Source organism: Micromonospora fulviviridis (assembly GCF_014648395.1).
GTDB classification, from domain to species: Bacteria; Actinomycetota; Actinomycetes; order Mycobacteriales; family Micromonosporaceae; genus Micromonospora; species Micromonospora fulviviridis.
In genome coordinates, this window is the sequence record NZ_BMRA01000005.1 from 146,926 (window position 1) to 190,865 (window position 43,940).

General features: G+C 69.9%; 55 protein-coding genes and 3 tRNA genes (1 of these 58 running past the window's edge). 57 read left to right on the top strand and 1 reads right to left on the bottom strand.

Annotated elements, in window-relative coordinates; translation table 11 throughout:
• From IEY96_RS14795 to truA, 56 genes are all read left to right on the top strand, one after another.
• Nucleotides 1-1,186, top strand: the final stretch of a protein-coding gene (locus IEY96_RS14795) for a putative bifunctional diguanylate cyclase/phosphodiesterase (RefSeq protein WP_189195412.1). Its footprint begins 1,343 nt before the window's first position; the window shows 1,186 of its 2,529 coding nt (coding positions 1,344-2,529); its start codon lies beyond the left edge, outside the window; it ends in the stop codon at nt 1,184-1,186.
• A gap of 97 nt (nt 1,187-1,283) precedes the next feature.
• Nucleotides 1,284-1,356, top strand: a tRNA-Thr gene (locus IEY96_RS14800).
• Nucleotides 1,357-1,381: 25 nt separating this feature from the next.
• Nucleotides 1,382-1,454, top strand: a tRNA-Met gene (locus IEY96_RS14805).
• Between the two features lie 132 nt (nt 1,455-1,586).
• Nucleotides 1,587-1,754: a 50S ribosomal protein L33 gene (gene rpmG, locus IEY96_RS14810; protein WP_067301359.1), complete on the top strand. Its 168-nt coding sequence runs from the start codon at nt 1,587-1,589 to the stop codon at nt 1,752-1,754.
• A gap of 122 nt (nt 1,755-1,876) precedes the next feature.
• Complete coding sequence (locus IEY96_RS14815) at nt 1,877-2,323, top strand: MaoC family dehydratase N-terminal domain-containing protein (RefSeq protein ID WP_189195413.1); 447 nt, start codon at nt 1,877-1,879, stop codon at nt 2,321-2,323.
• Nucleotides 2,324-2,327: 4 nt separating this feature from the next.
• Complete coding sequence (locus IEY96_RS14820) at nt 2,328-2,720, top strand: MaoC family dehydratase (protein ID WP_189195414.1); 393 nt, start codon at nt 2,328-2,330, stop codon at nt 2,718-2,720.
• 126 nt (nt 2,721-2,846) lie between these two features.
• Nucleotides 2,847-2,919, top strand: a tRNA-Trp gene (locus IEY96_RS14825).
• A 215-nt stretch (nt 2,920-3,134) separates the two neighbouring features.
• Nucleotides 3,135-3,527 (top strand): preprotein translocase subunit SecE, encoded by a 393-nt coding sequence (gene secE / locus IEY96_RS14830; RefSeq protein ID WP_189195415.1) that lies wholly within the window; start codon nt 3,135-3,137, stop codon nt 3,525-3,527.
• 35 nt (nt 3,528-3,562) lie between these two features.
• Nucleotides 3,563-4,285, top strand: a complete 723-nt coding sequence (nusG, locus tag IEY96_RS14835) for a transcription termination/antitermination protein NusG (RefSeq protein WP_046567240.1) — start codon at nt 3,563-3,565, stop codon at nt 4,283-4,285.
• A 185-nt stretch (nt 4,286-4,470) separates the two neighbouring features.
• On the top strand, nt 4,471-4,902 hold the full coding sequence (gene rplK, locus IEY96_RS14840; RefSeq protein ID WP_013288647.1) for a 50S ribosomal protein L11: 432 nt from the start codon (nt 4,471-4,473) through the stop codon (nt 4,900-4,902).
• Between the two features lie 83 nt (nt 4,903-4,985).
• Nucleotides 4,986-5,702, top strand: coding sequence for a 50S ribosomal protein L1 (rplA, locus tag IEY96_RS14845; RefSeq protein WP_189195416.1), 717 nt, complete (start codon nt 4,986-4,988; stop codon nt 5,700-5,702).
• A gap of 79 nt (nt 5,703-5,781) precedes the next feature.
• On the top strand, nt 5,782-6,687 hold the full coding sequence (locus IEY96_RS14850; RefSeq protein ID WP_189195417.1) for an ATP-binding cassette domain-containing protein: 906 nt from the start codon (nt 5,782-5,784) through the stop codon (nt 6,685-6,687).
• A complete protein-coding gene (locus IEY96_RS14855) occupies nt 6,684-7,373 on the top strand; it encodes a hypothetical protein (RefSeq protein ID WP_189195418.1) in 690 nt (229 codons plus the stop codon). The genes IEY96_RS14850 and IEY96_RS14855 overlap by 4 nt, the downstream gene beginning before the upstream one ends.
• 313 nt (nt 7,374-7,686) lie before the next feature.
• Nucleotides 7,687-8,232, top strand: a complete 546-nt coding sequence (gene rplJ / locus IEY96_RS14860; RefSeq protein ID WP_046567232.1) for a 50S ribosomal protein L10 — start codon at nt 7,687-7,689, stop codon at nt 8,230-8,232.
• Nucleotides 8,233-8,286: 54 nt separating this feature from the next.
• A complete protein-coding gene (rplL, locus tag IEY96_RS14865; RefSeq protein ID WP_091317960.1) occupies nt 8,287-8,673 on the top strand; it encodes a 50S ribosomal protein L7/L12 in 387 nt (128 codons plus the stop codon).
• Nucleotides 8,674-9,245: 572 nt separating this feature from the next.
• Nucleotides 9,246-12,677 carry a DNA-directed RNA polymerase subunit beta gene (rpoB, locus tag IEY96_RS14870; RefSeq protein ID WP_189195419.1) on the top strand — a complete coding sequence of 1,144 codons (3,432 nt, stop codon included), beginning with the start codon at nt 9,246-9,248 and terminating at the stop codon, nt 12,675-12,677.
• A gap of 81 nt (nt 12,678-12,758) precedes the next feature.
• Nucleotides 12,759-16,646 (top strand): DNA-directed RNA polymerase subunit beta', encoded by a 3,888-nt coding sequence (locus IEY96_RS14875; protein ID WP_189195420.1) that lies wholly within the window; start codon nt 12,759-12,761, stop codon nt 16,644-16,646.
• A 112-nt stretch (nt 16,647-16,758) separates the two neighbouring features.
• Nucleotides 16,759-17,127, top strand: coding sequence for a hypothetical protein (locus IEY96_RS14880; protein WP_189195421.1), 369 nt, complete (start codon nt 16,759-16,761; stop codon nt 17,125-17,127).
• 654 nt (nt 17,128-17,781) lie between these two features.
• Complete coding sequence (locus IEY96_RS14885; RefSeq protein WP_189195731.1) at nt 17,782-18,204, top strand: hypothetical protein; 423 nt, start codon at nt 17,782-17,784, stop codon at nt 18,202-18,204.
• 533 nt (nt 18,205-18,737) lie between these two features.
• A complete protein-coding gene (gene rpsL / locus IEY96_RS14890) occupies nt 18,738-19,112 on the top strand; it encodes a 30S ribosomal protein S12 (protein ID WP_007465318.1) in 375 nt (124 codons plus the stop codon).
• A gap of 1 nt (nt 19,113) precedes the next feature.
• Complete coding sequence (gene rpsG, locus IEY96_RS14895) at nt 19,114-19,584, top strand: 30S ribosomal protein S7 (protein ID WP_088647009.1); 471 nt, start codon at nt 19,114-19,116, stop codon at nt 19,582-19,584.
• Nucleotides 19,585-19,659: 75 nt separating this feature from the next.
• On the top strand, nt 19,660-21,756 hold the full coding sequence (fusA, locus tag IEY96_RS14900) for an elongation factor G (RefSeq protein WP_189195422.1): 2,097 nt from the start codon (nt 19,660-19,662) through the stop codon (nt 21,754-21,756).
• A 222-nt stretch (nt 21,757-21,978) separates the two neighbouring features.
• Complete coding sequence (gene tuf / locus IEY96_RS14905; protein WP_148430091.1) at nt 21,979-23,172, top strand: elongation factor Tu; 1,194 nt, start codon at nt 21,979-21,981, stop codon at nt 23,170-23,172.
• 353 nt (nt 23,173-23,525) lie between these two features.
• Entirely contained in the window at nt 23,526-23,834 is a 309-nt protein-coding gene (rpsJ, locus tag IEY96_RS14910) for a 30S ribosomal protein S10 (protein ID WP_007073037.1), read from the top strand.
• Nucleotides 23,835-23,845: 11 nt separating this feature from the next.
• On the top strand, nt 23,846-24,511 hold the full coding sequence (rplC, locus tag IEY96_RS14915) for a 50S ribosomal protein L3 (protein WP_189195423.1): 666 nt from the start codon (nt 23,846-23,848) through the stop codon (nt 24,509-24,511).
• The gene (gene rplD / locus IEY96_RS14920) at nt 24,508-25,158 is read left to right on the top strand and encodes a 50S ribosomal protein L4 (RefSeq protein ID WP_189195424.1); all 651 of its coding nucleotides are present in this window, start codon (nt 24,508-24,510) and stop codon (nt 25,156-25,158) included. The genes rplC and rplD overlap by 4 nt, the downstream gene beginning before the upstream one ends.
• Nucleotides 25,155-25,457 (top strand): 50S ribosomal protein L23, encoded by a 303-nt coding sequence (gene rplW, locus IEY96_RS14925; RefSeq protein ID WP_073834931.1) that lies wholly within the window; start codon nt 25,155-25,157, stop codon nt 25,455-25,457. Before rplD ends, rplW begins: the two co-directional genes overlap by 4 nt.
• 12 nt (nt 25,458-25,469) lie before the next feature.
• The gene (gene rplB / locus IEY96_RS14930; RefSeq protein WP_091262802.1) at nt 25,470-26,309 is read left to right on the top strand and encodes a 50S ribosomal protein L2; all 840 of its coding nucleotides are present in this window, start codon (nt 25,470-25,472) and stop codon (nt 26,307-26,309) included.
• Nucleotides 26,310-26,321: 12 nt separating this feature from the next.
• On the top strand, nt 26,322-26,603 hold the full coding sequence (gene rpsS, locus IEY96_RS14935) for a 30S ribosomal protein S19 (RefSeq protein ID WP_007073032.1): 282 nt from the start codon (nt 26,322-26,324) through the stop codon (nt 26,601-26,603).
• Nucleotides 26,604-26,643: 40 nt separating this feature from the next.
• The gene (gene rplV, locus IEY96_RS14940; protein WP_073834929.1) at nt 26,644-27,099 is read left to right on the top strand and encodes a 50S ribosomal protein L22; all 456 of its coding nucleotides are present in this window, start codon (nt 26,644-26,646) and stop codon (nt 27,097-27,099) included.
• Entirely contained in the window at nt 27,099-27,971 is an 873-nt protein-coding gene (gene rpsC, locus IEY96_RS14945; RefSeq protein ID WP_189195425.1) for a 30S ribosomal protein S3, read from the top strand. Before rplV ends, rpsC begins: the two co-directional genes overlap by 1 nt.
• Nucleotides 27,972-27,974: 3 nt before the next feature.
• Entirely contained in the window at nt 27,975-28,400 is a 426-nt protein-coding gene (rplP, locus tag IEY96_RS14950) for a 50S ribosomal protein L16 (protein ID WP_073834927.1), read from the top strand.
• The gene (gene rpmC / locus IEY96_RS14955) at nt 28,400-28,636 is read left to right on the top strand and encodes a 50S ribosomal protein L29 (RefSeq protein ID WP_007073028.1); all 237 of its coding nucleotides are present in this window, start codon (nt 28,400-28,402) and stop codon (nt 28,634-28,636) included. Before rplP ends, rpmC begins: the two co-directional genes overlap by 1 nt.
• Nucleotides 28,633-28,911: a 30S ribosomal protein S17 gene (rpsQ, locus tag IEY96_RS14960; protein WP_091198287.1), complete on the top strand. Its 279-nt coding sequence runs from the start codon at nt 28,633-28,635 to the stop codon at nt 28,909-28,911. Before rpmC ends, rpsQ begins: the two co-directional genes overlap by 4 nt.
• A 98-nt stretch (nt 28,912-29,009) precedes the next feature.
• The gene (gene rplN / locus IEY96_RS14965; protein WP_007073026.1) at nt 29,010-29,378 is read left to right on the top strand and encodes a 50S ribosomal protein L14; all 369 of its coding nucleotides are present in this window, start codon (nt 29,010-29,012) and stop codon (nt 29,376-29,378) included.
• Nucleotides 29,375-29,695, top strand: a complete 321-nt coding sequence (rplX, locus tag IEY96_RS14970) for a 50S ribosomal protein L24 (protein ID WP_007465276.1) — start codon at nt 29,375-29,377, stop codon at nt 29,693-29,695. Before rplN ends, rplX begins: the two co-directional genes overlap by 4 nt.
• Nucleotides 29,695-30,264 (top strand): 50S ribosomal protein L5, encoded by a 570-nt coding sequence (gene rplE / locus IEY96_RS14975; RefSeq protein WP_091317981.1) that lies wholly within the window; start codon nt 29,695-29,697, stop codon nt 30,262-30,264. Before rplX ends, rplE begins: the two co-directional genes overlap by 1 nt.
• A gap of 1 nt (nt 30,265) precedes the next feature.
• On the top strand, nt 30,266-30,451 hold the full coding sequence (locus tag IEY96_RS14980) for a type Z 30S ribosomal protein S14 (protein ID WP_007073023.1): 186 nt from the start codon (nt 30,266-30,268) through the stop codon (nt 30,449-30,451).
• Between the two features lie 96 nt (nt 30,452-30,547).
• Nucleotides 30,548-30,955 (top strand): 30S ribosomal protein S8, encoded by a 408-nt coding sequence (gene rpsH, locus IEY96_RS14985; RefSeq protein ID WP_013288624.1) that lies wholly within the window; start codon nt 30,548-30,550, stop codon nt 30,953-30,955.
• A gap of 16 nt (nt 30,956-30,971) precedes the next feature.
• Complete coding sequence (gene rplF, locus IEY96_RS14990; RefSeq protein ID WP_091262793.1) at nt 30,972-31,514, top strand: 50S ribosomal protein L6; 543 nt, start codon at nt 30,972-30,974, stop codon at nt 31,512-31,514.
• Complete coding sequence (rplR, locus tag IEY96_RS14995; RefSeq protein ID WP_189195426.1) at nt 31,511-31,900, top strand: 50S ribosomal protein L18; 390 nt, start codon at nt 31,511-31,513, stop codon at nt 31,898-31,900. The genes rplF and rplR overlap by 4 nt, the downstream gene beginning before the upstream one ends.
• A 33-nt stretch (nt 31,901-31,933) precedes the next feature.
• Complete coding sequence (rpsE, locus tag IEY96_RS15000) at nt 31,934-32,548, top strand: 30S ribosomal protein S5 (RefSeq protein WP_091262790.1); 615 nt, start codon at nt 31,934-31,936, stop codon at nt 32,546-32,548.
• Nucleotides 32,548-32,730: a 50S ribosomal protein L30 gene (rpmD, locus tag IEY96_RS15005; RefSeq protein ID WP_013473693.1), complete on the top strand. Its 183-nt coding sequence runs from the start codon at nt 32,548-32,550 to the stop codon at nt 32,728-32,730. The genes rpsE and rpmD overlap by 1 nt, the downstream gene beginning before the upstream one ends.
• Nucleotides 32,730-33,173 carry a 50S ribosomal protein L15 gene (gene rplO / locus IEY96_RS15010; protein ID WP_189195427.1) on the top strand — a complete coding sequence of 148 codons (444 nt, stop codon included), beginning with the start codon at nt 32,730-32,732 and terminating at the stop codon, nt 33,171-33,173. The genes rpmD and rplO overlap by 1 nt, the downstream gene beginning before the upstream one ends.
• Before the next feature lie 235 nt (nt 33,174-33,408).
• On the top strand, nt 33,409-34,734 hold the full coding sequence (gene secY / locus IEY96_RS15015; RefSeq protein ID WP_189195428.1) for a preprotein translocase subunit SecY: 1,326 nt from the start codon (nt 33,409-33,411) through the stop codon (nt 34,732-34,734).
• On the top strand, nt 34,735-35,388 hold the full coding sequence (locus IEY96_RS15020; protein WP_151463666.1) for an adenylate kinase: 654 nt from the start codon (nt 34,735-34,737) through the stop codon (nt 35,386-35,388).
• A 90-nt stretch (nt 35,389-35,478) separates the two neighbouring features.
• A complete protein-coding gene (gene map, locus IEY96_RS15025) occupies nt 35,479-36,330 on the top strand; it encodes a type I methionyl aminopeptidase (RefSeq protein ID WP_189195429.1) in 852 nt (283 codons plus the stop codon).
• 88 nt (nt 36,331-36,418) lie between these two features.
• The gene (locus IEY96_RS15030) at nt 36,419-36,919 is read left to right on the top strand and encodes a DUF1707 SHOCT-like domain-containing protein (protein ID WP_229791609.1); all 501 of its coding nucleotides are present in this window, start codon (nt 36,419-36,421) and stop codon (nt 36,917-36,919) included.
• A gap of 256 nt (nt 36,920-37,175) precedes the next feature.
• Entirely contained in the window at nt 37,176-37,397 is a 222-nt protein-coding gene (gene infA / locus IEY96_RS15035) for a translation initiation factor IF-1 (protein WP_007073013.1), read from the top strand.
• 92 nt (nt 37,398-37,489) lie between these two features.
• Complete coding sequence (rpmJ, locus tag IEY96_RS15040) at nt 37,490-37,603, top strand: 50S ribosomal protein L36 (RefSeq protein ID WP_073834917.1); 114 nt, start codon at nt 37,490-37,492, stop codon at nt 37,601-37,603.
• 264 nt (nt 37,604-37,867) lie between these two features.
• Nucleotides 37,868-38,248, top strand: coding sequence for a 30S ribosomal protein S13 (rpsM, locus tag IEY96_RS15045; protein WP_091262776.1), 381 nt, complete (start codon nt 37,868-37,870; stop codon nt 38,246-38,248).
• A gap of 18 nt (nt 38,249-38,266) precedes the next feature.
• The gene (rpsK, locus tag IEY96_RS15050) at nt 38,267-38,674 is read left to right on the top strand and encodes a 30S ribosomal protein S11 (protein WP_148430066.1); all 408 of its coding nucleotides are present in this window, start codon (nt 38,267-38,269) and stop codon (nt 38,672-38,674) included.
• Nucleotides 38,675-38,687: 13 nt separating this feature from the next.
• Nucleotides 38,688-39,314: a 30S ribosomal protein S4 gene (rpsD, locus tag IEY96_RS15055; RefSeq protein WP_148430064.1), complete on the top strand. Its 627-nt coding sequence runs from the start codon at nt 38,688-38,690 to the stop codon at nt 39,312-39,314.
• A 96-nt stretch (nt 39,315-39,410) separates the two neighbouring features.
• Nucleotides 39,411-40,433 carry a DNA-directed RNA polymerase subunit alpha gene (locus IEY96_RS15060; protein WP_007073009.1) on the top strand — a complete coding sequence of 341 codons (1,023 nt, stop codon included), beginning with the start codon at nt 39,411-39,413 and terminating at the stop codon, nt 40,431-40,433.
• A gap of 34 nt (nt 40,434-40,467) precedes the next feature.
• Nucleotides 40,468-41,031 carry a 50S ribosomal protein L17 gene (gene rplQ / locus IEY96_RS15065; protein WP_189195430.1) on the top strand — a complete coding sequence of 188 codons (564 nt, stop codon included), beginning with the start codon at nt 40,468-40,470 and terminating at the stop codon, nt 41,029-41,031.
• 72 nt (nt 41,032-41,103) lie between these two features.
• Nucleotides 41,104-41,937: a tRNA pseudouridine(38-40) synthase TruA gene (gene truA / locus IEY96_RS15070; protein WP_189195431.1), complete on the top strand. Its 834-nt coding sequence runs from the start codon at nt 41,104-41,106 to the stop codon at nt 41,935-41,937.
• A gap of 58 nt (nt 41,938-41,995) precedes the next feature.
• Here the strand turns inward: truA and IEY96_RS15075 are convergent, their stop codons facing one another.
• Nucleotides 41,996-43,177, bottom strand: coding sequence for a hypothetical protein (locus IEY96_RS15075; RefSeq protein WP_189195432.1), 1,182 nt, complete (start codon nt 43,175-43,177; stop codon nt 41,996-41,998).
• A 126-nt stretch (nt 43,178-43,303) separates the two neighbouring features.
• On the opposite strand from IEY96_RS15075, the gene IEY96_RS15080 reads away from it, so the two are divergent.
• A complete protein-coding gene (locus IEY96_RS15080; protein WP_189195733.1) occupies nt 43,304-43,909 on the top strand; it encodes a class I SAM-dependent methyltransferase in 606 nt (201 codons plus the stop codon).
• Nucleotides 43,910-43,940 lie beyond the last annotated feature (31 nt).

The following is a 43,940-nucleotide window of genomic DNA, read 5'->3' on the forward strand; positions in this document are numbered from 1 at the left end:
CGAGTCGCTCGGCCACGCGGCCGGCGACAAGGTCCTCGTCGAGGTGGCCGAGCGGCTGCGCGCCTGCGCGCCCTCCTCGGCCCTGGTCGGTCGGGCCGGCGGCGACGAGTTCCTGGTGACGCTGCGGCTGGAGAGCACCGAGGCGGCACTGGAGCTCGCCGGACAGCTGCGCGAACAGATCCGCGACGAGATGGTCTTCGACGCGCTCACCCTGGACGTGGACACCGTGGTGGGGGTGGCCGTCCATCCCGACCACGGCAGCGACGCGGCGACCCTGCTCCAGCGGGTCGACCTGGCCGCCACGGCCGCCAAGTCGGTCCCGGGCAGCGTCCAGCTCTACAGCCCGGCGCTGGAGTCCCGGTCGCTGCGCCGGCTGGGCCTCGCCGGTGACCTGCGCCGGGCGCTGGACGACGGCGAGCTGGAGGTCTACTTCCAGCCCAAGGTCACGCTGCGGGACCGGCGCCTGGTCGGGGTGGAGTGCCTGGCCCGCTGGGAGCACCCGGCGCACGGCACGGTCGTCCCGGACGACTTCGTGGCGGTGGCCGAGCACACCGGCCAGCTCGGCCGGCTCACCGAGTTCGTGTTGCGGGAGAGCCTGCGGCGCAGCCGGGACTGGAGCCACGGCGAGCAGGCGCTCGCCATCTCGGTCAACCTGGCCGCCCGGACGCTCACCGACCAGCACTTCCCCGCCTTGGTGCGGGACCTCCTCGACGAGTACGGCGTGCCGCCGCAGCGGCTCACACTGGAGATCACCGAGGCCGGGGTGCTGGACGGCACCGAACGTCCCATTCCGACCCTGAAGCGCCTCCGCGACCTCGGTGTCCGCCTGTCGGTGGACGACTTCGGCACCGGCAACTCATCCCTGGCCCAGCTGCGCCGGCTGCCCGTACACGAGGTCAAGGTCGACCGCTCGTTCGTGCAGGGGATGGCGACCGACCCGGGCGACCTGGCCATCGTCAACGCCGTGGTGACGCTGTCGCAGCAGTTCGGCCTGGCCGTGGTGGCCGAGGGCGTGGAGAGCGAGCTCACCCTGGAGCTGCTCCAGGACATCGGCTGCGAGATCGGCCAGGGCTTCCTGTTCAGCCGGCCCCTGCCGTACGAGCGGTTGGAGGCCTGGTTCGGCGCCCAGGTCGACCCGGAGACGATCGCGGCGGGCGAGCTTCCCCGCCTGCGGGTCGTGCCCTGACCTGCGCGGACGCGGTAAGGGGGGATCCGATTTCACCTCGGCGGCGGGGTCGTGTACTGTTTCCTCTGCGCGACACCCCACGGGGGTGATCGGGTAGGCCCCCTTAGCTCAGTCGGCAGAGCGTCTCCATGGTAAGGAGAAGGTCTACGGTTCGATTCCGTAAGGGGGCTCAGAGGGTCCGGCTGGACCCGCCACGGCGGTGTAGCTCAGATGGCAGAGCAAGCGGCTCATAATCGCTGTGTCGCCGGTTCAAGTCCGGCCACCGCTACTCTCGTCCTCCGGGTCCGCCCGGGTGGTCGGTGGGATGGGCGCCACAGGCGCCCACTTTGCATGTCCGCGTAGACAGCGCGTAGGCTGATGCGCCGTAGTTGTTATCCGTGAGCGAGGAAGGCACTCCGCCGTGGCGAAGGCGACCGATGTCCGGCCGAAGATCACTTTGGCGTGTGTGGAGTGCAAGGAGCGCAACTACATCACGCGTAAGAACCGCCGTAACGACCCGGACCGCATCGAGCTGAAGAAGTTCTGCCCCCGGGACGGCAAGCACACCATCCACCGCGAGACCCGCTGATCCACGGCCGGCACCGCCGGCCCGCAGACAGCTTCCGAACGCCGATCCGCACGGCGAGCGGCCCCTCAACGGCCGCCCGCCCGTACGGATCGGCGTTCGTGTTTTCCGTGTAGGTTCGCGGCATGTCCCTGGACCCGTCCTTCGTCGGCCGGACCTATCCGCCGACCGCCCCCTACCAGGTGGGCCGAGAAAAGATCCGCGAGTTCGCCACCGCCATCGGGGCGACCGACCCGGCGCATCACGACCCGGCGGCCGCCCGGGCGCTCGGCCACCCCGACGTGGTGGCCCCGCCGACCTTCCCGGTGATCGTGACCATGGCCGCCAGCCGGCAGATCATCGAGGACCCGGTACTGGGCGTCGACTACAGCCGGGTGGTGCACGGGGACCAGCGCTTCGCGTACACCCGGCCGGTGGTGGCCGGGGACGAGCTGGTCTGCGTGAACACCATCGAGGAGGTCACCAACCGGGGCGGGCACGGCTTCCTGACCACCCGCACCGACGTGTCCACCGTCGCCGGCGAGCCGGTGGTCGCCGTCTGGTCCAAGATCGTCGTACGCGGGGAGGCCTGAGGAGATGGAGCTGCCCACCCAGACGTTCCGGGTGACCCGTGCGGACCTGGTCCGCTACGCGGGCGCCTCGGGCGACTTCAACCCGATCCACTGGAGCGACCGGACCGCCACCAAGGTCGGCCTGCCCGGGGTGATCGCCCACGGCATGTTCACCATGGCCCTGGTCGGCCGGGCGGTCACCACCTGGGCCGGCGCGCCGGACGCGGTGGTCGACTTCAACGTCCGATTCACCCGCCCGGTGGTCGTGCCGGACACCGACGAGGGCACCGAGGTCGAGGTCTCCGCGGTGGTCAAGGAGGTCACCGATGACGGCCTGACCAGGCTCGACATCACCGCGACCTGCCTGGGGGAGAAGGTGCTGTCGCAGGCTCGGGCGACCGTGCGGACGCCTCGCTGAGGATCCGTTCGACGCGCGAGGGGTGGACCGGTTGGGAAAGTCGCACGACTACCCGTACACTGGTCCGCCGTGGGGCAAGTGACCCCTGCTCGGCACTGCGTGTCCGGGTGGGGTGAGTTGCCGCACAGGGGTGTAGCTCAATTGGCAGAGCAGCGGTCTCCAAAACCGCAGGCTGCAGGTTCAAGTCCTGTCACCCCTGCGCCTCAGGCCTGACCGTTCCCGTGGGTCGCGCCGCCGCACAGCGGCGCCCGGCCCGTGGTGGTGGCATCGGCGGGGTTGGTTCCGAGGCATTCGGGGCCCTCCCGGTCGAATCCGCCGGCCGCGGCCCGTCGCGGGACGGTTGGTCCGGCCGGCGTGACCACACGCCGCGCACGCCGTTCGGCGTGCGACCCGATATCCCGCACGGAGGGCGAAGTGGCCGAGAGCAAGCGGCGCGGCGAGGACGCCGGCGACGAGCGTCTGAACGACGACGCGACCGTCGACGGTGTGGCCGACGACGACGCCACCGACGCGGACGAGCCGGTCTCCCGGGGCGGCACCGCCACGCGCAAGCGGGCCCGCGCCGATTCCACCGAGGGGCGGAAGACCCGCAAGGACACCGAGCGGATCGGGCTGTTCGCCCGCATCGCGCGGTTCTTCCGCGAGGTCGTGGCCGAGCTGCGTAAGGTCATCTGGCCGACCCGCAAGGAGCTGCTGACCTACACGGCCGTGGTGGTCACCTTCGTCGCGGTGATGTTGGCGATCGTGGCCGGCCTGGACTACGGCTTCGCGAAGGCGGTGCTGTGGGTCTTCGGCAACCCGAGCTGACCTGCGGACAGCGATAGTGACGGAAGTGAGCGAGCGTGCCTGAGTACGACGAGACCGCCGAGACCCCGGACGAGCAGTCCACGGTGGCGACGGCGGCCAACGATGAGTCGGTCGAGGCCGCCAGCGAGCCGGAGTTCCCGACCACCGAGCCCGCCCCGGACGAGGACTTCGACCCGGTCGCCGAGCTGCGCCAGAAGCTGCGCTACGCCCCGGGCGACTGGTACGTGGTGCACTCGTACGCCGGCTACGAGAACAAGGTCAAGACCAACCTCGAGACCCGGATCACCTCCCTCGACATGGAGGACTTCATCTACCAGGTCGAGGTGCCGACCCGGGAAGAGGTCGAGGTCAAGAACGGCAAGCGGTCGCAGGTCCAGGCGAAGGTCTTCCCGGGCTACATCCTGGTCCGGATGGAGCTGACCGCCGAGTCCTACTCCTGCGTCCGGAACACCCCGGGGGTCACCGGCTTCGTCGGCGCGACCGACCGGGCCGACCGGCCGGCGCCGCTGAGCCTCGACGAGGTGCTCAAGTGGCTGGCCCCGGCGGTCGAGACCGAGCAGAAGAAGGCGAAGCCCGAGGTCAAGGTCCTCGACTTCGAGGTCGGCGACTCGGTCACCGTCACCGACGGCGCCTTCGCCTCGCTGCCGGCGACGATCAGCGAGATCAACGCCGACCAGCAGAAGCTCAAGGTCCTGGTGTCGATCTTCGGCCGGGAGACCCCGGTCGAGCTCAACTTCAACCAGGTCGCCAAGATCTGACGTACGTCCGCACCGGCGGTGGGCCTCCGGCCGGCCGCCGGTGCGTCGTTTTCGCGGCCCGCCGGACCTCGGCGGGGAGGGTGGCGGAAGGCTGCGCTACCCTAGAACGTCGGCTGTCCGCACCGCGCTGACCGTGCGTGCCCGCGGGCCGCCGAAAATCCCAGTTCCAAGCCCCAGGAAGAGACATGCCTCCGAAGAAGAAGCTCGTCAAGACGTTCACGCTTCAGCTGCCGGCGGGCCAGGCCACCCCGGCGCCGCCGGTCGGCCCCGCGCTCGGCCAGCACGGCGTGAACATCATGGAGTTCTGCAAGTCCTACAACGCGCAGACCGAGTCGCAGCGGGGCGACATCGTCCCCGCCGAGATCAGCGTCTACGAGGACCGCACCTTCACCTTCGTGCTGAAGACCCCGCCCGCCGCCCGGCTGCTGATCAAGGCCGCCGGCGTGCAGAAGGGCTCGGGCGTCCCGCACAAGGAGAAGGTCGGCTCGGTGACCCGCGCCCAGCTGCGCGAGATCGCCGAGAAGAAGATGGCGGACCTGAACGCCAACGACATCGACCAGGCTGAGAAGATCATCGCCGGCACCGCCCGGTCGATGGGCCTGACCGTCGCCGACTGACCTCGTAGCACCGCTCCACCCGATCCGTTCGTGGGAGGGCCGCGCCGTCGCGGGCCCGCCATAGACCACAGGAGTTACCAGAAATGCAGCGCAGCAAGAGCTACCGCAAGGCCGCCGAGGTCATCGACCGGTCGAAGCTCTACACTCCCGCCGAGGCCGTCAAGCTGGCCAAGGAGACCACCAACGTCAAGTTCGACGCCACGGTCGAGGTCGCCATGCGCCTCGGCGTCGACCCCCGCAAGGCGGACCAGATGGTCCGCGGCACGGTCAACCTGCCGCACGGCACCGGTAAGACCGCCCGCGTGATCGTCTTCGCCGCCGGCGCGAAGGCCGAGGAGGCCGCCGCCGCGGGTGCGGACGAGGTGGGCACCGACGAGCTGGTCGCCCGTATCCAGGGCGGTTGGCTGGACTTCGACGCGGCGATCGCCACCCCGGACCAGATGGCCAAGATCGGCCGGATCGCGCGGATCCTGGGCCCGCGCGGCCTCATGCCGAACCCGAAGACCGGCACGGTGACCATGGACGTCACCAAGGCCGTCGCGGACATCAAGGGCGGTAAGATCACCTTCCGGGTGGACAAGCACTCCAACCTCCACCTGATCATCGGCAAGGCCTCGTTCTCCGAGACCCAGCTGATCGACAACTACGCGGCGGTGCTGGACGAGGTCCTGCGCTCGAAGCCGTCCGCGGCCAAGGGCAAGTACCTGAAGAAGGTCACCCTCACCACCACCATGGGCCCGGGCGTCCCGGTCGACCCGAACGCGGTGAAGAACCTGAGCGAGGCCTCGACCGAGGCCTGAGCACGACTGCCCTGACGGGGCCCCGCCACCACCCGGTGGCGGGGCCCCGTCCGTCTGTCCGGTGTGGCAGGCTCGGCGCATGCGGCTGGAAGGCGTCTGGCTGCGGTACCAGCGGCGCGGCCCGTGGGTGCTGCGGGAGACCGACGTGGCGATCGGCCCGGGCGAGGTGGCGGTGGTGCTCGGGCGCAACGGGGTGGGCAAGTCCACCCTGCTCCAGCTCGCCGCCGGCGTGCTCCGGCCGACGCGGGGCCGGGTGGTCGACCGGCCGGCGGCCGTCGGCTGGGTGCCGGAGCGCTTCCCCGCCGACCAGCCCTTCACCGTGGGCGCCTACCTCGCTGCGATGGCCCGGGTGGCCGGCCTGCCCGGCCCCGAGGCCGACCGGGCGGTGCGGCGCTGGGTCGACCGGCTCGGCCTGATGCGCTTCCACGGGGTGCGGCTGCCCGAGCTGTCCAAGGGCACCGCGCAGAAGGTCGGCCTGGCCCAGGCGCTGCTCCGCCCGCCCGGCCTGCTCGTCCTCGACGAACCCTGGGAGGGGCTGGACGCCGCCGCCCGCGACCTGGTGCCCGAGGTGGTCGACGAGGTGCTGGCCGAGGGCGGCACGGTGCTGGTCAGCGATCACCGCGGCGAGACGGTCCGGCTGCCCGGCGCCCGGCACTGGTCGGTCGCCGACGGCACGGTCACCGAGGCGGCGCCGTCCGGGGCCGCGGCCACCGTCGTGGTCGAGCTGTCGGTCCCGGCCGCCGGGGTCGCCGCCGCCGTCGCCCGGTTGCGCGCCGACGGCCACCACGTCCTCCGGGTACGCGACCACGCCGTCCCGCCCCCCGCCACGCGACCCGTGTCCGACTCCCGGCTCGCCGTCCCCGCGGGCCCGGTCTCCGGTGCCGGGCAGCCCGGCGAACGCGGCCGGCCCGATCCCGGTCCCGGCGAGGCCCCGCTGTCCGGCGCAGCCGGCGGGTCCGGTTCCGCCCCGGAGGTGGCCCGGTGATCGCCCTCGTTCGGCTGCGGCTGGCCGGCTTCCTGCGTACCGGAAGGGCGCTGGCCCCCGTGCTGGCCGGCCTGCTGGCCCTCGGCGTCCTCTACGGCGGCGGCCGGGCCCAGCCTGCCGAGGCCTACGGCGTCTCGGCGGTCGTGCTCTTCCCGGTGCTGGCCTGGCAGACCAAGATCCTGCTCGACGTCGAGCCGGACGTGCAGCGCCGGCTGGCCCGGGTGGTCCTCGGCCCGGCCCGGGAGCGGGCCGCCGGCCTGCTCGCGGCGGCCGTGGCCGGCCTCGGCACGGTGGCCGTCGCGCTGGTCTTCCCGTGGCTGGTCGGCGGGGTGACCGGCCCGACCGGGCCGGGGGACCGGCCGCTGGCCGAGGGGTTGGCGCTCGGCCTCTGGGCCCACCTGCTGGCCCTGCCGGCGGCGGTGGCGCTGGGCGCCCTGGCCTGCCGGGCGATCACCCGCAGCGCCGGCTACGGCGTCGCCGTGCTCACCCTCGGCGGGGTGGGCGCGCTGGTCCTCGGCCTCTCCGGCTCGGTGGCGCCCTGGCTGGCGCCGCCGGTGCTGCCCACCGCCCGGGCGCTGGCCGGCCCGCTCGCGGCTCCCACCGGCCTGCTGCTGACCGCCTGGGCGCTGGCCTGGGCGGCCGTGGTGCTGGCCGGCTACGCCTGGGGCCGCCGGAGCCGTGCCTGAGTGACCGGGAGCACTCCGGGGGCGATTTGGAGGTAACGGGACACGTCGCGTAACCTTGGCGCGTAGTTCCACCCAGAGACCGCTGGTCACCGTGCCCTGGCACGGTCGAAGGTCCCGCGATGACGGGCGACCCGCGCAGGGCGGCAAGCGAAACTCGGTGCTGTACGTGGTCCGCCGACCGCGCCCACGGTGCCGGCCCTCGCCCCGTGCGCCCTGCGCCGGGGCTTTTCTCGTTGTCGTGATGCCTCCGCCGCCGTCGCGAGCGTCCGCTCGTCGCCGGCGTACCAGCTCCGAGCAACGAGAGAGGAGGGACATGGCGGACAAGCCGATCCGGGCCGACAAGGCCACGGCCGTCGCCGAGCTGACCGAGAGCTTCCGCAACGCGGGGGCGACCGTGCTGACCGAGTACCGCGGGCTCACGGTTTCGCAGCTCACTCAGCTGCGGCGCTCGCTCGGCAAGGAGACCAGCTACACGGTCGCGAAGAACACGCTGGCCAAGCGTGCCGCGACCGATGCGGGCATCTCCGGCCTCGACGAGCTGTTCACCGGTCCTACCGCGCTGACTTTCGTTTCGGGCGACGTCGTCGAGGCGGCGAAGGGGCTTCGCGACTTCGCGAAGGCCAACCCGAAGCTCGTCATCAAGGGCGGTGTCTTCGAGGGCAAGGCCATTTCCGCGGCCGAGGTCACGAAGCTCGCCGACCTGGAGTCCCGCGAGGTGCTGCTGGCGAAGCTGGCCGGCGCCATGAAGGGCAACCTGAGCAAGGCCGCGGCCCTGTTCCAGGCTCCGCTCGCCAAGACCGCGCGTCTGGCGGCCGCTCTGCAGGACAAGCGCGAGAAGGAGGGCGCCGAGGCGGCCTGAGGCCACCCGGCGCACCCACGTTCTTAGTTTTCACTTTCAGAAAGGACGCCAGACATGGCGAAGCTCAGCACCGACGAGCTGCTCGACGCGTTCAAGGAGATGACGCTGATCGAGCTCTCCGAGTTCGTGAAGCAGTTCGAGGAGACCTTCGAGGTCACCGCGGCGGCTCCGGTCGCCGTTGCCGCCGCCGGCGGCCCCGCCGGCCCGGCCGCCGAGGCCGAGCCGGAGAAGGACGAGTTCGACGTCATCCTCGACGCCGACGGTGGCAAGAAGATCCAGGTCATCAAGGTCGTGCGTGAGCTGACCGGCCTGGGCCTCAAGGAGGCCAAGGACCTGGTCGAGGCTGCTCCGAAGGCCGTCCTGGAGAAGGCCAACAAGGAGACCGCCGAGAAGGCCAAGGCCAAGCTCGAGGGCGAGGGCGCCAAGGTCACCCTCAAGTGACCTTGAGTTCGACCTGACGCGCGTCCGGCTCACGTGAGTCGGGGCACACCGCGTTCGCAGCGGGCGGTGATCCGGGAACGGATCGCCGCCCGCTGTGGTTGGTGCCCCCGAGGCGGCGGCGTGAGCAGGGCGTACAGGATCCTCGCGTCGGCCTCACAGGGATGGCTGTCGGTAGCCCGTCGGTGGGAAAGACACCCCGAGCGGTAACCGGCCCTTGACGCGGCACGGGCCCGACAGGCACGCTGACACCAGCAAGACCTTCCGCGCTTGCAACGGCCGCCTCTCGGGTAAGGCAACGGCAGCACCACCGCCGCTGCGCCTGAGCGGACCGGCAGGAACGTCGCGTTCCGAGCAGCCCGGTTGACCCGGTTTTCCGAGGTCCCGAGGCAAGTTCCGCGACGACCTGCGGGGTGGGCTGGACAGCGGTTAGCCTCTCGGCTACACTGCTAGTTTGCGCTGCCTTCCGACTTGACCCCTGCTCGGAAATGTCCGTTTACGGATATTTCTGGTGGGGTCATTGGAGTGCACGCGTACCAGCCGTTCTGCAGCACCGGTCCTCGGAAGGACGCATCTTGGCAGCTTCCCGCCCTGCGAAGACCAGTCGTACGTCGAGCGCATTCGCGCCCCGCCGAGTTTCTTTCGGTCGGATTACCGAACACCTCGAGGTCCCCAACCTCCTCGCCATCCAGAACGAGTCCTTCGACTGGCTCGTCGGCAACGAGGCTTGGCAGGGCCGGTCGGCGGACGACCCGCACGCACGCTCGGGTCTCGCGGAGATCCTCGACGAGATCAGTCCCATTGAGGACTTCTCCGGCACCATGTCGCTCTCCTTCTCGGCTCCGCGCTTCGACGAGGTCAAGGCCTCGATCGAGGAGTGCAAGGAGAAGGACCTGACCTACTGCGCCCCGCTGTTCGTGACCGCGGAGTTCACCAACAACACCACTGGCGAGATCAAGAGCCAGACGGTGTTCATGGGTGACTTCCCGATGATGACGCCGAAGGGCACCTTCATCATCAACGGCACCGAGCGCGTCGTGGTCAGCCAGCTCGTCCGCTCGCCGGGCGTCTACTTCGACAAGCAGCCGGACAAGACCTCCGACCGCGACCTCTCCAGCGTCAAGGTGATCCCCAGCCGGGGCGCCTGGCTGGAGTTCGACATCGACAAGCGCGACACGGTCGGCGTCCGCATCGACCGCAAGCGCCGGCAGGCCGTCACCGTCCTGCTCAAGGCCATCGGGTGGTCGGCGGAGCAGATCCGCGAGAAGTTCGGCTGGTCCGAGCTCATGATGACCACGCTCGAGAAGGACCACATCGCCGGGCAGGACGAGGCGCTGCTCGACATCTACCGGAAGCTCCGCCCTGGCGAGCCGCCGACCCGCGAGAACGCCCAGACCCTGCTCGACAACCTCTTCTTCAACCCGAAGCGGTACGACGTCGCCAAGGTCGGGCGTTACAAGTTCAACAAGAAGCTCGAGCTGGACGTGCCGATCACCACCGGCACGCTGACCGAGGACGACATCGTCGCCACCGTGGAGTACCTCTGCCGGCTGCACGCCGGTGAGGAGGGCTACGAGGCCGACGACATCGACCACTTCGGCAACCGGCGCCTGCGTACCGTGGGCGAGCTGATCCAGAACCAGGTCCGGGTCGGTCTCTCCCGGATGGAGCGGGTCGTCCGCGAGCGGATGACCACCCAGGACGTCGAGGCGATCACGCCGCAGACCCTGATCAACATCCGCCCGGTGGTGGCGGCGATCAAGGAGTTCTTCGGCACGTCGCAGCTGTCCCAGTTCATGGACCAGACCAACCCGCTGGCGGGCCTGACCCACCGGCGCCGGCTGAGCGCGCTCGGCCCGGGTGGTCTGTCCCGGGAGCGGGCCGGCTTCGAGGTCCGTGACGTGCACCCGTCCCACTACGGCCGGATGTGCCCGATCGAGACGCCGGAAGGCCCGAACATCGGTCTGATCGGCGCGCTCTCCACCTTCGCCCGGGTCAACCCGTTCGGCTTCATCGAGACGCCGTACCGGAAGGTCATCGACGGTCGGGTCACCGACCAGATCGACTACCTGACCGCGGACGAGGAGGACCGGTTCGTCAAGGCGCAGGCCAACGCCCCGCTGAAGTCGGACGGGTCGTTCGCCGAGGACCGCGTCCTGGTCCGCCGTAAGGGCGGCGAGACCGAGGACGTGGCGCCGGCGGCCGTCGACTACATGGACGTGTCGCCGCGGCAGATGACCTCGGTCGCGACCGCGATGATCCCGTTCCTCGAGCACGACGACGCCAACCGCGCGCTCATGGGCGCGAACATGCAGCGCCAGGCGGTGCCGCTGGTCAAGGCCGAGGCGCCGCTGGTCGGCACGGGCATGGAGTACCGCGCGGCCGTGGACGCCGGTGACGTCGTCGTCGCCGAGGTCGGCGGTGTGGTCGAGGACCTCTGCGCGGACTACATCACGGTCCACCAGGACGACGGCCACCGCCGGACGTACCTGCTGCACAAGTTCCGCCGCTCCAACGCCGGCTCCTGCGTCAACCAGAAGCCGGTCGTCTTCGAGGGCGACCGCGTCGAGGCCGGCCAGGTCATCGCCGACGGTCCGTGCACCGACGAGGGCGAGATGGCGCTCGGGCGCAACCTGCTCGTGGCGTTCATGACCTGGGAGGGCCACAACTACGAGGACGCGATCATCCTGTCGCAGCGCCTCGTGCAGCAGGACGTGCTCACCTCGATCCACATCGAGGAGCACGAGGTCGACGCCCGGGACACCAAGCTCGGCCCGGAGGAGATCACCCGCGACATCCCGAACGTCAGCGAGGAGATGCTCGCCGACCTCGACGAGCGCGGCATCATCCGGATCGGCGCCGAGGTCGTCCCCGGCGACATCCTGGTCGGCAAGGTCACGCCGAAGGGCGAGACCGAGCTGACCCCCGAGGAGCGGCTGCTCCGCGCGATCTTCGGTGAGAAGGCGCGTGAGGTCCGGGACACCTCGCTGAAGGTGCCGCACGGCGAGACCGGCACGGTCATCGGTGTGCGTACCTTCTCCCGCGAGGACGGCGACGAGCTGCCCCCGGGCGTGAACGAGCTGGTCCGGGTCTACGTGGCCCAGAAGCGCAAGATCCAGGACGGTGACAAGCTCGCGGGCCGCCACGGCAACAAGGGCGTCATCTCCAAGATCCTGCCGATCGAGGACATGCCGTTCCTGGAGGACGGCACCCCGGTCGACATCGTGCTGAACCCGCTCGGTGTGCCGTCCCGGATGAACATCGGCCAGGTCCTGGAGACCCACCTCGGGTGGGTGGCCAAGACGGGCTGGAGCGTGGACGGCGACGACACCGAGTGGAAGCGCCAGCTCCGCTCGATCGAGGCGCACGAGTCCGAGCCGGACACCAACGTGGCCACTCCGGTCTTCGACGGTGCCCGCGAGGAGGAGATCTCCGGTCTGCTCGAGTCGACCCTGCCCAACCGGGACGGCAAGCAGCTGATCGGCCGCAGCGGCAAGGCGCAGCTGTTCGACGGTCGCTCCGGTGAGCCGCTGCCGGACCCGATCGCGGTCGGCTACGTCTACATCCTGAAGCTCAACCACCTGGTCGACGACAAGATCCACGCCCGGTCGACCGGCCCGTACTCGATGATCACGCAGCAGCCGCTGGGTGGTAAGGCGCAGTTCGGTGGCCAGCGCTTCGGTGAGATGGAGTGCTGGGCCATGCAGGCGTACGGCGCCGCCTACGCCCTGCAGGAGCTGCTGACCATCAAGTCCGACGACGTCCTCGGCCGGGTGAAGGTCTACGAGGCGATCGTCAAGGGCGAGAACATCCCGGAGCCGGGCATCCCGGAGTCGTTCAAGGTGCTGCTCAAGGAGCTGCAGTCGCTGTGCCTCAACGTCGAGGTGCTCTCCAGCGACGGTGTGGCCCTCGAGATGCGCGAGACCGACGACGAGGTGTTCCGGGCCGCGGAGGAGCTGGGCATCGACCTGTCCCGGCGCGAGCCGAGCTCGGTCGAAGAGGTCTGAGGCGAGCGGTCGGGAGCCGGTACGCCGGCTCCCGACCCCGCCCGTTAGCTAAGCAGTACAGACGACGACATAGGGGACATAGTGCTCGACGTCAACTTCTTCGACGAGCTGCGCATCGGTCTCGCCACCGCCGACGACATCCGTCAGTGGTCCCACGGCGAGGTCAAGAAGCCCGAGACCATCAACTACCGCACCCTGAAGCCGGAAAAGGACGGGCTCTTCTGCGAGAAGATCTTCGGTCCGCAGCGGGACTGGGAGTGCTACTGCGGTAAGTACAAGCGGGTCCGCTTCAAGGGCATCATCTGCGAGCGCTGCGGCGTCGAGGTGACCCGCTCCAAGGTCCGCCGGGAGCGGATGGGTCACATCGAGCTGGCCGCTCCGGTGACCCACATCTGGTACTTCAAGGGCGTGCCGAGCCGGCTGGGCTACCTGCTGGACCTCGCCCCGAAGGACCTCGAAAAGATCATCTACTTCGCCTCGTACGTCGTGACGAGCGTGGACGCCGAAGCGCGTCACCGCGACCTCTCGACCATCGAGAACGAGATCCTGGCCGAGAAGCGGCAGGCCGAGAACAGCCGCGACTCGGAGATCGAGAAGCGGGCCGCCAAGCTCGAGGCCGACCTGGCCGAGCTGGAGGCCGAGGGCGCGAAGGCGGACGTCCGGCGCAAGGTCAAGGAGGGCGGAGAGCGCGAGATGCGCCAGATCCGCGACCGGGCCCAGCGCGAGATCGACCGCCTCGACGAGGTCCTCGACACCTTCCGCAAGCTCGAGCCGAAGCAGCTGGTCACCGACGAGCTGCTCTACCGCGAGCTGCGCGACCGCTTCGGCGAGTACTTCACCGGCAGCATGGGCGCCGAGGCCATCAAGGCGCTGGTCCAGAACATGGACCTGGAGGCCGAGGCCGAGAGCCTGCGCGAGACCATCCGGTCCGGCAAGGGCCAGCGGAAGATCCGGGCGCTCAAGCGGCTCAAGGTCGTGGCGGCGTTCCAGAACACCCGCAACTCGCCGCTCGGCATGGTGCTGGACTGCGTCCCGGTCATCCCGCCGGACCTGCGTCCGATGGTGCAGCTGGACGGTGGCCGCTTCGCGACCTCCGACCTGAACGACCTGTACCGCCGGGTGATCAACCGGAACAACCGCCTCAAGCGGCTGATCGACCTCGGCGCGCCCGAGATCATCGTCAACAACGAGAAGCGGATGCTCCAGGAGGCCGTCGACGCGCTGTTCGACAACGGCCGTCGCGGCCGGCCGGTCACCGGTCCGGGTAACCGCCCGCTGAAGTCGCTCTCCGACATGCTCAAGGGCAAGCAGGGCCGGTTCCGCCAGAACCTGCTCGGCAAGCGCGTCGACTACTCCGGCCGTTCGGTCATCGTGGTCGGCCCGAAGCTCAAGCTGCACCAGTGCGGTCTGCCCAAGCAGATGGCGCTGGAGCTGTTCAAGCCGTTCGTGATGAAGCGGCTGGTGGACCTCAACCACGCGCAGAACATCAAGTCCGCCAAGCGGATGGTCGAGCGGCAGCGGCCGGTCGTGTGGGACGTGCTGGAAGAGGTCATCGGCGAGCACCCGGTCCTGCTGAACCGGGCGCCGACCCTGCACCGGCTGGGCATCCAGGCCTTCGAGCCGCAGCTGGTCGAGGGCAAGGCCATCCAGATCCACCCGCTGGTCTGCACCGCGTTCAACGCCGACTTCGACGGTGACCAGATGGCGGTCCACGTGCCGCTGTCCGCCGAGGCCCAGGCCGAGGCGCGGATCCTGATGCTGTCGTCGAACAACATCCTCAAGCCGGCCGACGGCAAGCCGGTCACCATGCCCACCCAGGACATGGTCATCGGTCTCTACCACCTCACCCACCTCACCCCGGGTGGGCAGGGCGAGGGCCGGGCGTTCAGCTCGGACGCCGAGGCGCGGATGGCGTTCGACAACCGTGAGCTGCACCTGCAGACCCCGGTCAAGATCCGCCTGCGCGGCATCGTCGGTGTCGACAACGGCGCCGGCGCCGAGCCGTGGGTCGCGCCCGAGGGCTGGGTCGAGGGCGAGCCGGTGACGGTGGAGACCACCCTGGGCCGGGTCCTGTTCAACGAGACGCTGCCGCAGGGCTACCGCTTCGTGAACTACGAGATCCGCAAGGGCCAGCTCTCCGCGATCGTCAACGACCTCGCCGAGCGCTTCCCGAAGGTGGCCCTCGCGGCCACCCTGGACGGGCTCAAGGAGGCCGGTTTCCACTGGGCCACCTGGTCCGGCGTCACCATCGGCATGGAGGACGTCATCGCTCCGCCGCGCAAGCGGGAGATCCTGGAGCGGTACGAGAAGGAAGCCGACCGGATCGACAAGCAGTACCAGCGTGGTCTGATGACCGCCGAGGAGCGTCGCGGCGAGCTCATCGAGATCTGGACCAAGGCGACCAACGAGGTCGCCAAGGAGATGGACACCGCGCTGCCGCAGGAGAACCCGCTGTGGAAGATGATCAACTCGGGTGCCCGCGGTAACCTGCTCCAGCTCCGGCAGATCGCGGCGATCCGTGGTCTGGTGGCCAACCCGAAGGGCGAGATCATCCCGCGGCCGATCAAGGCCTCGTACCGGGAGGGTCTGTCCGTGCTGGAGTACTTCATCTCCACGCACGGTGCCCGGAAGGGTCTCGCGGACACCGCCCTGCGTACCGCCGACTCGGGTTACCTGACCCGGCGTCTGGTGGACGTCTCGCAGGACGTCATCATCCGCGAGGAGGACTGCGGCACCGACCGTGCCATCCCGATGCAGATCGGCGAGCGGCTCGACGGCAAGCTGGTCGTGCACGAGCACGCCGAGACCAGCGTGCACGCCCGTACGCTGGCCGACGACATCAAGGGCCCGGACGGCAACGTCGTCGCCCACCGGGGCCAGGACATCAACTCCATCCTGGTCGACGCGATCGTCGCCGCCGGGGTGGAGACGGTGCGGGTGCGCAGCGTGCTCACCTGCGAGTCGAAGCTTGGCGTCTGCGGTGCGTGCTACGGCCGCTCGCTGCCGACCGGCAAGACCGTGGACGTCGGCGAGGCGGTCGGCATCATCGCCGCCCAGTCGATCGGTGAGCCGGGTACGCAGCTGACGATGCGTACCTTCCACACCGGTGGTGTCGCGGGTGAGGACATCACCCAGGGTCTGCCCCGTGTCCAGGAGATCTTCGAGGCCCGGGTCCCGAAGGGTAAGGCGCCCATCGCCGACACCCCGGGTCGGATCCGGATCGAGGACGGCGAGCGGTCCCGCAAGATCGTCGTCATCCCGGACGACGGCAGCGACGAGATCGTCTACGACAAGATCTCGAAGCGGGTCCGGCTCCGGGCGCACGACGGCGACCACGTCGAGGTCGGCGAGAAGCTCACCGAGGGCACCATCGACCCGCACGAGCTGCTGCGCATCCTCGGCCCGCGCGCGGTCCAGGTCCACCTGACCCAGGAGGTCCAGGAGGTCTACCGCTCGCAGGGTGTGCTCATCCACGACAAGCACATCGAGATCATCATCCGCCAGATGCTCAAGCGGGTGACGGTCATCGACTCCGGCTCGACCGAGTTCCTGCCGGGTGTGCTGGTCGACCGGGCGCTCTTCGAGTCGGAGAACCGCCGGCTCGTCGGCGAGGGTGGCGAGCCCGCCGCCGGTCGCCCGGTGCTGATGGGTATCACCAAGGCCTCGCTGGCCACGGACTCCTGGCTGTCGGCGGCCTCCTTCCAGGAGACCACCCGGGTGCTGACGGACGCGGCGATCCACGCCCGCAGCGACTCGCTGATCGGTCTCAAGGAGAACGTGATCATCGGTAAGCTCATCCCGGCCGGTACGGGCATCAGCAAGTACCGCAACGTCCGGGTCGAGCCGACCGAGGAGGCGAAGGCCAAGGTCTACTCGATGACCGGCTACCCGGAGACCGACTACGGCTTCGGGCCGGCCAGCGGCCAGGCGGTTCCGCTGGACGACTTCGACTTCGGGTCGTACCGCTAAGCAGTAGGAAACGACGAGGCCCCCGGCATCCGCCGGGGGCCTCGTCGCGTCCGGCGGTGGTGTCGAGCGGCCGTGGGCCCCTCGGGCGGCGCGTCGGGGCATGATGGTGGACATGACGACCGTGCCCGGACAGGTGCCCGTCGCCCAGCAGGGGCACCGCCACCCGCTCGACCCCGAGCCGGTCCGCTCCACCAAGGCCCGCGCGGTCTTCGCCCTCGGGCTGATCGGGGCGCTCACCGGCTTCTTCGTCGGCGGCGTGGTGCCCGCGACCATCGCGCTCACCCTCGCCCGGCAGGCCCGACGGGAGGCGTACGTCTCGGGTGGTTTCCTCACCGGCGCCGGCTGGCTGCGCCGGGGCGAGCAGTTGGCCTGGACGGGCCTGCTGCTCGCGGCCGTGGCGATCGTGGCGGCCGTGGTGATCGGCGTGGTCCGGCTGGCGGGTGCCCCGTTCGGGCACGACTTCGCCCCGAACGTCGACTGACCGGGCGGGGGGAGCGCGCCCGCGCCCGGCCCCGCCGGCGGGACCCGCGACGGTAGCCTGGCCGGTGTCCGCCGCGCGGCGGGCGAGCCACGTCGACAGGAGGACCCCGTGACGGAACCGGCCCCGCCGCCGGGAGGCGACCCGACCCGCCCCGGCACCTGGCCGGACGCCGGCGGGCCGCCGCCGGTCAGCCCCTGGGCCGGACCGGACGCCGCCGGGTCGCGGCCGGGCCCCGGGTCCGCCGAGGGCGCGTCACCGGAGACCACCCCCAGGGGGTACGCGCCGGGGCCCGTCTCACCGCAGTCCGCGCCGCCCGGGTCCTGGCCGCCCGCCGGGCCGTACCCGCCGGCGCCGCCCGGCCCCCCTCCGCACCACGCCGGGTACGGCTTCCCTGGCGCGCCCCGACCGTCGACCCCACCCGGCTCGCCGTCGCACCACGCCGGTTACGGCGCCGGACCGTCGACCCCACCCGGCTCGCCGGCACCGCACGCCGGGTACGGGACTCCACCCGCCCCCGGGCCGCACTCGTCCGCCCCGGCCGGTTGGCCGGCGTCCGGGGCGTACCCCGGGCAGCAGCCGGTGCCCGGCGGTGGGTGGGCCGGGCCGGGGAGCGCGCCGGCCGGCGGTGGCTGGGGGTCGGTGTCCCCGGCCGCGGTGCCGCCGCCCCCGCGGGAGGCGCCGCGCCCGCCGAAGCGGGTCGACGCGGTCCCGGGCACCCCGTTCGGGGTGGTCCACCTCGACGTGCCGCCGGTGACCTCGGGGCTCGCCATCGGGTCGCTGGTTACCGGGATCGCCTCGATCCTGGTGTCGCTGCTGGTCCTCTGCTTCGGTGTGGCCGGGCCGAACTACGGCGGGGCCTGGGCTGCCGGGGCGTTCACCGTGCTCGGGGCGATCGCCGGCACGGCGGCCGTCGTGGCGGGGCTGCTGGCCCGGCGGCAGATCCGGCGGCCGGCGCCGCCGCCGGCGGTCCGGTTCACCGGACGCGGCCTGGCCGTGGCGGGGCTCAGCTGCGGGGGAGTGGGTCTGCTGGTCAGCCTGGGCGGGCTCGCCCTGGCCCTGGTGGTGCAGATCACCTGAGCCCGGCCGTCCGGCCGGGCGGTGCGCTGACCAGCTACGACCGGTATGCCCGGATCCCCGGTGTGCGGGTGGAACCGGGGCCGCCCGGCCGGGCGCGGGAGAAGCCGGTACACTTGTCACCGTAGGTGCCCATGACGGGCGGGCGGGCACGACGCGATCGGCCGGCGGACCGCGACGCGGTTCTCCCGGACCGCTCCGTTTTGACCCGCGCGCCTGTGGTAGGTACTCTTTCCTCTTGTGCCCGGGCCAGCCCGGGCAATGCGTGCGTGCGCCGGAACCGGTCAGCCGGTGATCGCGCGGCCGCACGACAGAGCCCCAAGACCTGGCGCCGGAAGTTCCCTGCGCCGGTGACAGAAACCCGGTACGACGCGCGAGCGGCCGCACCGGACCGTGACTCGGGCGACACGCCCGACCGCGGGTGCTGGGACCCCCGTCAGGTGGCCCTGGTTGGAATGTAGGAGAGCCGTCCATCAGGCCGGCTAGAGCAGACGGCGCGGTCGCCTCGCAGCGGCCGAAGGGAGCGGAGAAACCCGGTGCCCACCATTCAGCAGCTGGTCCGAAAGGGCCGCCAGGCCAAGACGACCAAGACCAAGACCCCGGCGCTCAAGGGGTCTCCCCAGCGGCGCGGCGTGTGCACCCGCGTGTACACCACCACCCCCAAGAAGCCGAACTCGGCGCTGCGCAAGGTCGCTCGTGTCAAGCTCAGCAGCCAGATCGAGGTGACCGCCTACATCCCGGGCGTCGGCCACAACCTGCAGGAGCACTCGATCGTGCTCGTCCGCGGCGGCCGCGTGAAGGACCTCCCCGGCGTGCGGTACAAGATCGTTCGCGGTTCGCTGGACACCCAGGGTGTCCGCAACCGCAAGCAGGCTCGCAGCCGTTACGGCGCGAAGAAGGAGAAGAGCTGACATGCCGCGTAAGGGACCCGCTCCGCGGAAGCCGCTGGTCGCTGACCCGGTGTACAACTCGCCCCTGGTCACCCAGCTGGTGAACAAGATCCTGATGCGCGGCAAGCGTCAGCTCGCCGAGCGCATCGTGTACGCCGCCCTGGAGGGTTGCCGCGAGAAGAGCGGCACCGACCCGGTCGTCACGCTCAAGCGCGCGATGGACAACGTCAAGCCCACCCTCGAGGTGCGCAGCCGCCGGGTCGGTGGCGCCACCTACCAGGTGCCGGTCGAGGTTCGTCCGGCCCGCGCGACCACCCTCGGCCTGCGCTGGCTGGTGACGTACTCCAAGGCCCGTCGCGAGAAGACCATGGTCGAGCGGCTGATGAACGAGCTGCTGGACGCGAGCAACGGCCTCGGCGCCGCCGTCAAGCGGCGCGAGGACACGCACAAGATGGCCGAGTCCAACAAGGCCTTCGCGCACTACCGCTGGTAACACCCAGGTTCCGGCGCCCACGAGGCGCCGGAACCACCACCAGTTGTGTCTAGACGACGATAAGTAGGGATTGAAGTGGCCGCCGCAGACGCGCTCGCCAACGTACGCAACATCGGCATCATGGCGCACATCGATGCCGGTAAGACCACGACCACCGAGCGGATCCTGTTCTACACCGGTATCACGTACAAGATCGGTGAGGTCCACGAGGGCGCTGCCGTCATGGACTGGATGGAGCAGGAGCAGGAGCGTGGCATCACCATCACCTCCGCTGCTACCAAGTGTGAGTGGAAGGGCCACACGATCCAGATCATCGACACGCCCGGTCACGTCGACTTCACGGTCGAGGTCGAGCGGTCGCTGCGGGTGCTGGACGGTGCGGTCGCGGTCTACGACGGTGTCGCCGGCGTGGAGCCGCAGACGGAGAACGTCTGGCGGCAGGCTGACAAGTACCACGTCCCGCGGATGTGCTTCGTCAACAAGCTCGACCGGACCGGCGCCGACTTCTTCCGCTGCGTGCAGATGATGATCGACCGGCTCAACGCCACCCCGCTGGTGCTCCAGATCCCGATCGGGCTCGAGGGCGACCACATCGGTGTCGTCGACCTGATCAACATGCGGGCGCTCACCTGGCGCGGGGAGACCCAGAAGGGTGAGGACTACGCGATCGAGGAGATCCCGGCCGACCTGGCCGACTCCGCGGCCGAGTGGCGCGAGAAGCTGATGGAGACCCTGGCCGACGTCGACGACTCGGTGATGGAGAAGTACCTGGAGGGCGAGGAGATCTCCGTCGAGGAGATCAAGGCCGCCATCCGGCGCGCCACCATCGCCAGCAAGGCCAACCCGGTGCTGTGCGGCTCGGCGTTCAAGAACAAGGGCGTGCAGCCCATGCTCGACGCCGTGGTCGACTACCTGCCGTCGCCGCTCGACGTCCCGGCCATCGAGGGCACCGCCACCGACGGCGAGACGCCGATGCAGCGGAAGCCGTCGAAGGCCGAGCCGTTCTCGGGCCTGGCCTTCAAGATCCAAACCGACAAGCACCTCGGCAAGCTCACCTACGTCCGGGTCTACTCCGGTGTGGTCGAGACCGGTACCCAGGTGGTCAACTCCACCAAGGACCGCAAGGAGCGGATCGGCAAGATCTACCAGATGCACGCCAACAAGCGGGAAGAGCGCGGCTCGGCCCAGGCTGGCGACATCATCGCGGTGCAGGGTCTCAAGCAGACCACCACCGGCGACACGCTCTGCGACCCGGCCAACCCGGTCATCCTGGAGTCGATGACCTTCCCGGAGCCGGTCATCGAGGTCGCGATCGAGCCGAAGACCAAGGCCGACCAGGAGAAGCTCAGCACCGCCATCCAGCGACTGGCCGAGGAGGACCCGACCTTCCGCGTCAAGCTGGACGAGGAGACCGGTCAGACGGTCATCTCCGGCATGGGCGAGCTGCACCTGGACATCCTGGTCGACCGGATGCGCCGTGAGTTCAACGTCGAGGCGAACATCGGCAAGCCGCAGGTGGCGTACCGCGAGACGATCCGCCGCAAGGTGGAGAAGATCGAGTACACCCACAAGAAGCAGACCGGTGGCTCCGGCCAGTACGCCCGCGTGATCGTGAGCATCGAGCCGCTGCCGCTGGACAACGACTCGCCGACCTACGAGTTCGCGAACGCCGTCACCGGCGGCCGCATCCCCCGGGAGTTCATCCCGTCGGTGGACGCGGGCGCCCAGGACGCGATGCAGTACGGCATCCTCGCCGGCTTCCCGCTGGTGGGTGTCAAGCTGACGCTGCTGGACGGCCAGTACCACGAGGTCGACTCGTCGGAAATGGCATTCAAGATCGCCGGCTCGATGGTGATGAAGGAGGCGGCCCGCAAGGCCGACCCCGCACTGCTCGAGCCGATGATGGCCGTTGAGGTCACCACCCCTGAGGAGAACATGGGTGACGTCATCGGCGACCTCAACTCCCGACGGGGCATCATCCAGGCGATGGAGGAGCGCAGCGGCGCCCGCATCGTCCGGGCCCTGGTGCCGTTGTCGGAGATGTTCGGCTACGTCGGCGACCTGCGGTCGAAGACCCAGGGCCGGGCTAGCTACAGCATGCAGTTCGACTCCTACGCCGAGGTTCCGCAGAGCGTGGCGAAGGAGATCATCGCCAAGGCGACGGGTGAGTGACGCTCACCTGAGCTGATCGGATGATTCGGGGCGGTCGCGGGAGGGTTCTCCCGCCCGCGGCCACCTCGGTCGGGTTGTGTGAATCCGGGCCTGTAGGCTTCATCGCCGCAGAACCCACCAAGGCTCTCCGGCCGTAAGGTCGGAAAGGCTGTCGACAGAGTCCTAAGCGCCGACCCGGCGCACCGGGGCGAACGAACCAAGAAAGTCCACAGGAGGACACCAGTGGCGAAGGCGAAGTTCGAGCGGACTAAGCCGCACGTCAACATCGGCACCATTGGTCACATCGACCACGGTAAGACGACGCTGACGGCGGCCATCACCAAGGTCCTGCACGACCAGTTCCCGGACCTCAACCCGTACACGCCGTTCGACGAGATCGACAAGGCGCCGGAGGAGAAGGCCCGCGGCATCACGATCTCCATCGCGCACGTCGAGTACCAGACCGAGGCGCGTCACTACGCGCACGTCGACTGCCCCGGTCACGCCGACTACATCAAGAACATGATCACCGGTGCCGCCCAGATGGACGGCGCGATCCTGGTGGTGGCGGCGACCGACGGCCCGATGCCGCAGACCCGCGAGCACGTGCTGCTCGCCCGTCAGGTCGGTGTGCCGTACATCGTCGTGGCGCTCAACAAGAGCGACATGGTCGACGACGAGGAGCTCCTGGAGCTCGTCGAGCTCGAGGTGCGCGAGCTGCTCTCGTCGCAGGAGTACCCGGGTGACGACCTGCCGGTCGTGCGGGTCTCGGCGCTGAAGGCCCTCGAGGGTGACCCCGAGTGGACCGGCAAGCTCATGGACCTCATGAACGCCGTCGACACCGCGATCCCGCAGCCGGAGCGCGAGACCGAGAAGCCGTTCCTCATGCCGATCGAGGACGTGTTCACGATCACCGGTCGTGGCACCGTCGTCACCGGTCGCGCCGAGCGTGGCATCCTCAAGCCGAACGAGGAGGTGGAGATCGTCGGCATCCGCGAGAAGTCGATGAAGACCACCTGCACCGGCATCGAGATGTTCCGCAAGCTGCTCGACGAGGCCCGGGCCGGCGAGAACGTCGGTCTGCTCCTCCGCGGCATCAAGCGCGAGGACGTCGAGCGCGGCATGGTCGTCATCAAGCCGGGCACCACGACCCCGCACACGGAGTTCGAGGCGACGGTCTACATCCTCTCCAAGGAGGAGGGCGGCCGGCACACCCCGTTCTTCCAGAACTACCGTCCGCAGTTCTACTTCCGCACCACGGACGTCACCGGCGTCGTCACGCTGCCCGAGGGCACCGAGATGGTCATGCCGGGCGACAACACCACGATGACCGTGAAGCTGATCCAGCCCATCGCGATGGAGGAAAACCTCAAGTTCGCGATCCGGGAGGGTGGCCGTACGGTCGGCGCTGGTCGCGTCACCAACATCATCAAGTGAGCTGGGTAACCCCGATTAGCGTCGCCGCCGGTCGTGCGGCATACTAGTCAGGTTGCGTAACGACGGTCGGTCGCCCGCGTCCGGTTAACGCTGGACCTCCGGGAGGCAGACAGTCTCGCGTAGGGTGGTTGATCGCCCCTGGCGGTCAACCACCCTCGCGCGGCGTCCAGGTCGCGGTCACTGCGATCGGCGCCATGACCCACCGCGTGGTCGGAAATCGCTCCGGAGTCCCGGGGCGGAGCCTGGCCCACGGGCGCGACACGCCCGACCGCGGGGGTCGGCGAAGTGGGCCTGTACCAGCCGGTACAGGCGCCCGCAACACAGCGGCATCGAGAGAAGGAACAGAAGCCACCATGGCGGGACAGAAGATCCGCATCCGGCTCAAGGCCTATGACCACGAGGTCGTCGACTCCTCGGCTCGGAAGATCGTCGAGACGGTGACGCGTACCGGGGCGCAGGTCGCTGGCCCGGTGCCGCTGCCCACGGAGATCAACCGTTTCTGCGTTATCCGCTCGCCGCACAAGTACAAGGACTCGCGCGAGCACTTCGAGATGCGCACGCACAAGCGTCTGATCGACATCATCGACCCGACCCCGAAGACGGTCGACTCGCTCATGCGCCTCGACCTGCCGGCTGGCGTCGACATCGAGATCAAGCTGTAGGGACCGGACAAATGGACAGGCAAGTCAAGGGGATCCTGGGCGCAAAGCTCGGCATGACCCAGGTCTGGGACAACAACCGCGTTGTTCCCGTGACCGTGGTTCAGGCCGGCCCGTGCGTCGTGAGCCAGGTTCGTAGCGCCGACAAGGACGGTTACTCCGCGGTCCAGCTGGCGTACGGGGCCATCGACCCGCGCAAGGTCAAGAAGCCGATCGCCGGGCACTACGCCAAGGCGGACGTCGCGCCGCGCCGGCACATCGTCGAGCTGCGCACCGCGGACGCCGCGGACTACTCGCCGGGCCAGGAGGTCACGGTCGAGGAGTTCCCGGCCGGCGTGACCATCGACGTCACCGGCAAGACCAAGGGCAAGGGCTACGCCGGCCCGATGAAGCGGCACGGCTTCCACGGTCTGCGCGCCAGCCACGGCGTCGAGCGCAAGCACCGCTCGCCGGGCTCGATCGGCGCCTGCGCGACCCCGGGTCGCGTCTTCAAGGGCACCCGGATGGCGGGTCGGATGGGTGGCGTTCGCTACACCGTCCAGAACCTGACCGTCCAGGCCGTGGACACCGAGAACAACCTCCTGCTCGTCCGTGGTGCCATCCCCGGCCCCAAGGGCGCGCTGGTCCTGGTCCGTACCGCGGCCAAGGCCAAGGTGAAGAAGGGCGGTGCGGCCAAGTGACCACCGTTGACGTCCTCAACGTCGAAGGCGCCAAGAGCGGCTCCGTCGAGCTGCCGGCCGACATCTTCGACGTCCAGGCCAACATCCCGCTGATGCACCAGGTCGTGGTGGCTCAGCTGGCGGCGGCCCGGCAGGGCACGCACAAGGCCAAGACCCGCGGCGAGGTCTCCGGTGGAGGCAGGAAGCCGTACAAGCAGAAGGGCACCGGTCGTGCCCGCCAGGGCTCGACCCGCGCGCCGCAGTTCGCCGGCGGTGGCGTGGTCCACGGCCCGGTGCCGCGCGACTACAGCCAGCGCACCCCGAAGAAGATGAAGGCCGCCGCCCTGCGTGGCGCCCTCTCCGACCGGGCCCGCGCCGGCCAGGTGCACGTCGTCGAGGCGTTCGTCTCGGGCGAGAAGCCGTCGACCAAGGCCGCGCTGGCCACGCTGACGAAGCTGACCGAGGCCCGCCGGGTCCTGGTCGTGCTGAGCAGCACCGACGAGCTGAACTGGGTGTCGCTGCGCAACGAGCCGCGGGTGCACCTGATCGAGGCCGGCCAGCTCAACACGTACGACGTGCTGGTGGCCGACGACGTGGTCTTCACGAAGGAGGCCCTGGACGAGTTCCTGGGCGTTCCCGCCGAGACCACCGAGGAGGGTGGCAAGTGAGCACGATCGCCGATCCGCGCGACATCATCGTCGCCCCGGTCGTCTCGGAGAAGAGCTACAGCGAGCTGAACCGGAACTGGTACACCTTCCTGGTGCACCCGGACGCGAACAAGACCGAGATCAAGATCGCTATCCAGCAGATCTTCAACGTCCGCGTCCTGACGGTCAACACGCTCAACCGCGAGGGCAAGCGCAAGCGCACCAAGACCGGCTTCGGTCAGCGCAAGGCGACCAAGCGGGCGATCGTGAAGCTGGCTGACGGTGACCGTATCGAGGCCTTCGGCGGCCCGGTCAGCTGAGGGGTGTAGACAATGGCTATCCGTAAGTACAAGCCGACGACGCCGGGCCGGCGTGGCTCGAGCGTCGCCGACTTCGCCGAGATCACCCGGTCGACGCCCGAGAAGTCGCTGCTGGCTCCGCTGCCGAAGAAGGGCGGACGCAACGCCCACGGCCGGATCACCACCCGGCACCACGGTGGCGGCCACAAGCGGCAGTACCGCCTGATCGACTTCAAGCGGGTCGACAAGGACGGCGTGCCGGCGAAGGTCGCGCACATCGAGTACGACCCGAACCGCACCGCGCGCATCGCGCTGCTGCACTACGCCGACGGCGAGAAGCGCTACATCATCGCGCCGAAGGACCTGAAGCAGGGCGACCGGGTGGAGTCGGGGCCGAGCGCCGACATCAAGCCGGGCAACAACCTGCCGCTGCGCAACATCCCGGTCGGTACCACCATCCACAACGTGGAGCTGCGTCCGGGCGGCGGCGCCAAGCTGGCCCGTTCGGCCGGCGTCGGCATCCAGCTGCTCGGCCGTGAGGGCGCGTACGCGACCCTCCGCATGCCGTCCGGCGAGATCCGGCGCGTCGACGTGCGCTGCCGCGCCAGCGTCGGCGAGATCGGCAACGCCGACCAGTCGAACATCAACTGGGGTAAGGCCGGCCGGATGCGGTGGAAGGGCAAGCGCCCGACCGTCCGTGGTGTGGCCATGAACCCGGTCGACCACCCGCACGGTGGTGGTGAGGGTAAGACCTCCGGTGGTCGCCACCCGGTCAACCCGCAGGGTAAGCCCGAGGGCCGCACCCGTCGTAAGGGCCAGCCGAGCGACCGGCTGATCGTCCGCCGCCGCTACGCCACGCGTAAGCGCGGCTGAGGGAGATAAGACATGCCTCGCAGCCTGAAGAAGGGCCCGTTCGTCGACGACCACCTGCTCAAGAAGGTGGAGACGCAGAACGACAAGGGCTCGAAGAACGTCATCAAGACCTGGTCGCGCCGCTCGACGATCATCCCGGAGATGCTGGGTCACACGATCGCCGTGCACGACGGACGTAAGCACGTCCCGGTCTTCGTGACCGAGGCCATGGTCGGGCACAAGCTCGGCGAGTTCGCGCTGACCCGCACGTTCAAGGGTCACGAGAAGGACGACCGGAAGAGCCGCCGGCGCTGACGCCGCGGGCATACGGATAGAGGAACAAGGGGTTACAGCGATGCCAGGAAAGGGCGACGCTCCGGTGCTTCCGGGCGCGCGGGCGGTTGCGCGGCACGTGCGCATCTCGCCGATGAAGGCGCGCCGGGTGGTCAACCTCGTCCGCGGCCTGCCCGCGAAGGAGGCGCTCACGGTGCTGCAGTTCGCGCCGCAGGCTGCGAGCGAGCAGGTGTACAAGGTGCTCGCGAGCGCGATCGCCAACGCGGAGAACAACGAGCGGCTGGACCCCGATGCGCTGCTCGTCAGCGAGGCGTTCGTCGACGAGGGCCCGACGATGAAGCGGTTCCGGCCGCGGGCGCAGGGCCGGGCCTACCGGATCCGCAAGCGGACCTGCCACATCACCGTGGCGGTCGAGGCGGTTGCGCCGGCCGCGCCGAAGAAGTCGGCGAAGAAGGCCGCCCCGGCCAAGCAGGCCGAGGCCGCTGAGGGGCAGAGCACGACGGAAGGTGCCGAGTAATGGGTCAGAAGGTTCACCCCACTGGGTTCCGGCTCGGCATCTCGACCGACTGGAAGTCCCGCTGGTTCGCGGACAAGCTCTACAAGGACTACATCGGCGAGGACGTCAAGATCCGCCGGATGATGTCCAAGGGCCTCGAGCGCGCCGGGATCTCCAAGGTCGACATCGAGCGCACCCGGGACCGGGTCCGCGTCGACATCCACACCGCCCGGCCGGGCATCGTCATCGGCCGTAAGGGTGCGGAGGCCGACCGGATCCGCGGCGAGCTGGAGAAGCTCACCGGCAAGCAGGTCCAGCTGAACATCATCGAGGTGAAGAACCCCGAGTCGGACGCGCAGCTGGTCGCCCAGGGCGTCGCCGAGCAGCTGTCCAGCCGGGTCAGCTTCCGTCGGGCCATGCGCAAGGCGATGCAGTCCGCGATGAAGAACCCGGTCTGCAAGGGCATCCGGGTGCAGGTCTCGGGTCGTCTCGGCGGCGCCGAGATGAGCCGGACCGAGTTCTACCGCGAGGGCCGGGTTCCGCTGCACACGCTGCGGGCCAACATCGAGTACGGCTTCTTCGAGGCCCGTACCACCTTCGGCCGGATCGGCGTGAAGGTCTGGATCTACAAGGGCGACGCCGTCCCGGGCCGCGAGGCCCCGGCCGAGGCCGCCCCGTCGCGCGGCCCGCGCCGCGACCGTGGCGACCGGCCGGAGCGGCCGCGCCGTGGCCGGTCGGGTTCGTCGGGCACGACCGCCGGTGGCACCGAGGCCGGCCGGGCTGCCGCGACCACCATCGCGCAGCAGGCGGAGACGCCGGCCGGTGAGCCGGTCGACGCCGGAGCCGTGGCCGCGGCCGCGACCCAGCCGGCAGAAACGCAGCAGGAGGGCTGACAGATGCTGATGCCGCGCAAGCCCCCGAAGGGCTTCCGCAAGCCGCACCACCCGGACCGCCACGGCGCGTCCAAGGGTGGTAACCGGGTGGTGTTCGGCGAGTTCGGGATCCAGGCTCTTGAGCCGGCGTACGTGACCAACCGCCAGATCGAGTCGGCGCGTATCGCGATGACCCGCCACATCAAGCGTGGCGGCAAGGTCTGGATCACGATCTTCCCGGACCAGGCCCTCACCAAGAAGCCGGCCGAGACCCGGATGGGTTCCGGTAAGGGTTCGCCCGAGTGGTGGGTCGCCAACGTCAAGCCGGGGCGGGTTCTCTTCGAGATGTCCTTCCCCAACGAGCAGATCGCGCGAGAGGCGATGCGTCGCGCGATCCACAAGCTCCCGATGAAGTGCCGCATTGTTACGCGCGAAGTGGGTGAATCCTGATGGCAGCGGGCGTCAAGGCCTCCGAGCTGCGTGAGCTCTCCGAGGAGGAGCTGGTCACGAAGCTGCGCGAGGCGAAGGCGGAGCTGTTCAACCTCCGCGTGCAGGCCGCAACCGGGCAGCTGGACAACAACCGGCGGCTGCAGGTCATCCGTCGGGAGATCGCCCGGATCTACACGATCATGCGTGAGCGTGAGCTGGGTCTCTCGGCCGCGCCGACTGAGGTGACTGCATCATGAGTGAGAACACCACCGCCGCCACCGCGCGGGCCCGCCGCAAGGTGCGTGAGGGCCTCGTGGTCAGCGACAAGATGGAAAAGACCGTCGTGGTCGAGGTCGAGGACCGGGTCAAGCACGCGCTGTACGGCAAGATCATGCGCCGGACCAGCAAGCTGAAGGTCCACGACGAGCAGAACTCGGCCGGCATCGGCGACCGGGTCCTGATCATGGAGACCCGGCCGCTCTCCGCCACCAAGCGGTGGCGGCTCGTGGAGATCCTCGAGAAGGCCAAGTAGCGAAGGCTCGAGCTCGGCCGGGTTCGGTCGGGCGCAGGTTCCGCCAGGCTCCGGCCGCCTCCGGGCGGCCGGAGAACCGGCAGACATAGGAGATAGACGTGATTCAGCAGGAGTCGCGACTGCGCGTCGCCGACAACACGGGTGCCCGGGAGATCCTGTGCATCCGGGTTCTCGGTGGCTCCGGTCGGCGCTACGCGAGCATCGGCGACGTCATCGTGGCCACGGTCAAGGACGCGATCCCCGGTGCCGGTGTGAAGAAGGGCGACGTCGTCAAGGCCGTCGTCGTTCGCACCGCCAAGGAGAAGCGGCGGCCGGACGGCTCGTACATCCGCTTCGACGAGAACGCCGCCGTCATCATCAAGGACGGTGGGGACCCGCGCGGTACCCGCATCTTCGGCCCGGTGGGCCGCGAGCTGCGGGACAAGCGGTTCATGAAGATCATCTCTCTCGCGCCGGAGGTGTTGTGACCGTGAAGGTCAAGAAGGGCGACACGGTCGTCGTCATCGCCGGCAAGGACAAGGGTGCCAAGGGTAAGGTCATCGCGGCCTACCCGCGGCAGGACAAGGTCCTGGTCGAGGGCGTGAACCGGGTCAAGAAGCACACCCGCATCAGCACCACCCAGCGTGGCGCCAAGACCGGTGGCATCGTCACCCAGGAGGCCCCGATCCACGTCTCGAACGTGCAGGTCCTGGACTCCGACGGCAAGCCGACCCGGGTCGGTTACCGGATCGACGACAACGGCCAGAAGGTCCGCATCGCGCGTAGCACCGGTAAGGACCTCTGATGACCACGGCTACCGAAACCAAGACCCTGCCGCGCCTCAAGGAGCGGTACCGCAACGAGGTCGTGGCGAAGCTGCAGGAGCAGTACAGCTACGGCAACCCCATGCAGGTGCCCGGGCTCGTCAAGATCGTCGTCAACATGGGTGTCGGCGAGGCTGCTCGCGACGCCAAGCTGATCGACGGCGCGGTCCGCGACCTGGCCACCATCACCGGCCAGAAGCCGCTGGTGCGGCGGGCGACCAAGTCCATCGCGCAGTTCAAGCTTCGCGAGGGCATGCCGATCGGCGCGAAGGTCACCCTGCGCGGCGACCGGATGTGGGAGTTCCTGGACCGGCTGCTCTCGATCGCGCTGCCGCGTATCCGCGACTTCCGCGGCCTGGACGGGCGCAAGCTCGACGGCCACGGCAACTACACGTTCGGTCTGACCGAGCAGTCGGTGTTCCACGAGATCGACCAGGACAAGATCGATCGCCAGCGGGGCATGGACATCACGGTGGTCACGACCGCCACGACCGACGACGAGGGCCGGGCGCTGCTCAAGCTCCTGGGCTTCCCGTTCAAGGAGAACTGAGATGGCCAAGAAGGCGCTGATCCTCAAGGCGGCCGCGAAGCCGAAGTTCTCGGTTCGCGCGTACACCCGCTGCCAGCGGTGCGGGCGTCCGAAGGCGGTCTACCGCAAGTTCGGTCTCTGCCGGGTGTGCATCCGGGAGATGGCCCACCGCGGTGAGCTGCCCGGCGTGTCCAAGGCTTCCTGGTAATAGCCCGGCGCGCTTCGCGCGTCAGCTGAACTGTCTCTTCGCCGTAGGCCCCGGGCCTGGCCCGGGGAACCCCGGCGAGAAAGGTTGACGAATTTCATGACGATGACCGACCCGATCGCAGACATGCTCACGCGTCTGCGTAACGCCAACCAGGCGTACCACGACCGGGTGACGATGCCCTACTCGAAGATCAAGGCGAACATCGCCGAGGTCCTCAAGGCCGAGGGTTACATCGCCACCTGGTCGGTCGAGGAGCCCGAGGAGGGCGCCGTCGGCAAGCGACTGGTCGTCGAGCTGAAGTACGGCCAGAACCGGGAGCGGAGCCTGGCCGGCATCAAGCGCGTGTCCAAGCCCGGTCTCCGGGTGTACGCCAAGTCGGACGGGCTCCCGCGGGTGCTCGGTGGGCTGGGCGTGGCGATCATTTCGACGTCCCAGGGGCTGCTCACCGACCGGCAGGCCCGCAAGCGGAGCGTTGGCGGGGAAGTCCTCGCCTTCGTCTGGTAACGGGAGACAGGTAGAAATGTCGCGTATTGGACGTAAGTCGATCCCGGTGCCAGCCGGCGTCGATATCACCATCGACGGCCAGACCGTCAAGGTCAAGGGCCCCAAGGGCGAGCTGAGCCACGTACTGGCCGAGCCGATCACGGCGGAGCGGGGCGAGGACGGCGCGCTGCACGTCAACCGGCCCAACGACGAGCGCAAGGCCAAGGAGCTGCACGGCCTGAGCCGTACGCTGGTGGCCAACATGATCGTCGGCGTGACCGAGGGCTACCGCAAGAGCCTCGAGATCGCCGGTACCGGTTACCGCGTGACCGCCAAGGGCAAGGACCTCGAGTTCGCGCTCGGGTTCTCGCACCCGGTGCTCGTTCCGGCCCCGGAGGGCATCACCTTCACGGTGGAGCGGCCGACGCTGTTCCACGTGGCCGGCATCGACAAGCAGCAGGTCGGCGAGGTCGCCGCCAACATCCGGAAGATCCGCCCGCCGGAGCCCTACAAGGGCAAGGGCGTGAAGTACCAGGGCGAGGTCATCCGCCGCAAGGCTGGAAAGGCAGGTAAGAAGTGAGCGCCACGCTGCTCAAGCGCCGCCGCGGCGTCGCCGCCAAGCGGGCCGTCGGGCGTGCGCGCCGGCACTTCCGGGTCCGCAAGAACGTCAGCGGCACCACCGAGCGTCCCCGCCTGGTCGTCACCCGCTCCCTGCGGCACATCGTCGCCCAGATCGTGGACGACACCAAGGGTCACACCCTGGCGTCGGCCTCGACCATGGACGCCTCGCTGCGCGGCGCCGAGGGTGACAAGAGCGCCCTGGCCGGCAAGGTCGGCGCCCTGCTCGCCGAGCGGGCCAAGGCCGCCGGCGTCTCGAAGGTCGTCTTCGACCGCGGTGGCAACCGGTACGCGGGGCGGGTCGCCGCGCTTGCCGACGCCGCCCGCGAAGCCGGGCTCGAGTTCTAGAAACCCCGTCACGAGAGAGAAGGAAGGCTGCTGATGCCAGGTCAACAGCGCCGTGGCGGCGGGTCCGGTGGCAACGAGGGTGGTCGCCGCGACAACCGCCGTGAGGGCGGCCGCGGAAACGCGCCCGTCGAGAAGACCCCGCACCTCGAGCGGGTCGTCGCGATCAACCGCGTCGCCAAGGTCGTGAAGGGTGGTCGTCGCTTCAGCTTCACCGCCCTGGTGATCGTGGGCGACGGCGACGGCACCGTCGGTGTGGGCTACGGAAAGGCCAAGGAGGTGCCCGCGGCGATCGCCAAGGGTGTCGAGGAGGCCAAGAAGCACTTCTTCAAGGTGCCGCGGATCGGTCAGTCGATCCCGCACCCGGTGCAGGGCGAGGACGCGGCCGGTGTGGTGCTGCTCAAGCCGGCCTCGGCCGGTACGGGTGTCATCGCCGGCGGTCCGGTCCGTGCCGTGCTGGAGTGCGCGGGCATCCACGACGTGCTCTCCAAGAGCCTCGGCTCGTCGAACCCGATCAACATCGTGCACGCCACGGTGGCGGCCCTGAAGGCGCTCGAGTCGCCCGAGCAGGTCGCGGCCCGTCGTGGCCTGCCGGTCGAGGACGTCGCGCCGGCCGCCATGCTGGCGTCGCGGGCGGGGGTGGCGTCCTGATGGCACGCCTGAAGGTCACCCAGGTCCGGTCCGAGATCGGGACCAAGAAGAACCAGCGTGACTCGCTGCGTTCGCTCGGTCTCAAGCGGATCAACGACGTGGTGGTCAAGGAGGACCGGCCGGAGATCCGGGGCATGATCTTCACGGTCAACCACCTCGTGAAGGTCGAGGAGGTCGAGTAATGACGATCAAGGTGCACCACCTGCGCCCGGCGCCCGGAGCCAAGACCGACAAGACCCGCGTGGGTCGCGGTGAGGGCTCGAAGGGCAAGACCGCCGGTCGCGGTACCAAGGGTTCCAAGGCCCGGAAGAACATCTCGGCGGCGTTCGAGGGTGGGCAGATGCCCATCCACATGCGCCTGCCGAAGATGAAGGGCTTCAAGAACAAGTTCAAGGTCGTCTTCCAGGTGGTCAACCTGGACCGGCTCGCCGAGCTCTTCCCGAACGGCGGCCAGGTCGGCCCGGCCGAGATGGTCGAGGCCGGCGCGGTCCGCAAGGGCCAGCCGGTCAAGGTGCTCGGCACCGGCGACCTCGGCGGCGTGGCTCTCCAGGTGTCGGCGCACGCGTTCAGCGCGTCGGCCAAGGAGAAGATCACCGCGGCCGGCGGCTCGGTCACCGAGCTGTAAGGCACGATCGTGGCGCCCGCTCAGTTGTCCGCAACTGGGCGGGCGCCGTGCTCTACCAGGCGAATGTGCGCCGAGTAACATCGGATTCGGTTTATGTAGCCGGGCACATCTGCCCGGACCGGGATCGGGCTGTTAGAGTCCCTTCCCAGCTATGGATATCGGGCGGTCCGCCCGGCACCCACCCCGCCCCGCCAGGGATCACCACCGGCGGCCCGCGTCGCGCAGGAGGAAGAAGTTGCTGTCCGCCTTTCTCAGTGCGTTCCGTACGCCTGACCTGCGCAAGAAGCTGCTGTTCACAGTAGGCATCATCGCGGTCTACCGGCTGGGCGCCACGCTGCCCAGCCCGGGTGTGTCGTACGGCAACGTGCAGAAGTGCCTCGACACCGTCCAGGGCGGCACCGGTGTGCTCGGCCTGCTGGATCTCTTCTCCGGTGGCGCGCTGCTCCAACTCTCGGTCTTCGCGCTGGGCATCATGCCCTACATCACCGCCTCGATCATCCTGCAGCTGCTGACCGTGGTCATCCCGCGTCTGGAGCAGCTCCGCAAGGAGGGTCAGGCCGGCCAGGCGAAGATCACCCAGTACACCCGCTACCTGACGCTGGGCCTGGGCATCCTCCAGTCCTCGGCGTTCGTGGCGTTGGCGCGCTCCGGTCAGCTCTTCAACAACCAGTGCGACCAGTTCCCGATCGTCCCGCGGGGCACCGGCATCCCGGACTGGCTGACGCTGACCATCCTGGTCATGACGATGACCGCCGGCACCGGCGTGGTGATGTGGCTCGGTGAGCTGATCACCGACCGGGGCGTCGGCAACGGAATGTCCGTGCTGATCTTCACCTCGATCGCGGCCCGCCTCCCCAGCGAGGGCTGGAAGATCAAGACCACCAAGGGCTGGGGGATGTTCCTCCTCGTCATCGCCCTGGTCCTGCTGGTCATCACCGCGGTCACCTTCATCGAGCAGGCTCAGCGCCGGATCCCGGTGCAGTACGCCAAGCGCATGATCGGCCGGCGGATGTACGGCGGCACCTCCACCTACATCCCGCTCAAGGTGAACCAGGCCGGCGTCATCCCGGTCATCTTCGCCTCGTCGCTGCTCTACCTGCCGACGCTCGCCCTCCAGTTCTTCGACCAGAACAACCCGGGTAAGACCCAGGCCTGGATCCAGAACCACATCGTCAAGGCGGCCGCGCCCGAGCACATCGCGCTCTACTTCCTGCTGATCATCTTCTTCACCTACTTCTACGTGTCGATCACGTTCAACCCGACCGAGGTCGCGGACAACATGAAGAAGTACGGCGGCTTCGTGCCGGGCATCCGCCCCGGCAAGCCGACCGCCGAGTACCTCGACTTCATCCTCAGCCGGATCACCCTGCCGGGCGCGCTCTACCTGGGCATCGTCGCGGTCCTGCCGAACTTCTTCTTCATCTGGCTGGACAGCCAGCAGTTCCAGAACTTCCCGTTCGGCGGCACCGCTGTGCTCATCATGGTCGGCGTCGGTCTGGAGACCGTGAAGCAGATCGAGAGCCAACTCATGCAGCGGAACTACGAAGGGTTCCTGCGGTAGATGCGACTCGTTCTGGTTGGCCCGCCGGGCGCGGGCAAGGGCACGCAGGCGGAGTTCATCGCCGCTCACCTCTCGGTGCCGAAGATCTCGACCGGGGACATCTTCCGGGCCAACGTCTCCCAGGGCACGCCGCTGGGGGTCGAGGCCAAGCGGTACATGGACGCCGGCAAGCTGGTCCCGGACGAGGTCACCATCAACATGGTGCGGGACCGGCTCGCCGAGCCGGACGCCGGCGAGGGCTTCCTCCTCGACGGCTTCCCGCGTACGACGCCGCAGGCCGCCGCGCTGGACAAGCTCCTCGCCGACCTCGGCACCGCGCTGGACCTGGTGCTGGAACTGGTCGTCGACGACGACGAGGTGATCCGGCGGCTGTCCGGCCGGCGTACCTGCCGGGGCTGCGGGAAGATCTGGCACGTCGAGTTCGACGCCACCACGCGTGAGGGTGTCTGCGACCGCTGCGGGGCCGAGCTGTTCCAGCGGGACGACGACAAGCCGGAGACCATCGCGGCGCGGCTGCGGGAGTATGCCGAGAAGACCGCGCCGCTGGTCGACTACTACGGCGCCCAGGGCAAGCTCGTCGGCATCGACGCGACCGGGCCGGTGGAGGACGTCACCGTCCGCGCCATCGACGCCCTCCGCTCGTACGGCGGCTGACGTCCCGCCGGACTCCGGCGGATAGAGTGCGAACAGCGGGGTACGTGCGACGTGCCCCGCTGTTCCGCGCAACGAAAGGTAAACGCCTCCATGCGTCGTCCCCAGCTGGACATCCAGCTGAAGACCCCCGAGCAGATCGAGCTGATGCGGGCCGCCGGTCTGGTGGTCGCCCGCGCGCTGCGCCGGATGCGGGAGGCGGTCGCCCCCGGCGTCACCACCGCCGACCTCGACGCGATCGCCGAGGCCACCATCCGTGAGGCCGGCGCGATCCCCTCGTTCAAGGGCTACCACGGCTTCCCGGCGTCGATCTGCTCCTCGGTCAACGAGCAGGTGGTGCACGCCATCCCGGCGTCGACGCAGGTGCTCCGCGAGGGCGACCTGATCTCGATCGACTGCGGGGCGGTGCTCAACGGCTGGCACGGCGACGCGGCCATCACGGTCGGCGTCGGCGAGGTCGACCCGGCCCTGCTGAAGATGGCGGCGGTCGCCGAGGACGCCATGTGGGCCGGCATCGCCGCCGCGGCCCGGGGTGCGGCCAGCGGCAAGGGCCGGCTCACCGACATCTCCCACGCGGTGGAGACCGCGGTCCGCCAGGGCGGCCGGTACGGCATCGTCGACGGCTACGGCGGGCACGGCATCGGCACCGAGATGCACCAGGACCCGCACGTGCTCAACCACGGGCGCCCGGGCAAGGGCCCGCGGCTGGTGCCGGGCCTGGCGCTGGCCATCGAGCCGATGATCACCATGGGTTCCCCGCGTACGGTCGAGCTGGCCGACGGCTGGACCGTGGTGACCCGGGACCGGTCGATGGCGGTGCACGTCGAGCACTCGATGGCGCTGCTGGACGACGGCGTCTGGGTGCTGACCGCCGAGGACGGCGGCCGGGCCCGGCTCGGCAACCTGGTCACCGCGCGCCAGCCGGCGGACTCTCCGGCCGTCTGAGGCGGAACGCCCCGCTCGCGAGGTTCCGTCCCGGTCGTCCCGACCGGGTGTTTCCGCGCGCTGGCGGGGCGGTGTCAGACTTGCCCTCATGGACGGGCGGAGCGGGATGCGGGCGGCCGACGCCGACCGGGAGGTCACGGCGGAGCGGCTCCGGGTGGCCCTGGAGGAGGGCCGGCTCAACCTGCACGAGTACGACGAGCGGCTGGCCCGCGCGTACGGCGCGAAGACCTACGCGGACCTGGACGAGGTGGTGGCCGACCTGCCCGGCCCGGCACCGGCGCAGCGCGCCGCGGTGGCGCCCGCGCCGCCGCCCCCGCCCCCGGTGGCCGGAAACGGCGGGCCGGTGGCCGGGACCGCGCGGGGCCGGTTGCTGGGGCTCTGGACACCGTGGCTGCGGGTCGCCGGGATCCTGGTGCCGATCTGGCTGCTGGTCTCGATCGGCTCCCGGGACATGGCCAACTTCTGGCCGGCCTGGGTCCTCGGTCCGTGGGGCGCGTTGCTGGTGATGCAGTCCGTGGGGCTGCTCGGCGGCGGCCACCCGCGGCACCCGGGCCCCAGGCCTCGCCGGGACCGGCGCCGGAGGCGCTGACCGGCATCCTGTGGCGGCTGTCACAGCGGGTGCCGGATTTCCCCCCGCCGGGTGACCGGCCGGGCGGCCGGTTTGGCGACGGCGCGCAGGCGGGCGTACACTTTCAGATCGGCGCACAGCGTCCACTCCGGCATGCCCACCCTGCGCTTCGGTGGGAGTCGGAGCCGCGGCTGGCTCGGGCTCGGCGATTTTCGCCGGAGCCCGTGTAAGACGTTGTGGGCCGTCCGGAGTAACCGACGTCAGGACAGCGGAGGACATGCCGAAAAAAGACGGAGCCATCGAGATCGAGGGTCGGGTCATCGAGCCCCTGCCGAACGCCATGTTCCGGGTGGAGCTCGCGAACGGTCACAAGGTGCTGGCTCACATCAGCGGCAAGATGCGGCAGCACTACATCCGCATCCTGCCGGAGGACCGGGTCGTCGTCGAACTCTCGCCGTACGACCTGACCCGCGGGCGCATCGTCTACCGCTACAAGTAAGCCTGACGACGGCCGGGACGTCCCCGTGTCCGTCTTCGACGTCCGGGTCGCGCACCGTCGCGTCTCCGGGCCAGATGGGAAGTAAGGCAACCGTGAAGGTCAAGCCGAGCGTCAAGAGGATCTGCAACAAGTGCCGGGTGATCCGCCGGCACGGCCGGGTCATGGTCATCTGCCAGGACCCGCGCCACAAGCAGCGCCAGGGCTGAACCGTTCCCGCCGACCGCGACGAGCGGCGGCGGAACCGGCCCGGGCCGCAGATCCCGACACACATCACCAGCTCGTCCCAGCCGCGATCCGGTACGCAGCGCGTACCCCCTCGTGGTTGACCCCCGGTCGGAGGCCGGGGCCCGCTCGGGCAGCGACCGATCCCGGTCGCCGGCGCTGATGGCGCCGGAAGGACAGGGACGGTCGGTAGCGGGGTGGGACGGGTCCACACCTCCGCCACAACATCACGAGGAGTACGCCCGCACATGGCACGTCTAGTCGGCGTGGATCTCCCCCGCGACAAGCGGATGGAGATCGCGCTCACCTACATCTTCGGGGTCGGTCGCACCCGCGCCCTGGAGACGCTGGCCGCCACCGGCATCTCGCCGGACAAGCGCGCTCGGGACCTCACGGACGAGGAGCTCGTGCAGCTCCGCGACCACATCGAGGCCAACTACCAGGTTGAAGGTGACCTTCGCCGCGAGGTCGCCGCTGACATCCGCCGCAAGGTCGAGATCGGCTGCTACGCGGGTATCCGGCACCGCCGGGGCCTGCCCGTTCGTGGCCAGCGGACCAAGACCAACGCGCGGACCCGCAAGGGCCCGAAGCGGACCGTCGCCGGCAAGAAGAAGCCCGGCAAGAAGTAACTAGGAGCGCACAGACTTATGCCACCGAAGGCTCGTGCCGGAGCCGCCGTCAAGAAGGTCCGGCGCAAGGAACGCAAGAACGTCGCCCACGGGCAGGCGCACATCAAGAGCACCTTCAACAACACCATCGTGTCCATCACGGACCCGACCGGTGCGGTCATCTCCTGGGCCTCCTCGGGCCAGGTGGGCTTCAAGGGCTCGCGCAAGTCGACCCCGTTCGCCGCGCAGCTGGCCGCCGAGGCCGCCGCGCGCCGGGCCATGGATCACGGCATGCGCAAGGTCGACGTGTTCGTCAAGGGCCCCGGCTCCGGCCGGGAGACCGCCATCCGTTCGCTGCAGGCCGCCGGGCTGGAGGTCGGGCAGATCTCCGACGTCACCCCGCAGCCGCACAACGGATGCCGTCCGCCGAAGCGTCGTCGGGTCTGAGAGGTAGAGAGAGATGGCTCGTTACACCGGTGCTGACTGCCGCCGTTGCCGGCGGGAGAAGATGAAGCTGTTCCTCAAGGGCAGCAAGTGCGATGGCCCGAAGTGCCCGTTCGAGTCCCGGCCGTTCCCGCCCGGGCAGCACGGCCGCGGCCGCACCAAGGAGACGGAGTACCTGCTCCAGCTCCGTGAGAAGCAGAAGGCCCGCCGCGTCTACGGCGTGCTGGAGAAGCAGTTCCGCGGCTACTACGAGGAGGCCGTGGGCAAGCAGGCGAAGACCGGTGAGGTCCTCCTGCAGATCCTCGAGTCGCGGCTGGACAACGTGGTCTACCGGGCTGGCTACGCCAAGTCCCGGGACATGGCCCGCCAGCTGGTCAAGCACGGTCACTTCACGGTGAACGGCAAGAAGGTCGACATCCCGTCGTACCGCGTCAAGGAGCACGACATCATCGAGGTCCGGGGCAAGAGCAAGGAGCTCACCCCGTTCATCGTCGCGCAGGCCGAGGCCGGCTCCAAGACCGTTCCGGCGTGGCTCGAGGCCATCCCCAGCCAGATGAAGATCCTCGTGCACTCGCTCCCGGCCCGCCAGGTGATCGACACCCAGGTCCAGGAGCAGCTGATCGTCGAGCTCTACTCCAAGTAAGGGCTCGTTGCGGTGGCCCGCCCTCCGGGGCGGGCCACCGGAACAGTTTGTGTCGTGGGCGTCATATAGCGGGCGCCCCGGAAGAGAAGAGAAAAGATGCTCATCAGCCAGCGACCGTCTCTCTCCGAAGAGTCGATCAACGAGACCCGGTCCCGGTTCACCATCGAGCCGCTGGAGCCGGGCTTCGGCTACACCCTGGGCAACTCGCTGCGGCGTACGCTGCTGTCGTCCATCCCGGGTGCGGCGGTCACCTCGATCAAGATCGACGGTGTCCTGCACGAGTTCACCACGATCCCCGGTGTCAAGGAGGACGTGGTCGAGCTCGTCATGAACATCAAGGAGCTCTGCGTCAGCTCGGAGCACGACGAGCCGGTCAGCATGTACCTGCGCAAGCAGGGCCCGGGCGACGTGACCGCCGGCGACATCCAGCCCCCGGCCGGTGTCTCGGTGCACAACCCGGACCTGAAGCTCGCCACCCTGAACGGCAAGGGCCGGCTCGACATGGAGCTGACCGTCGAGCGGGGCCGTGGCTACGTCACGGCGGCGCAGAACAAGCAGGCGGGTGCGGAGATCGGCCGGATCCCGGTCGACTCGATCTACTCGCCGGTGCTCAAGGTGACCTACCGCGTCGAGGCGACCCGTGTCGAGCAGCGGACCGACTTCGACCGGCTGATCATCGACGTCGAGACCAAGCCGTCGATGGGCCCGCGCACCGCGCTGGCCTCCGCCGGCTCGACGCTGGTCGAGCTGTTCGGGCTGGCCCGGGAGCTGGACGAGACCGCCGAGGGCATCGACATCGGGCCGTCCCCGCAGGACGCCCAGCTGGCGGCCGACCTCGCTCTGCCGATCGAGGAGCTGGACCTCACCGTCCGCTCCTACAACTGCCTCAAGCGCGAGGGCATCAACTCCGTTGGTGAGCTGATCGGGCGTACCGAGGCCGACCTCCTCGACATCCGCAACTTCGGCCAGAAGTCGATCGACGAGGTCAAGATGAAGCTCGCCGGGATGGGCCTGGGGCTGAAGGACTCGGCTCCGAACTTCGACCCGGCGCACGTCGTGGACGCCTTCGGCGAGGCCGACTACGACACCGACGACTACCGCGAGACCGAGCAGCTCTAGTCCGCGCTGCCGCCACACCTGAGGAGCACCAAGCATGCCCACGCCCACCAAGGGCCCCCGCCTCGGCGGCAGCCCCGCGCACGAGCGGCTGATGCTGGCCAATCTGGCCACCGCGCTGTTCCAGCACGGCAAGATCCAGACCACCGAGACGAAGGCCCGGCGGCTGCGTCCGCTGGCCGAGCAGCTCATCACCAAGGCCAAGCGCGGCGACCTCGCCTCGCGGCGTCGGGTGCTGGGCGTCGTCAAGGACAAGGACGTGGTCTACGCCTTGTTCGACCAGATCGCGCCCCGGTACGCCAACCGCAACGGTGGCTACACCCGGATCGTGAAGACCGGTCCGCGCAAGGGTGACGCCGCTCCGATGGCGATCATCGAGCTGGTGGAGGAGCTTCAGGTCGCCGAGCCGAAGGCGAACAAGAAGACCGCCGCCCGCAAGGCCGCCCAGCAGGACAAGGTCGAGGCCCTGGCTCCGGCCGAGGAGGCCCCGCGCACCAGCGAGGCCGCCGACCAGGACGCCGAGGCTCCGGTCTCGGCCTCCGGTGACACCGCCGCCGCCCGCGAGGACAGCGACGAGGCCGCCGAGAACGACAAGGCCTGAGCACTGGCCGCATCGTCGGGCCCGGTACCCCCCGCACGGGGTGCCGGGCCCGACGGCATGAGGAGGTACGAGGTGGACGAGCGGACCCGGCTGCGGCTGGACGTCTCGTACGACGGCACCGATTTCTCCGGCTGGGCCGCCCAGCCCACCCGCCGGACGGTCGCCGGGGTGCTCATGCAGACGCTGGACCTGGTCCTCGGCGCGGGCACCGCGACGGGGCTGACCGTGGCCGGTCGCACCGACGCCGGCGTGCACGCCACCGGGCAGGTCTGCCACCTCGACCTGCCGGCCGAGGTGTGGCGGCAGCACGACGGGAAGCTGCTGCGCCGGCTGGCCCGGCTGCTCCCGCCGGACGTGCGGGTCCGCGCGATGACCGAGGTGCCGGCCGACTTCGACGCCCGCTTCTCGGCCACCTTCCGCCGCTACGAGTACCGGGTGACCGACGCGCCGTGGGGCGCCGAGCCGTTGCGCCGCACCGACACCCTGGCCTGGCCCAAGCCGCTGGACCTCGCGGCGTTGAACGCCGCGGCGGGCGGGCTGGTGGGGGAGCACGACTTCGCCGCGTACTGCCGGCGGAAGGAGAACGCCACCACGCTGCGCGAGGTGACCCGGCTGGACTGGCGGCGCGACCCGGACGGGATCCTGGTCGCCACCGTGCAGGCCGACGCGTTCTGCCAGAACATGGTGCGCAGCCTGGTCGGCGCCATGCTGGTCGCCGGGGACGGCCGCCGGCCGGTCGAGTGGCCGGCCAGCCTGCTGAGCCGCCGGGAACGCTCCAGCGAGGTGACCGTGGCGCCCGCGCACGGGCTGGCCCTGGTCGAGGTCGGCTACCCGGCCGACCCCGCCGAGTACGCCCGCCGCGCCGACCTCACCCGCCGCCTCCGGGTGCCCGTCGCCGAGGGCTGAGCACAGTGGAACGGCCCGCCGCCCCGGGACGGGGACGACGGGCCGTGGTGCCCGGGCTTCAGTTGCCGCCGTCCTGGCCGGCGGTGCCGTCGGTCGGGCCGTCGGTGGGCTGGCTGGCCGTCCCGCCGTTGGCCCGCCGCTCCAGCACGCTCCGGTTCAGGTAGACCTCGATCATGTCGTACAGGATCTCGCGGACCTTGCTGTCGTCGGAGCTGATCCGTTCCCCGTCGGCCCGGGTGACCACGCAGTAGGCGAGGTAGTGGCCGCGGACCTGCCAGCCGACCCGGGCGGCGGCCTTGGCCACCGGCTCGGTGTCCTCGCTCACCGCCATGCCCCGGAACCGGCCCTGCCGTTCGTCCAGCATCGGCCGGATCCGGTCGCGCGCCCGCTGGGCGCTGGCCACGTCGGTCAGGTTGAACAGACCGGCCGTGAGCAGGTGGTCGCCGTCGGGGGAGCGGAGGGTGGCCCGGACCACCTGGTTGCAGCCGAGGCGGACCAGCAGGTCGGCGATCTCGCCGGTGGCCGCCACCGCGCAACTGCCGCTGGAATGCGTCTTGAGCACCCGGTACGCCGGCTGGCCGTCGGTCACCACCAGCTGCTGGCCGGGGAAGACCTCCCTGGCGGTGAGCGCCGCCTGGTCGGTGTCCCGGGAGTCCAGGTCGTGCCCGTCGGCCGCCGCGGACTGGTCCACCACGGGCGGGGTGCTCTGCTGGCCGGCCTGCGGCGTGGCGGTCCGGTCATCGAGCAGGGCGGCGACGGCCAGCCCCGTGAGGGCGAGCAGCATCAGTACGGCCGCGCCACCGATCAGCACCTGCCAGGCCCGGCCGCCGCCGCGCCGGTGGTCGGCACGGCGGGTCCGTGACAGGTCCAGCGGATCGGTGGTCCGCACGGCCGGGTCGGGCGGGGCCGACGTCGCCGGCTCGGGCGCGGCGGCCGGCGTCGGCTGCGGCACCGGTGGCGCGGGCTGCGGCGCCGCCGGCGTGGGCTGCGGCACGGGAGCGGGCTCCCGGGGCGGGGCGGGCCGGCTCGGCGCCGGCGCGGGAACCGGCGGGGCCGGCGCCCGCGCTGCCTCGACGGCCGGTCGGGTGGGCCGGACCGGCGGAGGCAGCGACGGGGTGGGGAAGCGGGACGGCGAGGGACCCGCCGGCGGAGCCGCCGCGGCACCGGGCACGGACGGGTCCGACCCGGGCCTCGGGTACTCCAGGAAGGCGTCCTCATCGGACTCGTACCGATACACCATGTTGGCTACAGTAGGGGCCAATGCCCCTTTCGGGGGTAATATCGGGAAATTCTGGCGGAGTGGCGTCGCGACCTGCGCCGCCCACCGTTGCCGGAGCCGTTCCCGGGCGGTGCGACAATGCCCGTCGTGACCGGCGACCACTACTTCACCGCGGAACCCACGACCGCCGCCCGGCCGCGCGAGGTCGAGTTCTCCGCCGGCGGGCGCGACTACACCCTCGCCTCGGCCAGCGGGGTGTTCTCCGCCAACCGACTCGACCCCGGCACCGCGGTGCTGCTGCGCAAGGCCGAACTGCCGGCGCACGACGCCACCGGCCCGCTGCTCGACATCGGCTGCGGCTTCGGGCCGATCACCTGCGTACTGGCCGCCAGCGCGCCGGCCGCCACGGTCTGGGCGGTCGACGTCAACGAGCGGGCACGCGAACTCACCGCCGCCAACGCCGCCCGGATCGGCGCCGCCGACCGGGTCCGGGTGGCCGCCCCGGGCGACGTACCCGCCGACGTCACCTTCGCCCAGATCTGGTCCAACCCGCCGATCCACATCGGCAAGGGGGAGCTGCACGAGCTGATGCTGCGCTGGCTGCCCCGGCTCGCCCCGGACGGGGTGGCCTGGCTGGTCGTCGCGCGCCACCTCGGCGGCGACTCGCTGCACCGCTGGCTGGTCGAGCAGGGCTGGCAGGTCGAGCGGCGCGCCAGCCAGAAGGGCTACCGGGTGCTCCGGGTCACCCGGTAATCGGGTGTCGCCCGTGCCCACCCCTCGGGCA

Excerpts from the sequence above, each read along its gene's own strand:
- IEY96_RS14815 (WP_189195413.1), top strand. The coding sequence starts at position 1,877 with ATGTCCCTGGACCCGTCCTTCGTCGGCCGGACCTATCCGCCGACCGCC.
- IEY96_RS14820 (WP_189195414.1), top strand. The coding sequence starts at position 2,328 with ATGGAGCTGCCCACCCAGACGTTCCGGGTGACCCGTGCGGACCTGGTC.
- rplK (WP_013288647.1), top strand. The coding sequence starts at position 4,471 with ATGCCTCCGAAGAAGAAGCTCGTCAAGACGTTCACGCTTCAGCTGCCG.
- rplA (WP_189195416.1), top strand. The coding sequence starts at position 4,986 with ATGCAGCGCAGCAAGAGCTACCGCAAGGCCGCCGAGGTCATCGACCGG.
- IEY96_RS14850 (WP_189195417.1), top strand. The coding sequence starts at position 5,782 with ATGCGGCTGGAAGGCGTCTGGCTGCGGTACCAGCGGCGCGGCCCGTGG.
- rplJ (WP_046567232.1), top strand. The coding sequence starts at position 7,687 with ATGGCGGACAAGCCGATCCGGGCCGACAAGGCCACGGCCGTCGCCGAG.
- rplL (WP_091317960.1), top strand. The coding sequence starts at position 8,287 with ATGGCGAAGCTCAGCACCGACGAGCTGCTCGACGCGTTCAAGGAGATG.
- IEY96_RS14880 (WP_189195421.1), top strand. The coding sequence starts at position 16,759 with ATGACGACCGTGCCCGGACAGGTGCCCGTCGCCCAGCAGGGGCACCGC.
- rpsG (WP_088647009.1), top strand. The coding sequence starts at position 19,114 with ATGCCGCGTAAGGGACCCGCTCCGCGGAAGCCGCTGGTCGCTGACCCG.
- rpsJ (WP_007073037.1), top strand. The coding sequence starts at position 23,526 with ATGGCGGGACAGAAGATCCGCATCCGGCTCAAGGCCTATGACCACGAG.
- rplC (WP_189195423.1), top strand. The coding sequence starts at position 23,846 with ATGGACAGGCAAGTCAAGGGGATCCTGGGCGCAAAGCTCGGCATGACC.
- rplB (WP_091262802.1), top strand. The coding sequence starts at position 25,470 with ATGGCTATCCGTAAGTACAAGCCGACGACGCCGGGCCGGCGTGGCTCG.
- rpsS (WP_007073032.1), top strand. The coding sequence starts at position 26,322 with ATGCCTCGCAGCCTGAAGAAGGGCCCGTTCGTCGACGACCACCTGCTC.
- rplV (WP_073834929.1), top strand. The coding sequence starts at position 26,644 with ATGCCAGGAAAGGGCGACGCTCCGGTGCTTCCGGGCGCGCGGGCGGTT.
- rpsC (WP_189195425.1), top strand. The coding sequence starts at position 27,099 with ATGGGTCAGAAGGTTCACCCCACTGGGTTCCGGCTCGGCATCTCGACC.
- rplP (WP_073834927.1), top strand. The coding sequence starts at position 27,975 with ATGCTGATGCCGCGCAAGCCCCCGAAGGGCTTCCGCAAGCCGCACCAC.
- rpmC (WP_007073028.1), top strand. The coding sequence starts at position 28,400 with ATGGCAGCGGGCGTCAAGGCCTCCGAGCTGCGTGAGCTCTCCGAGGAG.
- rpsQ (WP_091198287.1), top strand. The coding sequence starts at position 28,633 with ATGAGTGAGAACACCACCGCCGCCACCGCGCGGGCCCGCCGCAAGGTG.
- rplE (WP_091317981.1), top strand. The coding sequence starts at position 29,695 with ATGACCACGGCTACCGAAACCAAGACCCTGCCGCGCCTCAAGGAGCGG.
- IEY96_RS14980 (WP_007073023.1), top strand. The coding sequence starts at position 30,266 with ATGGCCAAGAAGGCGCTGATCCTCAAGGCGGCCGCGAAGCCGAAGTTC.
- rpsH (WP_013288624.1), top strand. The coding sequence starts at position 30,548 with ATGACGATGACCGACCCGATCGCAGACATGCTCACGCGTCTGCGTAAC.
- rplF (WP_091262793.1), top strand. The coding sequence starts at position 30,972 with ATGTCGCGTATTGGACGTAAGTCGATCCCGGTGCCAGCCGGCGTCGAT.
- rpsE (WP_091262790.1), top strand. The coding sequence starts at position 31,934 with ATGCCAGGTCAACAGCGCCGTGGCGGCGGGTCCGGTGGCAACGAGGGT.
- rpmD (WP_013473693.1), top strand. The coding sequence starts at position 32,548 with ATGGCACGCCTGAAGGTCACCCAGGTCCGGTCCGAGATCGGGACCAAG.
- rplO (WP_189195427.1), top strand. The coding sequence starts at position 32,730 with ATGACGATCAAGGTGCACCACCTGCGCCCGGCGCCCGGAGCCAAGACC.
- IEY96_RS15020 (WP_151463666.1), top strand. The coding sequence starts at position 34,735 with ATGCGACTCGTTCTGGTTGGCCCGCCGGGCGCGGGCAAGGGCACGCAG.
- map (WP_189195429.1), top strand. The coding sequence starts at position 35,479 with ATGCGTCGTCCCCAGCTGGACATCCAGCTGAAGACCCCCGAGCAGATC.
- IEY96_RS15030 (WP_229791609.1), top strand. The coding sequence starts at position 36,419 with ATGGACGGGCGGAGCGGGATGCGGGCGGCCGACGCCGACCGGGAGGTC.
- infA (WP_007073013.1), top strand. The coding sequence starts at position 37,176 with ATGCCGAAAAAAGACGGAGCCATCGAGATCGAGGGTCGGGTCATCGAG.
- rpsM (WP_091262776.1), top strand. The coding sequence starts at position 37,868 with ATGGCACGTCTAGTCGGCGTGGATCTCCCCCGCGACAAGCGGATGGAG.
- rpsK (WP_148430066.1), top strand. The coding sequence starts at position 38,267 with ATGCCACCGAAGGCTCGTGCCGGAGCCGCCGTCAAGAAGGTCCGGCGC.
- rpsD (WP_148430064.1), top strand. The coding sequence starts at position 38,688 with ATGGCTCGTTACACCGGTGCTGACTGCCGCCGTTGCCGGCGGGAGAAG.
- IEY96_RS15060 (WP_007073009.1), top strand. The coding sequence starts at position 39,411 with ATGCTCATCAGCCAGCGACCGTCTCTCTCCGAAGAGTCGATCAACGAG.
- rplQ (WP_189195430.1), top strand. The coding sequence starts at position 40,468 with ATGCCCACGCCCACCAAGGGCCCCCGCCTCGGCGGCAGCCCCGCGCAC.
- IEY96_RS15075 (WP_189195432.1), bottom strand. The coding sequence starts at position 43,177 with ATGGTGTATCGGTACGAGTCCGATGAGGACGCCTTCCTGGAGTACCCG.